At 69.9% G+C, this 52,573-nt stretch carries 63 protein-coding genes and 1 tRNA gene (2 of these 64 only partly in view); 40 read left to right on the plus strand and 24 right to left on the minus strand.

Annotation, left to right across the window (positions count from 1 at the left end; all coding sequences use genetic code 11):
- From ABT254_RS37275 to ABT254_RS37285, 3 genes are all read left to right on the plus strand, one after another.
- A protein-coding gene (locus tag ABT254_RS37275) for a sulfurtransferase (protein WP_351480538.1) crosses the window boundary here: on the plus strand, window positions 1–124 show its 3' end. 716 nt of this gene lie to the left of the window's left edge; the window shows 124 of its 840 coding nt (coding positions 717–840); its start codon lies off the left edge, out of view; the stop codon is at window positions 122–124.
- A 59-nt stretch (window positions 125–183) separates the two neighbouring features.
- A complete protein-coding gene (locus tag ABT254_RS37280; protein WP_003991226.1) occupies window positions 184–471 on the plus strand; it encodes a DUF1416 domain-containing protein in 288 nt (95 codons plus the stop codon).
- Window positions 472–545: 74 nt separating this feature from the next.
- A complete protein-coding gene (locus ABT254_RS37285; RefSeq protein WP_115907338.1) occupies window positions 546–809 on the plus strand; it encodes a DUF3099 domain-containing protein in 264 nt (87 codons plus the stop codon).
- 42 nt (window positions 810–851) lie between these two features.
- On the opposite strand, the gene ABT254_RS37290 is transcribed toward ABT254_RS37285, so the two are convergent.
- Window positions 852–1,214 carry a DsrE family protein gene (locus tag ABT254_RS37290; RefSeq protein ID WP_030941521.1) on the minus strand — a complete coding sequence of 121 codons (363 nt, stop codon included), beginning with the start codon at window positions 1,212–1,214 and terminating at the stop codon, window positions 852–854.
- A 269-nt stretch (window positions 1,215–1,483) separates the two neighbouring features.
- Here ABT254_RS37290 and ABT254_RS37295 point away from each other — a divergent pair, with 269 nt between their 5' ends.
- The 3 genes from ABT254_RS37295 (at window position 1,484) to ygfZ (ending at window position 3,541) form a co-directional block, all read left to right on the plus strand.
- Window positions 1,484–2,059 (plus strand): heme-binding beta-barrel domain-containing protein, encoded by a 576-nt coding sequence (locus ABT254_RS37295; protein WP_351480543.1) that lies wholly within the window; start codon window positions 1,484–1,486, stop codon window positions 2,057–2,059.
- 68 nt (window positions 2,060–2,127) lie between these two features.
- Window positions 2,128–2,565, plus strand: coding sequence for a Fur family transcriptional regulator (locus ABT254_RS37300; RefSeq protein ID WP_099929821.1), 438 nt, complete (start codon window positions 2,128–2,130; stop codon window positions 2,563–2,565).
- Window positions 2,566–2,575: 10 nt separating this feature from the next.
- Window positions 2,576–3,541 carry a CAF17-like 4Fe-4S cluster assembly/insertion protein YgfZ gene (gene ygfZ, locus ABT254_RS37305; RefSeq protein WP_351480546.1) on the plus strand — a complete coding sequence of 322 codons (966 nt, stop codon included), beginning with the start codon at window positions 2,576–2,578 and terminating at the stop codon, window positions 3,539–3,541.
- 16 nt (window positions 3,542–3,557) lie between these two features.
- Here the strand turns inward: ygfZ and dtd are convergent, their stop codons facing one another.
- The gene (gene dtd, locus ABT254_RS37310) at window positions 3,558–3,983 is read right to left on the minus strand and encodes a D-aminoacyl-tRNA deacylase (RefSeq protein WP_351480549.1); all 426 of its coding nucleotides are present in this window, start codon (window positions 3,981–3,983) and stop codon (window positions 3,558–3,560) included.
- 167 nt (window positions 3,984–4,150) lie between these two features.
- On the opposite strand from dtd, the gene ABT254_RS37315 reads away from it, so the two are divergent.
- Window positions 4,151–4,798, plus strand: a complete 648-nt coding sequence (locus ABT254_RS37315; protein ID WP_351480551.1) for an RsiG family protein — start codon at window positions 4,151–4,153, stop codon at window positions 4,796–4,798.
- A 720-nt stretch (window positions 4,799–5,518) separates the two neighbouring features.
- Window positions 5,519–6,775: a GNAT family N-acetyltransferase gene (locus ABT254_RS37320; RefSeq protein ID WP_351480553.1), complete on the plus strand. Its 1,257-nt coding sequence runs from the start codon at window positions 5,519–5,521 to the stop codon at window positions 6,773–6,775.
- A 268-nt stretch (window positions 6,776–7,043) separates the two neighbouring features.
- Here the strand turns inward: ABT254_RS37320 and ABT254_RS37325 are convergent, their stop codons facing one another.
- A complete protein-coding gene (locus ABT254_RS37325) occupies window positions 7,044–7,229 on the minus strand; it encodes a hypothetical protein (RefSeq protein ID WP_351480556.1) in 186 nt (61 codons plus the stop codon).
- A 172-nt stretch (window positions 7,230–7,401) separates the two neighbouring features.
- Between ABT254_RS37325 and ABT254_RS37330 the strand changes: the two genes are divergently transcribed.
- Window positions 7,402–8,325 carry a GntR family transcriptional regulator gene (locus tag ABT254_RS37330; RefSeq protein ID WP_351480559.1) on the plus strand — a complete coding sequence of 308 codons (924 nt, stop codon included), beginning with the start codon at window positions 7,402–7,404 and terminating at the stop codon, window positions 8,323–8,325.
- A 54-nt stretch (window positions 8,326–8,379) separates the two neighbouring features.
- Here ABT254_RS37330 and ABT254_RS37335 read toward each other — a convergent pair whose 3' ends face one another.
- Entirely contained in the window at window positions 8,380–8,568 is a 189-nt protein-coding gene (locus tag ABT254_RS37335; protein WP_344399511.1) for a hypothetical protein, read from the minus strand.
- 182 nt (window positions 8,569–8,750) lie between these two features.
- On the opposite strand from ABT254_RS37335, the gene ABT254_RS37340 reads away from it, so the two are divergent.
- The 3 genes from ABT254_RS37340 (at window position 8,751) to ABT254_RS37350 (ending at window position 11,545) form a co-directional block, all read left to right on the plus strand.
- Window positions 8,751–9,632, plus strand: coding sequence for a FadR/GntR family transcriptional regulator (locus ABT254_RS37340; RefSeq protein WP_351480563.1), 882 nt, complete (start codon window positions 8,751–8,753; stop codon window positions 9,630–9,632).
- A gap of 29 nt (window positions 9,633–9,661) precedes the next feature.
- On the plus strand, window positions 9,662–10,363 hold the full coding sequence (locus ABT254_RS37345; protein ID WP_351480565.1) for an HAD family hydrolase: 702 nt from the start codon (window positions 9,662–9,664) through the stop codon (window positions 10,361–10,363).
- Between the two features lie 168 nt (window positions 10,364–10,531).
- A complete protein-coding gene (locus ABT254_RS37350) occupies window positions 10,532–11,545 on the plus strand; it encodes an aminoglycoside phosphotransferase family protein (protein WP_351480568.1) in 1,014 nt (337 codons plus the stop codon).
- 11 nt (window positions 11,546–11,556) lie between these two features.
- Here ABT254_RS37350 and ABT254_RS37355 read toward each other — a convergent pair whose 3' ends face one another.
- Entirely contained in the window at window positions 11,557–11,754 is a 198-nt protein-coding gene (locus tag ABT254_RS37355; RefSeq protein WP_351480571.1) for a hypothetical protein, read from the minus strand.
- 133 nt (window positions 11,755–11,887) lie between these two features.
- On the opposite strand from ABT254_RS37355, the gene ABT254_RS37360 reads away from it, so the two are divergent.
- On the plus strand, window positions 11,888–12,760 hold the full coding sequence (locus ABT254_RS37360; protein WP_351480573.1) for a GntR family transcriptional regulator: 873 nt from the start codon (window positions 11,888–11,890) through the stop codon (window positions 12,758–12,760).
- Here the strand turns inward: ABT254_RS37360 and ABT254_RS37365 are convergent.
- Window positions 12,729–13,526, minus strand: a complete 798-nt coding sequence (locus ABT254_RS37365) for an HAD family hydrolase (RefSeq protein ID WP_351480575.1) — start codon at window positions 13,524–13,526, stop codon at window positions 12,729–12,731. The genes ABT254_RS37360 and ABT254_RS37365 overlap by 32 nt on opposite strands.
- Before the next feature lie 232 nt (window positions 13,527–13,758).
- On the opposite strand from ABT254_RS37365, the gene ABT254_RS37370 reads away from it, so the two are divergent.
- The 4 genes from ABT254_RS37370 (at window position 13,759) to ABT254_RS37385 (ending at window position 18,647) form a co-directional block, all read left to right on the plus strand.
- Entirely contained in the window at window positions 13,759–14,850 is a 1,092-nt protein-coding gene (locus tag ABT254_RS37370) for a phosphotransferase (RefSeq protein ID WP_351480577.1), read from the plus strand.
- A 146-nt stretch (window positions 14,851–14,996) separates the two neighbouring features.
- Window positions 14,997–15,947: an ATP/GTP-binding protein gene (locus tag ABT254_RS37375; RefSeq protein WP_351480578.1), complete on the plus strand. Its 951-nt coding sequence runs from the start codon at window positions 14,997–14,999 to the stop codon at window positions 15,945–15,947.
- A 17-nt stretch (window positions 15,948–15,964) separates the two neighbouring features.
- Window positions 15,965–16,570: a TetR/AcrR family transcriptional regulator gene (locus ABT254_RS37380; protein WP_351480580.1), complete on the plus strand. Its 606-nt coding sequence runs from the start codon at window positions 15,965–15,967 to the stop codon at window positions 16,568–16,570.
- A gap of 55 nt (window positions 16,571–16,625) precedes the next feature.
- Complete coding sequence (locus tag ABT254_RS37385; RefSeq protein WP_351480583.1) at window positions 16,626–18,647, plus strand: HelD family protein; 2,022 nt, start codon at window positions 16,626–16,628, stop codon at window positions 18,645–18,647.
- A gap of 36 nt (window positions 18,648–18,683) precedes the next feature.
- Here the strand turns inward: ABT254_RS37385 and ABT254_RS37390 are convergent, their stop codons facing one another.
- Window positions 18,684–19,541, minus strand: coding sequence for a nitroreductase/quinone reductase family protein (locus ABT254_RS37390; protein ID WP_351480586.1), 858 nt, complete (start codon window positions 19,539–19,541; stop codon window positions 18,684–18,686).
- Between the two features lie 165 nt (window positions 19,542–19,706).
- Here ABT254_RS37390 and ABT254_RS37395 point away from each other — a divergent pair, with 165 nt between their 5' ends.
- The 5 genes from ABT254_RS37395 (at window position 19,707) to ABT254_RS37415 (ending at window position 22,767) form a co-directional block, all read left to right on the plus strand.
- Window positions 19,707–20,330, plus strand: coding sequence for an RraA family protein (locus tag ABT254_RS37395; RefSeq protein ID WP_351480588.1), 624 nt, complete (start codon window positions 19,707–19,709; stop codon window positions 20,328–20,330).
- Between the two features lie 11 nt (window positions 20,331–20,341).
- Window positions 20,342–20,839, plus strand: a complete 498-nt coding sequence (locus ABT254_RS37400; RefSeq protein WP_351480590.1) for an HAD domain-containing protein — start codon at window positions 20,342–20,344, stop codon at window positions 20,837–20,839.
- Window positions 20,840–20,960: 121 nt separating this feature from the next.
- Complete coding sequence (locus ABT254_RS37405) at window positions 20,961–21,587, plus strand: helix-turn-helix domain-containing protein (protein WP_351480592.1); 627 nt, start codon at window positions 20,961–20,963, stop codon at window positions 21,585–21,587.
- 68 nt (window positions 21,588–21,655) lie between these two features.
- Complete coding sequence (locus tag ABT254_RS37410) at window positions 21,656–22,303, plus strand: hypothetical protein (protein WP_351480594.1); 648 nt, start codon at window positions 21,656–21,658, stop codon at window positions 22,301–22,303.
- A 131-nt stretch (window positions 22,304–22,434) separates the two neighbouring features.
- On the plus strand, window positions 22,435–22,767 hold the full coding sequence (locus ABT254_RS37415) for a DUF2516 family protein (RefSeq protein WP_351480595.1): 333 nt from the start codon (window positions 22,435–22,437) through the stop codon (window positions 22,765–22,767).
- Between the two features lie 147 nt (window positions 22,768–22,914).
- On the opposite strand, the gene ABT254_RS37420 is transcribed toward ABT254_RS37415, so the two are convergent.
- From ABT254_RS37420 to ABT254_RS37430, 3 genes are all read right to left on the minus strand, one after another.
- Window positions 22,915–24,231, minus strand: coding sequence for a PP2C family protein-serine/threonine phosphatase (locus ABT254_RS37420; RefSeq protein ID WP_351480598.1), 1,317 nt, complete (start codon window positions 24,229–24,231; stop codon window positions 22,915–22,917).
- Window positions 24,232–24,506: 275 nt separating this feature from the next.
- Window positions 24,507–25,604, minus strand: a complete 1,098-nt coding sequence (locus tag ABT254_RS37425) for a C40 family peptidase (RefSeq protein ID WP_351480600.1) — start codon at window positions 25,602–25,604, stop codon at window positions 24,507–24,509.
- A 192-nt stretch (window positions 25,605–25,796) separates the two neighbouring features.
- Window positions 25,797–26,609: a class I SAM-dependent methyltransferase gene (locus ABT254_RS37430; RefSeq protein ID WP_351480602.1), complete on the minus strand. Its 813-nt coding sequence runs from the start codon at window positions 26,607–26,609 to the stop codon at window positions 25,797–25,799.
- A gap of 186 nt (window positions 26,610–26,795) precedes the next feature.
- Here ABT254_RS37430 and mshA point away from each other — a divergent pair, with 186 nt between their 5' ends.
- The 3 genes from mshA to ABT254_RS37445 all read left to right on the plus strand — a co-directional run bounded on the left by mshA (window position 26,796) and on the right by ABT254_RS37445 (window position 30,399).
- A complete protein-coding gene (gene mshA / locus ABT254_RS37435) occupies window positions 26,796–28,133 on the plus strand; it encodes a D-inositol-3-phosphate glycosyltransferase (RefSeq protein ID WP_351480605.1) in 1,338 nt (445 codons plus the stop codon).
- Window positions 28,126–28,626 (plus strand): type III secretion system chaperone family protein, encoded by a 501-nt coding sequence (locus ABT254_RS37440; RefSeq protein WP_351480607.1) that lies wholly within the window; start codon window positions 28,126–28,128, stop codon window positions 28,624–28,626. Before mshA ends, ABT254_RS37440 begins: the two co-directional genes overlap by 8 nt.
- A 129-nt stretch (window positions 28,627–28,755) precedes the next feature.
- Entirely contained in the window at window positions 28,756–30,399 is a 1,644-nt protein-coding gene (locus ABT254_RS37445) for a glycosyl hydrolase family 28-related protein (protein WP_502972116.1), read from the plus strand.
- A 1-nt stretch (window position 30,400) separates the two neighbouring features.
- Here ABT254_RS37445 and ABT254_RS37450 read toward each other — a convergent pair whose 3' ends face one another.
- Together ABT254_RS37450 and ABT254_RS37455 are read right to left on the minus strand one after the other, a co-directional pair.
- Window positions 30,401–31,048, minus strand: a complete 648-nt coding sequence (locus ABT254_RS37450; protein ID WP_351480612.1) for an SAM-dependent methyltransferase — start codon at window positions 31,046–31,048, stop codon at window positions 30,401–30,403.
- Window positions 31,049–31,090: 42 nt separating this feature from the next.
- Window positions 31,091–31,894, minus strand: coding sequence for a helix-turn-helix transcriptional regulator (locus tag ABT254_RS37455; RefSeq protein WP_351480615.1), 804 nt, complete (start codon window positions 31,892–31,894; stop codon window positions 31,091–31,093).
- On the opposite strand from ABT254_RS37455, the gene ABT254_RS37460 reads away from it, so the two are divergent.
- From ABT254_RS37460 to ABT254_RS37470, 3 genes are all read left to right on the plus strand, one after another.
- Window positions 31,893–32,369 (plus strand): DUF2000 family protein, encoded by a 477-nt coding sequence (locus tag ABT254_RS37460; RefSeq protein WP_450751697.1) that lies wholly within the window; start codon window positions 31,893–31,895, stop codon window positions 32,367–32,369. The two genes, ABT254_RS37455 and ABT254_RS37460, sit on opposite strands and share 2 nt — an antisense overlap.
- A gap of 311 nt (window positions 32,370–32,680) precedes the next feature.
- The gene (locus tag ABT254_RS37465; protein WP_351480621.1) at window positions 32,681–32,905 is read left to right on the plus strand and encodes a hypothetical protein; all 225 of its coding nucleotides are present in this window, start codon (window positions 32,681–32,683) and stop codon (window positions 32,903–32,905) included.
- Between the two features lie 225 nt (window positions 32,906–33,130).
- A complete protein-coding gene (locus tag ABT254_RS37470) occupies window positions 33,131–33,295 on the plus strand; it encodes a hypothetical protein (protein WP_351480624.1) in 165 nt (54 codons plus the stop codon).
- A gap of 111 nt (window positions 33,296–33,406) precedes the next feature.
- Here ABT254_RS37470 and ABT254_RS37475 read toward each other — a convergent pair whose 3' ends face one another.
- A complete protein-coding gene (locus ABT254_RS37475) occupies window positions 33,407–34,663 on the minus strand; it encodes an MDR family MFS transporter (protein ID WP_351480627.1) in 1,257 nt (418 codons plus the stop codon).
- A gap of 152 nt (window positions 34,664–34,815) precedes the next feature.
- Between ABT254_RS37475 and ABT254_RS37480 the strand changes: the two genes are divergently transcribed.
- The gene (locus ABT254_RS37480; protein WP_351480630.1) at window positions 34,816–35,577 is read left to right on the plus strand and encodes a phosphoglyceromutase; all 762 of its coding nucleotides are present in this window, start codon (window positions 34,816–34,818) and stop codon (window positions 35,575–35,577) included.
- A gap of 69 nt (window positions 35,578–35,646) precedes the next feature.
- Here the strand turns inward: ABT254_RS37480 and ABT254_RS37485 are convergent, their stop codons facing one another.
- Complete coding sequence (locus ABT254_RS37485; protein ID WP_351480633.1) at window positions 35,647–35,865, minus strand: hypothetical protein; 219 nt, start codon at window positions 35,863–35,865, stop codon at window positions 35,647–35,649.
- 59 nt (window positions 35,866–35,924) lie between these two features.
- Here ABT254_RS37485 and ABT254_RS37490 point away from each other — a divergent pair, with 59 nt between their 5' ends.
- A complete protein-coding gene (locus tag ABT254_RS37490; RefSeq protein WP_351480635.1) occupies window positions 35,925–36,161 on the plus strand; it encodes a hypothetical protein in 237 nt (78 codons plus the stop codon).
- A 12-nt stretch (window positions 36,162–36,173) separates the two neighbouring features.
- Here ABT254_RS37490 and ABT254_RS37495 read toward each other — a convergent pair whose 3' ends face one another.
- Both ABT254_RS37495 and ABT254_RS37500 read right to left on the minus strand, forming a co-directional pair.
- On the minus strand, window positions 36,174–36,392 hold the full coding sequence (locus ABT254_RS37495; protein ID WP_351480637.1) for a hypothetical protein: 219 nt from the start codon (window positions 36,390–36,392) through the stop codon (window positions 36,174–36,176).
- Between the two features lie 44 nt (window positions 36,393–36,436).
- Complete coding sequence (locus tag ABT254_RS37500; RefSeq protein WP_351480640.1) at window positions 36,437–36,670, minus strand: DUF8825 domain-containing protein; 234 nt, start codon at window positions 36,668–36,670, stop codon at window positions 36,437–36,439.
- A 177-nt stretch (window positions 36,671–36,847) separates the two neighbouring features.
- Here ABT254_RS37500 and ABT254_RS37505 point away from each other — a divergent pair, with 177 nt between their 5' ends.
- Window positions 36,848–37,978 (plus strand): FAD-dependent oxidoreductase, encoded by a 1,131-nt coding sequence (locus ABT254_RS37505; RefSeq protein ID WP_351480643.1) that lies wholly within the window; start codon window positions 36,848–36,850, stop codon window positions 37,976–37,978.
- A gap of 95 nt (window positions 37,979–38,073) precedes the next feature.
- Here the strand turns inward: ABT254_RS37505 and ABT254_RS37510 are convergent, their stop codons facing one another.
- The 3 genes from ABT254_RS37510 to phoU form a co-directional block, all read right to left on the minus strand.
- Entirely contained in the window at window positions 38,074–38,322 is a 249-nt protein-coding gene (locus tag ABT254_RS37510; RefSeq protein ID WP_351480646.1) for an SCO4226 family nickel-binding protein, read from the minus strand.
- A gap of 160 nt (window positions 38,323–38,482) precedes the next feature.
- A complete protein-coding gene (locus tag ABT254_RS37515; protein WP_351480649.1) occupies window positions 38,483–38,635 on the minus strand; it encodes a hypothetical protein in 153 nt (50 codons plus the stop codon).
- 131 nt (window positions 38,636–38,766) lie between these two features.
- Window positions 38,767–39,468 (minus strand): phosphate signaling complex protein PhoU, encoded by a 702-nt coding sequence (gene phoU / locus ABT254_RS37520; protein WP_351480652.1) that lies wholly within the window; start codon window positions 39,466–39,468, stop codon window positions 38,767–38,769.
- Window positions 39,469–39,714: 246 nt separating this feature from the next.
- Between phoU and phoR the strand changes: the two genes are divergently transcribed.
- Window positions 39,715–40,983, plus strand: coding sequence for a two-component system sensor histidine kinase PhoR (gene phoR / locus ABT254_RS37525; RefSeq protein ID WP_351480655.1), 1,269 nt, complete (start codon window positions 39,715–39,717; stop codon window positions 40,981–40,983).
- A 5-nt stretch (window positions 40,984–40,988) separates the two neighbouring features.
- Entirely contained in the window at window positions 40,989–41,660 is a 672-nt protein-coding gene (phoP, locus tag ABT254_RS37530) for a two-component system response regulator PhoP (protein ID WP_004000192.1), read from the plus strand.
- A gap of 75 nt (window positions 41,661–41,735) precedes the next feature.
- On the opposite strand, the gene ABT254_RS37535 is transcribed toward phoP, so the two are convergent.
- Window positions 41,736–42,407: a copper chaperone PCu(A)C domain-containing protein gene (locus ABT254_RS37535; RefSeq protein WP_351480657.1), complete on the minus strand. Its 672-nt coding sequence runs from the start codon at window positions 42,405–42,407 to the stop codon at window positions 41,736–41,738.
- 624 nt (window positions 42,408–43,031) lie between these two features.
- Between ABT254_RS37535 and ABT254_RS37540 the strand changes: the two genes are divergently transcribed.
- The 6 genes from ABT254_RS37540 to ABT254_RS37565 all read left to right on the plus strand — a co-directional run bounded on the left by ABT254_RS37540 (window position 43,032) and on the right by ABT254_RS37565 (window position 49,393).
- The gene (locus tag ABT254_RS37540) at window positions 43,032–43,514 is read left to right on the plus strand and encodes a CarD family transcriptional regulator (RefSeq protein ID WP_003953493.1); all 483 of its coding nucleotides are present in this window, start codon (window positions 43,032–43,034) and stop codon (window positions 43,512–43,514) included.
- 276 nt (window positions 43,515–43,790) lie between these two features.
- Window positions 43,791–44,543, plus strand: a complete 753-nt coding sequence (gene ispD, locus ABT254_RS37545; RefSeq protein ID WP_351480660.1) for a 2-C-methyl-D-erythritol 4-phosphate cytidylyltransferase — start codon at window positions 43,791–43,793, stop codon at window positions 44,541–44,543.
- Window positions 44,533–45,039 (plus strand): 2-C-methyl-D-erythritol 2,4-cyclodiphosphate synthase, encoded by a 507-nt coding sequence (ispF, locus tag ABT254_RS37550; RefSeq protein WP_351480663.1) that lies wholly within the window; start codon window positions 44,533–44,535, stop codon window positions 45,037–45,039. Before ispD ends, ispF begins: the two co-directional genes overlap by 11 nt.
- 70 nt (window positions 45,040–45,109) lie before the next feature.
- Window positions 45,110–46,507, plus strand: coding sequence for a cysteine--tRNA ligase (gene cysS / locus ABT254_RS37555; RefSeq protein ID WP_351480666.1), 1,398 nt, complete (start codon window positions 45,110–45,112; stop codon window positions 46,505–46,507).
- A gap of 107 nt (window positions 46,508–46,614) precedes the next feature.
- Window positions 46,615–47,556, plus strand: a complete 942-nt coding sequence (gene rlmB, locus ABT254_RS37560; RefSeq protein WP_351480669.1) for a 23S rRNA (guanosine(2251)-2'-O)-methyltransferase RlmB — start codon at window positions 46,615–46,617, stop codon at window positions 47,554–47,556.
- 163 nt (window positions 47,557–47,719) lie between these two features.
- A complete protein-coding gene (locus ABT254_RS37565) occupies window positions 47,720–49,393 on the plus strand; it encodes a DoxX family protein (RefSeq protein ID WP_351480672.1) in 1,674 nt (557 codons plus the stop codon).
- Between the two features lie 109 nt (window positions 49,394–49,502).
- On the opposite strand, the gene ABT254_RS37570 is transcribed toward ABT254_RS37565, so the two are convergent.
- From ABT254_RS37570 to ABT254_RS37580, 3 genes are all read right to left on the minus strand, one after another.
- Window positions 49,503–50,234, minus strand: coding sequence for a nucleotidyltransferase family protein (locus ABT254_RS37570; RefSeq protein WP_351480674.1), 732 nt, complete (start codon window positions 50,232–50,234; stop codon window positions 49,503–49,505).
- A 116-nt stretch (window positions 50,235–50,350) separates the two neighbouring features.
- Entirely contained in the window at window positions 50,351–50,806 is a 456-nt protein-coding gene (locus ABT254_RS37575; protein WP_351480676.1) for a hypothetical protein, read from the minus strand.
- Window positions 50,807–51,042: 236 nt separating this feature from the next.
- On the minus strand, window positions 51,043–52,179 hold the full coding sequence (locus ABT254_RS37580; RefSeq protein ID WP_351480679.1) for an ABC transporter ATP-binding protein: 1,137 nt from the start codon (window positions 52,177–52,179) through the stop codon (window positions 51,043–51,045).
- Window positions 52,180–52,391: 212 nt separating this feature from the next.
- Between ABT254_RS37580 and ABT254_RS37585 the strand changes: the two genes are divergently transcribed.
- A tRNA-Thr gene (locus tag ABT254_RS37585) sits at window positions 52,392–52,465 on the plus strand.
- 44 nt (window positions 52,466–52,509) lie between these two features.
- On the opposite strand, the gene ABT254_RS37590 is transcribed toward ABT254_RS37585, so the two are convergent.
- Window positions 52,510–52,573: the 3' portion of a condensation domain-containing protein gene (locus ABT254_RS37590; protein ID WP_351480681.1), read on the minus strand. It continues 1,361 nt past the right edge of the window; 64 of the gene's 1,425 nt are visible here — the last part of the coding sequence; its start codon lies beyond the right edge, outside the window; it ends in the stop codon at window positions 52,510–52,512.

Here is a 52,573-nt window from a genome sequence, read left to right on the forward strand (position 1 = left end):
GGCTCTGACCTGGTTCGTCCTGCACGAGCTGCTCGGTGTCGAGAACGTCAAGAACTACGACGGCTCGTGGACCGAGTACGGCAGCCTCGTCGGCGTCCCGATCGAGCTCGGCGCCAACAAGTAAGACCCAACCCGCAAATCCCGACCGGCCTTCCTCCGGTCAGACCCCTCTTGGAGAAAGACATGTGTGGAGCGAAGGCCGGCGGCCCGGACGCCTCGACGATCAAGCCCGGTGAGACCACCATCCAGGGCCAGGTGACGAAGGACGGCGAGCCCGTCGTCGGTTACGTCCGCCTCCTGGACTCGACCGGTGAGTTCACCGCGGAGGTCCCGACCTCCGCCACCGGACAGTTCCGCTTCTACGCCGCCGAGGGCACCTGGACCGTCCGCGCCCTCGTCCCCGGCGCCACCGCGGACCGCACGGTCGTCGCCCAGCAGGGCGGCCTCGCCGAGGTCGCGATCGCCGTCTGACGGCACCGGCACGAACGAAGGGCCGTACCTTTTGTGGTACGGCCCTTCGGCGTGCCCGGTTCTACCCTGGAGTCATGCTGGCACGTCGGCGTCACGTCTATTTCGCCATGATGGGCACCTGCATCACGCTGTTCGTCCTGGCCTGGGGAGTCGTACGGATCTGGTCGGTCCCGGTGGCGGTCGGGATGTGCGTGGTGGCGATGGTCATCCCCCCGGTCGCCGCCATGGTCGCCAACCGCAGGGGGCCGGACGACCGCTGGTGGGACGACCCGTCCGGCGATCCGAAGTCCGACGAGTGGTGGGACGAGCTGGACGGCAAGAAGCGCCCCAGGTCCTAGCGGCTCGGCAGGCCGGCTCAGTGGCCGGCTCAGCAGACCGTCTCAGTAGACGAGCGCCTGCGTCTCGTCCCCCAGGGCCTCCTGCACGAACACCTGTGCCCCCGCGATCCGTACGCCCTCGATGACGTCCTTCTCCGTGATGTCCCGGCGGGCCGCGCACTGGGTGCACAGGGTGACGTGGCCGGCGGCGAGGATCGCGTCGAGCAGGTCGGGCAGCGGGGCCGCGTGCGGGAGTTCGAACTCGGCGGCGCGGCCCGGCAGCGCGAACCACGCGGACTCACCGGTCAGCCACAGGGAGACGTCGACTCCGCTGGCCACGGCGACCGCCGCCACCGTGAACGCCTGCGAGCACCGCTCGGGCGCATCGGCCCCCGCCGTCACCTTGATCACGAGCTTCTTCGCCATGGCCGAATCGTAACCAACTCTCCTACAACAGCTCGGCCGGTCCCGCTTGGGCGTACCTCACAAGGAGTGCCGGGCCCCGGCCGCGTAAGCTGGGGCCCGGCCTTTGTGTACCGCCCACCCTCAGCTCATCAAGGAGCACCCCGTGCTTGAGGCATTCTTCGAAGCCCTGCTGGTCCTGGTCTGCGTCGGCGTCCTCGCCTTCGCCGGGCTGACCGTGAAGAAGCTGTACCAGGGCCAGCGCTGACCCCCATCAAGGAACTGCCGACCCCATGATCGAGATCCCGTCCGACCTCCACAAGGACCTCGTCCCCCTCGCCTTCCTGCTCGGCAACTGGGCGGGCGCGGGCGTGCACGACTTCCCCGGTGCCGAGAAGTGCAACTTCGGGCAGGAGGTCACCTTCAGCCATGACGGCCGGGACTTCCTGGAGTACCAGTCCCGCACCTGGGTGCTGGACAACGACGGCAACAAGGTCCGCCCGCTGGAGTCCGAGCACGGCTTCTGGCGCATCGACGCCGAGCGCAAGGTCGAGGTGACGATGGTCCGCGACGACGGTGTCGTCGAGATCTGGTACGGCGAGATGGCCGACAAGAAGCCACAGATCGACCTGGTCACGGACGCGGTGGCCCGGACGGCCGCCTCCGGCCCGTACAGCGGCGGCAAGCGCCTGTACGGCTACGTCAAGAGCGACCTCATGTGGGTCGGCGAGAAGCAGACCCCCGAGGTCGAGCTGCGCCCCTACATGTCGGCGCACCTGAAGAAGGTCGTCACCCCGGAGGACGTCGAGCGCTGGGCCAAGGCCCTGCCGGACGACATGCCGGACGACGGCATCGCGTTCTTCAAGTAGCCCGGTCGTGGCCGGGTCGCGTTTTTCCAGTAGTTCTGACAAGTACAAGTAGTTCTAGACTCTTCGGTGTGGTGAGCACCGACTGGAAGAGCGACCTCAGGCAGCGCGGCTACCGGCTGACGCCGCAGCGGCAACTCGTGCTCGAAGCCGTGGACGCCCTGGAGCACGCGACCCCCGACGACATCCTCACGGAAGTGAAGAAGACGGCGTCGGGGGTCAACATTTCCACCGTCTACCGGACGCTGGAGCTGCTGGAGGAGCTGGGTCTTGTCAGCCACGCCCACCTCGGGCACGGCGCGCCGACGTACCACCTCGCGGACCGCCACCACCACATCCACCTGGTCTGCCGGGACTGCCAGAACGTGATCGAGGCCGATGTGTCGGTGGCCGCCGAGTTCACCGCGAAGCTGCGGCGGGAGTTCGGCTTCGAGACGGACATGAAGCACTTCGCGATCTTCGGCAGATGCCGGGACTGTTCGCTGAAGAGTTCAACTACCGAGTCGTAGGCTTGTACATATGAAGAGCCCCCTCCTGTCCCTGCCCGGCGCCGTCCCCGCCGAGGGCGTGGACGAAGGCGTCGCCGCCCACTACGGCGAACTGTTCCGCGAGCAGCGCGCGCTCGCCGACGGCACCGGCTTCGTCGACCTCTCGCACCGGGGGGTCGTCACCGTCACCGGCGAGGACCGCCTGAGCTGGCTGCACCTGCTCCTCACCCAGCACGTCAGCGACCTCCCGGCCGGCCAGGCCACCGAGGCGCTGATCCTCTCCGCGCACGGACACATCGAGCATGCGCTGTATCTGGTCGACGACGGCGAGACGGTCTGGGCGCACGTGGAGCCGGGCACCCAGGACGCGCTGATCGCCTACCTGGAGTCGATGAAGTTCTTCTACAAGGTCGAAGTGGCCGACCGCACGGCCGAGTTCGCGGTGGTGCACCTGCCGGCCGGCTCGATCGCGGAGGTGCCGGAGGGCGTCGCCGTACGCGAGACGCCGTACGGCCGCGACCTCTTCCTGCCGCGCGCGGACCTCGAGTCGTACGCCGAGAAGGCCGGCCCTCCGGCCGGGATCCTGGCGTACGAGGCCCTGCGCGTCGAAGAGCACCGCCCGCGCCTGGGCTTCGAGACCGACCACCGCACCATCCCGCACGAGCTCGGCTGGATCGGCACGGCGGTACACCTGCAGAAGGGCTGCTACCGGGGCCAGGAGACGGTGGCGCGGGTGCAGAACCTGGGGAAGCCGCCGCGACGCCTGGTCTTCCTGCACCTGGACGGCAGCGAGGTGCACCTCCCCACGCCCGGCACGGAGATCCGCCTGGCCGACGAGGGCCCCGACGGCCGCAAGATCGGCTTCATCACGACCTCCGTACGCCACCACGAGCTGGGCCCGGTCGCGCTGGCCCTGGTGAAGCGGAACGTGCCGGTGGACGCGCGGCTGGTGGCGGGGGACACGGCGGCGGCGCAGGAGACGGTCGTAGAGCCGTAGACGCCGTTTCCGGGCCCTAGATCTCGACGAGGACGGTGAACGGTCCGTCGTTGGTCAGGGACACCCGCATCTGCGCGCCGAAACGCCCCGTCTCCACCGTCGCACCGAGGGCGCGCAGCTGGGCGACGACCTCGTCGACCAGGGGCTCGGCCACGTCCCCGGGCGCGGCGGCGTTCCAGGTGGGCCGGCGCCCCTTGCGGGCATCCCCGTACAGCGTGAACTGGCTGATGACCAGCAGCGGCGCATCGACGTCACTGCAGGACTTCTCGTCCTGGAGCATGCGGATCGACCAGAGTTTGCGGGCGAGTTGGGCCGCCTTCTCCTTGGTGTCCTCGTGCGTCACCCCGACGAGGACACAAAGCCCCTCGCCGATGATCTCCCCGACCGTCTCGCCGTCGACGACGACGCTCGCGCCGTCCACCCTCTGCACCACTGCACGCATGAACCCATCATGCCGTGCGCGCGGAACCAGGTCCGAGGCGGCTTCGGAGGACTTCTTATTGATCCTTAACCCCCCATCTGGGGCCGATCGGGGGCACTCGGTCACATAGCGGCCACTTGGGGTGGCACGATGCTTCCACACGCCGGTCGAGGGGACGGTTGAGGCACATGAGCACACCGAGTATTGGGCAGCCTCCTGGGGCAGTCTCGCTGATTCGTACAGGGGAGCGAGCGCCGATGCGTCCGCCCACTCAGCGGACGGACAGCCCGGACAGCGCGAGGGGAGGGGACCCTGGTGACGGCCCGGGCGGTCCGCACCTGCCAGCGGGGCCGCCCGAGCACGACCTGGCCGTGCTGAGCCTGCCCGAACTGCGCACCCTGCGCCGGGACGCCCAGCGCGAGGAGGCCGACCTGAGCTATGTGCGGCGGCTGCTGCAGGGCCGTATCGACATCCTGCGGGCGGAACTGACCCGCCGCTCCCCGGCAGGTGCGGGCTCCGTGGTCGAACGGCTCCCGGAGATCCTCACGGACGCCCCGGCCCGCCACCGCTCCTCCGCACGCCATGTGACGCTGGGCACGCCGTACAACGAGGAGTACGGCCGACTGGCCGCCGACATGCTCGCCGAGGTCGAACTCTCCGACCTGGCCGCCCGCACGGACCTGGAACTCAACACGGCGATGAGCCGGCTGGTCCGCTACGAACAGCAGGTCTCCCTCAGGCGCCAACGCCTGCAACGCACGACGGACGACTGCAGCGGCGAAATCACCCGCCGCTACCGCGAGGGCGAGGCCCAGGTCGACGACCTGCTGACCTGACCCCTGGGGGCCGCCCGGGGCGAAGGGCCATGGGGACCGGGTTGCTGTTGCGCGCCCCTGCAGGCCGGCGGGGGCGCCGACCGCAGCGCCGGCCCGAGCCGTCCAGCGTGTTTGGAGCTGGCGGCCGGGCCGCCTTCCCGATCTGCCACCCACCCGCGGGGCGTGCCCGCGGTGCCGTTCGTGGTGTTGTGCGTCGGGGACGCCGTCCTGATGCCCTGCCCACCCGCGGGGCGTGTCCGCGGTGCCGTTCGTGGTGTTGTGCGTCGGGGATGCTGCCCTGATGCCCTGCCCACCCGCGGGGCGTGCCCGCCGTGCCGCTCATGGTGTTGCGCCGTGAGGACGCCATCCCAATCCCCCGCCCACCCGCGGGGCGTGTCCGTCGTAGTGCCGCTCACGGTGTTCGGTCGTCGAGGGTGCCGTCCCGATCCCCCGCCCACCCGCGGGGCATATCCGTCGTAGCGCCGGGCTGTGTTTTTCAGCCCGTCCGGCGTTTGAGGACGAGGCCGTTCAGGCCGATCGGGGTCCGGGGCGGAGCCCCGAAACAGGGTGCAGGGGCGGAGCCCCGCTAAGGGTGCGGGGGACGCGGTCTCGCTGGGGTTCAGGGGCGGAGCCCCTGGTGGGGTCGAAGGGGCGGCAGCCCCTGGGGACGGGACGGGTAGGGGCGGCGGGGGCGAGGAAAATCCGCGCGACACCGCCCCGGGGTCCCCCTACCGTGATCCCATGACCCAGGCGCACCCCGACATCGACATCCGCCCGATCACCGAGCCCGAGTTCCCGGAGTGGCTCCGCGCCGTAAAAGTCGGGTTCGTACAACAACCCCGGGTCTGGGAACCCGAACTCGAAGCCCGCCGCCCCCAGTTCGAGCCGAACCGATACCTCGGCGCCTTCGACGGCCCCCGCTGCGTAGCAACCTTCCGCTCCTTCGAGCAGCAGGTCACCGCGGTAGGCGGCACCCCCGTCCCCGCCAACGCCATCTCCGCGGTCAGCGTCACCGCCACCCACCGCCGCCGCGGCCTGCTCACCCGCATGATGACCCGGGACCTCGCGGCCGCGAAGGAGCGCGGCGACGTCGTGGCCACGCTCATCGCCGCCGAGTACCCGATCTACGGCCGCTACGGCTTCGGCCCCGCCACCACGGCCGCCGAGTGGACCGTGGACGTCCCCCGCACCGGCCTCGACCCCCGCTGGTCGGGCCCGGCCGACGGGGCCCGTATCGACCTCGTCGACCCCGAGGACGTACGCAAACTCGGCCCCGAACTCCACGACCGCTTCCGCCGCACCACCCCCGGCGCCGTCACCCGAGGCGACTGGTGGTGGCAGCTCGCCACCGGCGCCGTGCGGGTCGACCCGAAGTGGACCGAGCCGTTCTTCGCCCTGTACCGCGCGGCGGACGGCGAGGTCGAGGGCCTGGTCGCGTACGAGGTCGACGACAAGTGGGGCGACGCGGGGCAGCCGCTGGACACGGCGACCGTGCGGAACCTGATCGCGGCGACCCCGGCCGCCGAGCGCGCCCTGTGGAGCTATCTGTGCTCCATAGACTGGGTCACCCAGGTCAAGAGCGGCCACCGGGCCCCTGACGACCTGCTCCCCCTCCTCCTCCCCGACCCGAGGGCCGCCCGTATCACGTCGCGGGCCGACTGGCTGTGGGTGCGGATCCTGGACGTCGTACGGGCGCTGGAGTCGCGGACGTACGAGGGGACGGGCTCCCTGGTGCTGGAGGTCGCCGACCGCGCCGGCCTGGCGGGCGGCCGCTACCGGCTGGAGGCGTCGGCGCAGGGCGCGTCCTGCACGCCGACCACTCAGAGCCCCGAACTCACGCTGGACATTGCCGAGTTGGGGCGGCTGTGGCTGGGTGACGAGTCGGTCGTGCGGCTCGCGGCGCTGGGCCGGGTGCGGGAAGAACGAGCGGGCGCCGCCCAAGTGGCCGACGCCCTGCTGCGTACGTCCAGGCGGCCTTGGTGCCCGGACATGTTCTGAGCCCCTTCCTTCCGACGACGACTGATGACTCATCCGTAGCTGTGCTCTTCAGTTGTGGCTGTGCTTTTCACTGGTCGTGCTCTTCCGTTGTGACCGTGCCGGTGAAGCTGTTCAGTTGTGGCTGTGCTGATGGAGCTGTTCAGTTGTCGGTGTTCGGTTGTGGCTGTGCGCTTGGTGCAGACTGACCGGGCTCCCGGCTCCCCTCCGGAAGGGAGCCCGGCCAGCCGGATCCTGGGTCGGCGAACCCGTCGGGCCCGCCGGGCGGGACTCAGCCGGACTGGGCGAGCAGCATCACGAGGATGACCGCTCCGATGCCGCTGATCGTGGTGTTCCTGGCCTTGAGTCCGATGGACAGCGCGGCGAAGGCGATGAGGCCCATCGGCCCGTACCTCCACTGGACGAGGTTCTCGAATCCGATGGCGAGGGCGGCGACGGCGAGGGCGATGAGCGGCATGGCGGTCCCTCCTTCGGGACGGGGAGGCGGACCCATGGTTGCGGCCAACCCTCATGAAGTTTGACCATGTTGTTGAAGTTGGTGACCAACTTCTCTGTACTTATCTCCGCTTGGAAGCGTCTTATAACCACCTTCCCTGGAACTGCCCAAAGATGGCGGGAAGTTGTAGTGTTTGGTCGTGGACCCGAAACACGCCTCCGTCAATGGGCGGAAGAGGTCGCAGCGGCCACAGACGTCACAGACGTCGCACCGAGAGGTGGCTGACGAACTGCGCGCCCGCATCAGGTCGGGTGAGCTCAAGCCGGGTCAACGCATGCCCACGCAGGCGAAACTGGCCGACGAGTTCGGCGTCGAACGCGGCGCGGTACGCCAGGCGCTGCGCATCCTGCAGTCGGAGCACCTGCTGACCAACGTGTCGAAGGGAGCTCCCGCCACCGTCGCCCCCGACCTGGGCCTGAGCAAGGCCCTGACCGGCCCCGGAGCCCCGCCGCTGCCGACCATGGTGGCCCTGGCCCCGCGCATAGCGGAGGCCTTCGCCGCGCATCACGTGGAGATAGACGCCCTCTGTCTGACGGCCGTCTCGCTGACTCTGGCCATCGGTGAACCGCTGCGCCGGATCCACGCCGGACAGCTGAAACCGGCCAAGCTGGACGTCCGCGTACTGCTGCCCAGCCGCGACATCGACCTGGCCTTCCCGACCCCGGTGGACCCCAGGGTGGACGGCCGTCTTCAGCGCCGCTGGCTGGCCAACCGCAACGCCCAGGGCCAGGTGCTCCAGCACAACCTGCTGGCCCTGCGCGCCACACACGGCATCGACGTGAACGTCACCTTCCGCGCCCTGCCCTTCACCCCGCCGGTGAAGCTGTACCTGCTCAACGGCATGGAGGCGCTCTTCGCGTACTACACGCTCACGCGGCGCGAGGAGGAGATCGACCACGAGCACCTGGAGATGTACGACGCCGAGGGCACCCAGTCCATGCTGTTCGCCTTCGAACAGGGCGCCGGCCTGCGCGACACCACCTTCGTCGAGCAGTCGCACCTGTGGTTCAACGCACTGTGGGAGACGATCAGTTCGGAGCTCGTGCTCACGAACTGATCGTCTCCCACAGTGACGGGACAGCGGCCGACCGGGCCGCAGGTCGCCTTCCGCTCATAGAGCGGGCCCCGCGACCAGAAGGGCGAGCACGACGGCTCCGATGGAGCTGACGGCCGGGTTCTTCGCCTTGATGCCTATGGTGAGCAGCAGCAGACCGATGATGCCGGTGGCGCCGTACTTCCACTGAACGGTCTGCTCGATGCCGACGACGAAGACGGCGGAGAGGAGGGCGAGGACGGGCATGGTGGTTCCCCCTTCAGGCTTCGCGGGCGGGACGTGCGTGGGGGTGAGGCGGATCCGAGGAAGCAAAACTTCCGCCAACTGAACAAAGTTGGCAACCAACTTCAACTAAGTTATCCCCACTTGGTACCTACTCATAAACAAGTCACAAACAACTCCCGGTAGATGGATCCGAGTTGTAGCGTTTGGTCGTGACCCAGGAGAACGTGGCAGTGAACGGCAGCAGAAGGCTCTCGCCCCAGGAGATCGCCGACATCCTGCGGGAACGAATCAGCAAGGGTGACCTCAAGGCCGGAGACCGCCTGCCCACCCAGGCCGAGCTGGCCGACGAGTTCGGCGTGGAACGCGGCGCGGTCCGCCAGGCCCTGCGCGCCCTCCAGCAAGACGGGTTGCTCACCAACGTCAGCAAGGGAAGCCCACCACGGATCGCGGAGCCGCCGGCGCCCGTTCGCGGGGAGCCCCAGCCGACGATGGTGGGTCTGGCACCGCGGCTGACGGAGGCGTTCTCGGCGCAGCGGGTCCGCGTCGACGTGGTGTGCCATACGTCCGAGACGCTGCTGCTGGCCCTCAGCGAGCCGGTTCGCCTGATCCACGAGGGCCGCATACGGCCCGAGTCCATCACCTTCCGCGTCCTGCTGCCGAGCCGCGACATCAATCTCGCCTTTCCCGTGCTGGTCGAGGGCAGCGACGAGGACGACATGGTCCACCAGCGGTGGCTCTCGATGCGCGACGCACAGGCACAGGTGCTCCGCCACAACCTGCACGCGGTCCGGTCCACGCACGGCATCGACGTGCAGGTCACATTCCGCGCGCTTCCCTTCACGCCTCCGGTGAAGCTGTACATGCTCAACGGCGAGGAGGCGCTGATCGGGTACTACATCCCCACCAAGCGGGCGGAGGAGTGGCAGAGCCAGACCCTCGAGATGTACGACGCCCTCGGATCCGCGTCCGTCCTCTTCTCCTTCGTCAAACGGGCCGGGCAGCGGGACGAGGCGTTCGTGGAGGAATCCCAGAAGTGGTTCGACGCCCTCTGGGAAACCATCACGACGGACCTGACACTCTCCTAGTGACTAGTGATACGACGCAGACTGATCCGATGGCGGCACAGACCGAGCGACTGCAGGAGCTGATCGGGCATGCCCGCGTCGTGCTCTGGGACTTCGACGGACCGATCTGCCGGCTGTTCGCCGGGCACTCGGCGGAGGGCGTGGCGACCGACCTGGTGGACTGGCTCGAGGGCCGGGGGCTGCACGACCTGCTCACGGAGAACGAGCGGGACACCGAGGACCCGCATGCCGTACTGCGCGCGGTCGACCGCCGGCACCCCGACAGCGACCTGGTGGTGGAGGTGGAGGAACGTCTCACCCAGGAGGAACTGCGGGCGGTGCCCAAGGCTCAGCCGACCCCGTACGCCGACCCGCTGATCCGCACCTGGAAGGCGGTCGGGGCGCGCTTGGCGATAGCCACGAACAACTCCCCGAAGGTCGTCCACGCCTACCTCGCCGGCCGCGGCCTGCTCGACTGCTTCCTGCCGCACATCTACGGCCGCACCCACGACCTGCAGTACCTCAAGCCCCACCCCCACTACCTCAACCGCGCCCTGACCGCCATGGGCGTGGCCCCCACCGGCGCCCTGTTCATCGGCGACACCCCCACCGACTGCGAGGCGGCCCGCCAGGCCGGGGTCCCCTTCCTCGGCTACGCGCGTAACGAACACAAGGAGAAACTGCTCCAGGTCGCCGGGGCGACGGACATCGTGGGGTCACTGGAGCCGTTGTTGGAGACGTTGCGGGGGTGACTGTGCCGGATACCGCCTGCTCGCCCGTTGTATAAATTCTTGGTCAATTGGCACGCGCCGTGGGGGAAGTCGCTAACCTCCCCCGTCATGCCCCCACAACGCCATGAAACACAGCAAACGCTAGTACATCGCCTCCTGGAGGCCCGCTGCCGCCGAGGCAAGGCTGCGGTGCTTTCGGGGCACCACAACACCAACTACGTCCTGCATGCGGGTCTGTTGCTGGCCCCCGTGCTCCGCGTCACGCCGTTTGCGCGTTTCAAGTACCGGGTGCCGTTGGAGACGGTGGAGGTGGTTCCGCGTATCTGGCCCAGCGAGGTGGACGTGCTCGCGGTCGTCTGCCGGCATCTGCGCGAAGTGCCGCGCGGTTTGGCCCTACAGGGCGGCTGCTCCCTGCACCGGTATCTCAGGGGCAAGGCGCTCAGCGAGCGGAATCCCGACGGCCAGGTCGGCTACAGGCTGTTGCGTGAGTTCGCTGCGTTCTTCGTCCGGACCGCTCAGGTACCGGCCGAGGAGCTCCCGGCGTGCCCCGAGGACTGGCCGGCCGAGGGCGATAGCCAGAAATTCCTGCATTGGCTCGTCGACTTCACCGAGAACCGCGTGCACCTGCCCAACCGCGATCGGTTCGGTGACCTCTTCGACGCCGTGGGAATCCCCCTGGGCGCGATGACGGTGTTCAAGGAGAACCACCGCGCCCTGACCTGCCGCCCCTTCGTTCTCCTCCACACTGACGTCCACCGTGCCAATGTCGTGCTCCACCGCAAGGGGATCTCGGTGATCGACTGGGAGTTCGCGATATATGGAGATCCGCTGCACGACCTTTCGACACACCTCGTGCGGATGCGCTACGACGACGACGAACAGGAGTGGATGATCGGCCTGTGGGCCGAGGCCATGAAGGAGGCCGGCCTCGGCTCTCTCACCGTGGGCCTGCACGAGGACCTCGGCACCTACCTGGACTTCGAGTACGCGCAGTCGGTGTTCCCGGACGTCATGCGGGCCGCGCTCGACCTCCCGGCCGATGCAGGTGAGCAGCACTTCCGGGTGGCGGGAGACCGGGTGGGCCGGGCCATGCACCGGGCCCGCAAGCCCCTGAAACTCGATCTCGTACCGGACTCGGAGCAGATTGTCGAAGCTCTGCGGAAGTGGCACAGCGCTGATTCGAGCAGTGCTCCGTGGGCCTGATCGCCCCAGTGCTAGGCAGAGATCATCGGGAGCACGAGGACGAGGAGCACGGCGGCGACGGACAGGCAGGTTCCGTTGCGGGTCCGGATGCCCACTCCGACAAGGAGCAGGAGCAGGAGTCCGAGCCCGCCGAACTGTGATTGGGCCAGCTGATCGAGGCCCATCAAGAAGATGCTGATTCCCAGTTCAACCATCGTGTTCGCGATCACCACTACGCCCCCTGACTGCCGCTTACTGACAAGCGATCAACTTCCAGTCCAATTGGACTGGTTGACTAGTCAGGGTATGCCCTTGCCTGTTGATCGCCTAACGCAGGCAGGCAAGTTGAGGTACGGTCGCCGTGTGACTGGCACCACCTCCACCGGCGAGCGGGGCGGCAAGGAGTACGACCGCGTCGCCGCGACGCTGCGCCATCGGATCACGAGCGGCGCATATCCGCTGAACGGACGCCTGCCCTCGCAGCGGGAACTGGCCGAGGAGTTCGACGTCTCCCGCGACACCGTGCAGCGGGTGCTCAGGGACCTGAAGAGCGAGCAATGGATCGAGTCGCGTCAGGGCAGTGGGTCCCGGGTGATCTGGAACCAGCACATTCACTCGCCCAGGAGCGCGAAGGACCCCGACCACCAGGTCACGTTGGGGGAGCTCGTCGGTGAGGCGTTCGAGCAGACCGAAGTGACCCTGGACGTCTTCACGCTGACCTCGGAGTCCCTTGGCGCGCACCTCCGCACACAGGCGGAGCGGATCCAGGCGGGGCGCATCTCCCCACAACGGATAGCCCTGCGCGTGCTGCTGCCCTCCGAGTCGGTCGAGATGCCGTACTGGCGCACCGGCGACCCCACCCACGACGAGGTCCTGAAGGAGCGCTATCTGGACCTCAGGCGTCGGCACACGGCCACACTGCGGACCCTCGTGAGCGATGTGCGGGCCATGAAACTGGTCCCCTCGGTGGAGTTCGAGATCCGTCACATTGGACTGGTTCCATACTCCAAGCTTTACCTCGTCAACAAGGTGCAGGCTCTGGAGGGGCCGTACACGGTCTACATGCGCCCCTTCGAACTGGACGACGGCCTGGAGATCGAGGCCCCCGATGTGATCGGTCTGGGCGCGGGTCTCACGCACTACGTGAAGGACGACGACCCCTCTTCCCAGGGCTCGGAGTTCGTGGAGAAGCAACAGGCTTGGTTCACGTCCGTGTGGGAACTGCTCGGCCGCTGACCGATTCCGCGGACTGCCTGGCTTCGAAGAGCCTCCCGGCGGCCGCCACCAACGGCCGGTGCGAGGAGACGACGGCATCCGATCCGTCCCTCTCCATCTCCTTGGCCTGGATCTCGTCCTGCGTCCAGCCGAGGAAACGGGTCCCGGCGGCCCGGGCCGCGGTGAGATCGGTGACCTGATCCCCCACCAGCAGGCAAGCATGGGCGGGGATCCCAAGGTGGGCGAGGGCCCGACGGACGCAGTGGGGGTTCGGTTTCATGAGTCGGGCGTCTTGCGGGTCCCGGCCGAACACCGCCTCGAACTGCGGGGTCAGACGCATGCCTTCGAGGGCCCGCAGAATCGCGCCCTCGGCGTTGTTGCTGACGATGACCAGACGCATACCGAGCTTGCGCAGTCGGGGCAGCAACTCGCCGATGTGCTCGGCGCGGGTGGCATCGGCGGCGGCCGAGATCTCTGCTGCGGCGACGGTCTTCTCGGCGAATTCGAGCGGACGGCAGCTGGGCTGCCGTTTCGGATCCTGCTCCTCGTACAGCCGCTCGTACATGTGCCGCAACGGCCGAAGAACGTGGTGGGAGTCGTCGCAGTCCCGGACGTCCGGGTCGAGGGAACCCCAGGCTGCTTCCGCGGTTCGTTTGATGCTTCGTGCAATCCCGGCTGTGGACTCGGAAAAGAGCCGGCAGACAGGTCCGTCGAAGTCGAACAGTACGGCGCTTGTGCGGGCGAGCAGTGGCAGTAGCGCTTCCTGGTCGTCGATGGTGTCTGTCATGGGATTCCTCGTGTTCCTCCGCACCCCGGGTGTGCTCTCGGGGTGTCGCGGGTGTCAACGAGGCGGTGGGTGCGCAGGTATCTGTCCAAGGCGTTCGCGCGTGCGCAGGTTCGCCCAAGTCGGGGACCGAAGCCCTCGATTACCGGGTTCGCGCCGCGCCGCAGGGTGCCAGTGGAGTAACGTGCGTCCCCTCTTACCCCATGGGCTCCACCGGAACGAGCTGAACCCAGAAATGCCACCCCAAGCAGCCTCCGACGCTCGACAACTCGCCGACGAAGTGCGCGGCGAGGAACCGGGTGTGATCAAGGGCCCGCTCAAGGGGTACCACCACGAGACCTATGTCCTGTGGCTGGACGGTGGTACGCAGATCGTCAAGGTCCGGGAGCCGCGTGCCGAGATCCTGTGGTTCGACCGGCGGTGCTTCGAGTCGGAGGAGAAGCTGCTGCGCACCCTCAAGGGGAAGGTCGAGTGGATCCCCGATGTCCTCGACGTCGCGGGCATGGGGTTCCAGGGGTTCATCGAGGGCCGAACTCTGCCCACCCGGCGCTGGGCGGGACGGCGGGTCTCCGACGCGATCTTCGACCAGATCGTCGAGCTCTTCCGTCAGATGGCGCGGATCCCGCCCGACATGCTCGAGAGCGTTCCCCGGCGCTGCCTACCGGAGGACCGTGCCGAAGACCGTGACACGGACGGATTCCTGGAGCGTCTTGTCGTCTTCATAGAGGATCAGGTCTACAAGAAGAACCATGAGGAGTTCGGAGAGCTCTTCGAGCAGCTCGGCGTGGGCAGTGAATCGTTCACCCGCCTGAAGAAGAAGATGTGCGGGCTGCGGCCGCGCCCTTTCTCCCTGCTGCACGCGGATCTGCACCGCAAGAACTTCGTCGTCGACTCCCGTGGACAACTCTGGACGATTGACTGGGAATTGGCGATGCTGGGCGATCCCCTCTACGACCTCGCCACGCATCTCTATCTGATGCGCTACCCGGAGACGCAGCAACGGCGTATGGCCACGGAATGGTGCCGTGTCGTCGAGAGCGCCAACCCCGGGGGTTCGTACGGCTGGGCGGACGACCTGGACGTCCTCCTCGACTTCAAGAGAGCGCAGTCGGTCTTCACCGACGTCATCCGTGTGTCGATGTCGCTGGGCGACGGGACGGGATTCAACTGGGCGGCTCTGCCCTGGGCCGCGCGGAAACTGCAGAGAGTTCTGGCCGCCGCGGCCGGGCCGCTCGATCTTGCCGAGGTGCCGAGCCACACGGAGATCATGACGGCCCTCATGCGCCGGCGCCGCGCCACGGACGCGGGCACCCGGGCTGATTCCTGACGCAGGTTCCGCCCCCGATCCCGCCCCGCGGACACACCGAAAGCCGGTGCTTCCTGCTGACGCTTGGCTGCCCTCTTCCTGACGGTCTGTCCATCCAGGCACCATGAGCAGGCTTGGTTCAAGTCGCGGGCCGACAGGGGGAGTCAGTGTCGGACACAAGGCAGTCCTGGAGGGACAGACTGGCTGCCGTATGCGGACGTGCGGAGTCCACGGTCACGAAGCTCTTCCTGGCCGCCGTCTTCGGACTCGGACTGCTGGCACAGTTCGTGAGGCCCATCGGTGACGCACTGCAGGACAAGGTCTACCTGGGCGGCGCGCTGCTCACCGTGGTGGGTTACATGCTCTACTCCGAGGTGCGGCGTCTCAACGCGGCGCACACGACACAGCGGGACAACCAGGAAGCGCTGGACCAGTTGGTGCGGCGGCTCGAAAACGAGGTGCAGCGCCTGAACACGTTGCTGCGCCCGCGAGGGGGCGAAGGGGTCACGCCGAGCAAGCTGGAGGAGGAGTTCAAGGAGGCGCTAGAGGCCGGGGGAGAAGTTCGGCTCACGGCGATGGGATTCACCGGAGAGACGTTCGCTGTCCCGCTGAAGAACATTCTCCAGAGCCTGGAACCGGATCCACTGCGCACCGTGAGCCTTCGAGTTCTGGTGCCGGACTTCACCAAGGAGATCGAGATCCCCGGCCAGGTGGGCCCGGGGGGTGAGATCTCTGACGCTCCGGACTTCCGCGAACACCTGAGGCATCAGATCGCTCAGCACGAGAGCAGTCTCAGGTCTCAGACAGGGCGGATGACCGTCCGCAGACGGGGAACGCTGAAGGTCGAATTCCGCGTGCTGCACATGTCACCCTCGCTCAAGCTCTACTTCATCAACGACGACGTGGTGTACGAGGGGATCTACGACAAGCTCGACCTGCGCCCGGACCCGTCGAACACCGCCCTTGCGGCCGACGACGGCAATCTCCTTGACCTCATCGGCTACGAATCACTGCTGACCCGCTGGTCCCTGGACGGCGGCGACCACGCCCGGGCGATCGTCCGGCGCCGCAGGGAGTTCTTCGAGACGCTCTGGAACGTGGCCCATGAACTGACCTAGTGCGTAGGCTCACCGCCATGAGCGAGCCCGGCCTGCGTGAACGCAAGAAGCAGCGGATGTACCAAGACGTCTCCGAGATCGCCATCCGCATGTTCCTGGAGCGCGGCTTCGACGCCGTCTCCGTCGCCGAGGTCGCCGCCGCTGCCGAGATCTCCAAGCCGACCCTCTTCCGGTACTTCCCGGCGAAGGAGGATCTCGTCCTGCACCGGATCGCCGATCACGAGGGGGAGGCCGCTCGGGTGGTGGCCGAGGGGCCCACGCCGCTGGCCGCGCTGCGGCGGCATTTTCTCGACGGGCTGGAGCGGGGGGATCCGGTCACCGGGCTGAACGACCATCCGCAGGTCCTCGCCTTTCACACCCTTCTCTACGGCACCCCCGCCCTCGTCGCCCGCGTGTACGCCTACCAGCAGCGGTCCGAGGCCGCGCTCGCCGAGGCCCTCGGTGGTGGGCTGGAGGCCCGGCTCGCCGCCGGGCAGATCATTGCCGTACAGCGGATTCTCGCGATGGAGAACTGGCGGCGCATCGCCGAAGGGGAGCGGGTGGAGGACGTACGGGCGGATGCCGTGGCCGCGGCGGAGCGGGCGTTCGCGGTGCTGGCGGCAGGCCTGCCGCATCTCGCATAGGTGAGACTCGGTAAAATATTTAACCTGGTTACGTTAGTTGGGTACGCTTGTGCCCATGACGTCAGCCGACCCCGCCCCGCCCGCCCTGAAAGAGTCCCTCCGCCACGAACGCGCCCACCACGACCGCTGCCGCACCGCCCTCGCCGCCATGGTCGACGGGGCCCAGGAGCAGGTCGTCGCCGGTGAGGACGTCTCCGCCTCCGGTGCCGATGCCGAAGTGCTCGGGTACCGGCTGCGCAGCCGGGCGAAGGAGATGCGGGAGCTGCCCGAAGGGCCGTTGTTCTTCGGGCGGCTGGACACCGCCGAGCAGTCGCTGCACATCGGGCGGCTGCGGATCAGCGAGGACGTCGCCGCCCCGCCGCTGGTCGTCGACTGGCGGGCGCCGGTCTCCCGCGCCTTCTACCAGGCGAGTGCCGGCGACCCGCAGGGCGTCGCGGTCCGGCGCAGGTTCGGCTGGGCCCCCGGCAGCCGCGGCGACTCCGCCGACCTCACCGGGCTCGAGGACGAGCACCTGGACCGGGGGGAGTCGCCGGTCAGCGACATCGTGGCGCGGGAGATCGAGCGGCCCCGCGTCGGCCCCATGCGGGACATCGCGGCGACCATCCAGCCCGAGCAGGACGATCTCGTACGAGGGGACCTGGGCGTTTCGGTGTGCGTGCAGGGTGCTCCCGGCACCGGCAAGACCGCCGTCGGGCTGCACCGGGCCGCCTACCTCCTCTACACCCACCCGCAGCGCATGAAGCGCGGCGGACTGCTCATCCTCGGGCCCAACCGGACCTTCCTCGCCTACATCTCCCAGGTGCTCCCCGCCCTCGGCGAGACCGGCGTACGGCAGTCGACCCTCCAGGAGGAGATCGCCGCGCACCCGGTCAGAGGGACCGACAGCGAGCGGGCCGCCGTCGTCAAGCACGACGCCCGGATGGCGGAGGTGCTGCGCCGGGCGTTGTACGCGCATGTCTCCAGCGAGGGGGTCGACTCCCTTTCCGTGGACGACGGTTCGTACCGGTGGCGGGTCGGGGCCGGTGAACTCGTGCGGATCGTCGAGGACGTACGGCGTGAGGAGCCGCCGTACGGGATCGGGCGCGAGCGGGTGCGGATGCGGGTCGTGCGGTGCATCCAGGCGCAGGCCGAGCGGCGGGCCGGGCCGCAGTCGAACGCCTGGGTGCAGAGGATCTCGAGGGCGCGGGCGGTCGGGGCGTATGTCGACGCCGTGTGGCCGCGGGTGCGGGCCGAGGAGGTCGTTGCCCGACTGCTCGCAGACCCGCGGGCGTTGGCTGTCGCCGCCGACGGGCTGCTGGACGCCGGCGAGCAGCGGGCACTGCTGTGGGCCAAGCCTCCGCGGTCGTGGAAGTCGGCTCGCTGGTCGGCAGCCGACCTGGTGCTTCTCGACGAGGTCGCCGGGCTCATCGGGCATCCCGAGGGGTACGGCCATGTCGTCGTCGACGAGGCGCAGGACCTCTCCCCGATGGAGTGCCGGGCCATCGCACGGCGGGCGCCCTTCGGGTCGCTCACCGTGCTCGGCGACCTGGCGCAGGGAACCACGCCCTGGGCGGCGCGCTCCTGGGACACGGTCCTGCGGCACCTGGGGAAACCGGACGCGGCCGTGGTGCCGCTGACGACCGGGTTCCGGGTGCCCCGGGCCGTCGTCGCACTCGCCAACCGGCTGCTGGAGCGGCTGGACGTCGACGTTCCGGCGGGGCGGTCGCTGCGCAGGGACGGGGAGCTGAGGGTGCGGGAGGCGGGCGCCGATCTGCCGGGGGCGGTCGTGGACGCCGTACGCGAGGCGCTCGGTCATGAGGGATCGGTCGGGGTCGTCGCCGCCGACGCCGATGTGGAACGGGTGACACAGGCGCTCGGCGCGGCCGGGATCGAGGCCGCGGGACCGGACGAGCTGGGCGCCCGCGTGACCGTCGTACCGGCGGGGCTCGTCAAGGGACTCGAGTACGACCATGTCGTCGCCGTCGAGCCCGCGGCGATCGCGGAGGCGGAGGCGCGCGGGCTGCACCGGCTGTATGTCGTGCTGACCCGGGCGGTCTCGCGGCTGGAGGTGGTGCACGGGCGGCCGCTGCCGTTCTAGCCCGAAGGGGCGAGGCAGGCCGCGGCCGCCCGCGGGTCAGGCCGGGGCGTCCAGGAGCGGGATCAACTCCTGCTCCTCGTACGTCAGATGGGCTTCCAGGTCGTGGGTGAGGCGCTCGACCTCGGCGCGGGCGGCGGCCGGGTCCTCGTCGGCCAGGGCGCGGCGCAGCTCCGCCACCAGGGCGGCGATCTGCTCGTGCTCCTCGGCCAGGCGCTCGAACACCGGGTTCGATCCGGGGTGACGCTCGGCGAGGAACGGGAACATCATGGTGTCCTCGCCGGTGTGGTGGTTGTGCAGACCCTGGCAGAAGGTCAGGCAGTTGACGCGCAGCTGGGCGCCGAGGGTGCCGTCGCCTGCCGCCATCTCCTTCCGGATCAGGGCGAGTTCACGGCGGAACGCGTCGTGCACCACCTTGATCGCCTCGCCGGGCGAGGAGGCGTTGATCTGCCCCGGGCCGCCGTTCGTGATCGCGTGCAGGGCGACCACCGGGATGATCCGCTCGGTCTTCTTCTGGTACTCGGCCCAGCCGGGGTCGGCCCCCACCGCCCGCGCCCAGGCCCGCTCCCGCTCCTCGCCTGCCAGTACGACGGCCTCGGCCTCGTACGTGAACACACCGCTCTCCACGGTGACTCGGGGGTGGGCGAGGAGGTTGTGGTACCAGTCCGGGTGCTTGGGGGAGCCGGCCGCGGAGGCGATGACCAGCACGCGGTCGCCGCCGTCGGGGAGGTAGCCGACGGGAGTGGTGTGCGGGGTGCCGGTGCGGGCGCCGGTGGTGGTCAGCAGGAGCAGCCGGCCACCCTCGAAGGGGCCGCCGACGCGGCCCCGGTGGGCGCGGAACTCGTCGATGACCTGCTGGTTGAAGTCGATGAACTTCTTGTTGTCCTCGTTGGGCATTCTCTTCTTTCTCTGCAGCTGGTGTCTTTCGAAGGATTCGAAGGCGGCGCAGAGAAAGAGGCGGGCTTCGCGCCCGCCCTGGCCTCACTCAGAGGCCGGGCACCCAACTCGCTCACGGCACAAGGCCGACCCGGCAGTCATGTACTGGACGATAACGTCCGGCGTATGACTGACGCCATCGAGTTCCGGACCATTCCCACCACCACCCTCGCCGACCTCCTGGGCCGCGGGCAGGTCATGGACATCGGGATCCGCCCCCTGTGGGGACCGCAGGGGCGAGTGGCCGGACCGGCCTTCACCGTCAGCTGCCCGCCCGGCGACAACCTGATGCTGCACGCGGCCATCCACCGCGCCGCGCCCGGATCGGTCGTCGTCGTGGAGTCCGGGGACCTGGACTGGGCGCTCGCGGGCGGCAACGTCTGCGCCGTCGCCCAGCGGCGGGGCGTCGCGGCCTTCGTACTGGACGGCCTGATCCGCGATCTCGCCGAGGTGCGGGAGGCGCGGTTCCCGGTGTTCGCCAGGGGTGTCATCCCGATCCCGGGCGCCAAGTCGGTCGTACGGCCGCTGGGTGAGCCGGTGACGTGCGGTGGCGTACGGGTCGAGGCCGGCGACGTCGTCGTGGCCGACGAGGAGGGCGTCGTCGCCGTACCCGCCGCCCGCAGCGAGGAGGTGCTCGCGGCGGCCCGGGCCAAGCTGGCGAAGGAGGCCGCCGAGTCGCTGGACGACTGGGAGGCGGCGCATCGGGCGCGCATCGACAAGATCCTGGCGGAGCGGGGGTTCGAGGGCTGATCCTGTCCCTGATGCTTCTCTTCCTCGACATCGACGGAACGCTGATCCCGTTCGGTTCGACCGACCCGTACCCGTCGTACGAGCCGCGCTTTCCGCTGCCGCGGGCGGCGGTCGCCGGGCAGCCGCTGCTGAACCGCATCGACCCCGCCCTCGGTGCGCGACTCGTGGCGCTGGACTGCGAGCTGGTGTGGGCGACGACGTGGCTGGACGACGCGAACGTCTGCGTCGCGCCCTGGCTCGGCCTGCCCCCACTGCCCTCGGTGGACTGGCCGGACGAGGACGAGCCGGCGACGCCGCTGCACTGGAAGACCCGGCCTCTGGTGGCCCGGGCGGACGGCCGACCCTTCGTCTGGGTCGACGACGAGATCACCCCTGCCGACCGCGCCTGGGTCGCAGCACACCATCCGGCGCCCGCCCTGCTGCACCGGGTCGACCACCGGTACGGGCTCACCGCCGCGGACTTCGCCGTCCTGGAGCAGTGGCTCGGGGACCGTCGCGCCGGGCACTGAGGCTCGGGGCGCCTGGCGTGAGAGCGCCCGGCCCCGGTCCGATGCACCCTCCCGAGTGGCGTGGCGCACTATTGCAAGCGGCTGCTTGCAATAGTTAGCGAGGATGGTGCAAGGTGGAGGCATGGCATCGCTCAACGTCGGCAATCTCGGCGAATACCTGCGCGAGCAGCGGCGCACCGCGCAGCTGTCGCTCAGGCAGCTCGCCGACGCCGCCGGGGTGTCCAATCCGTATCTGAGCCAGATCGAGCGCGGGCTGCGCAAGCCGAGCGCGGAGGTGTTGCAGCAGGTCGCCAAGGCGCTGCGGATCTCCGCCGAGACGCTGTACGTCCGCGCAGGCATCCTCGACGCCGAGCGGGACCGGGACGAGGTGGAGACGCGCGCCGTCATCCTCGCCGATCCCACGCTGAACGAGCGGCAGAAGCAGGTGCTGCTCCAGATCTACGAGTCCTTCCGCAAGGAGAACGGGTTCGGGATCGCCGGTACGGCGGACGAGACGACCGAGGCGCCCCCGGAGGCCGGCGCGGTGGTCCTGACCGCCGAGCCCAGCCAGGGCGCCGCGGACGGACAGGACGCTCAGGGCGCCGGCACCGCGATACGCCGCCCCCGCGAGGACGGCGGCGAGCAGACCGGTGAGCGCCGTACCCGCAAGACCCGCACGGCCGGCGGACGAAAGTCCGCCACGCGCCGCACCCGCACGTCCGACGGCAACGATGCCGAACCGCACGACCCGCAGCGGCCCACCGGTTGAGCAGACCGGCCACGCTGCCCGCGGGACCCAAAACCCTCAAGCGCAAGCGATCCGGGAGGACCATCACCATGGCCATCACCGACGACCTCCGTAAGACCCTCAGCGACCCGACGCCGCTCTACTTCGCCGCCGGCACCGCCGACCTGGCCCTTCAGCAGGCCAAGAAGGTGCCCGGCCTGGTGGAGCAGCTGCGCGCCGAGGCCCCGGCCCGTTTCGAGGCCGTCCGCACCACCGACCCGAAGGCCGTCCAGGAGAAGGCCCAGGCCCGCGCCAAGGAGGCCGGCGCCAAGGTCAAGGAGACCCAGGAGAACCTCCAGGCCAAGGTCACCGAGTTCCTGGCGACCCTCGACGGTGACATCAAGAAGCTCGGCTCCACCATCGACGCCGACCTGAAGAAGCTGGGCGAGTCGGCCCAGGACCTCGCGCTGCGCGGTGTCGGCGTCGCCGCCGAGTACGCCGTGAAGGCCCGCGAGACCTACGAGAAGGTCGCCGAGCACGGCGAGCAGGCCGTGAAGACCTGGCGCGGCGAGGCGGCCGAGGAGATCGAGGAGCTGGCCGTCGCCGTCGAGCCGAAGGCCGAGCCGGTCGCGGTCAAGGAAGACGCCAAGCCGGCCGAGGCCCAGGCCGCCCCGGCCGCGGCGAAGAAGCCCGCCGCCAAGAAGGCGCCGGCCCGCAAGACCACCACCGCGAAGAAGACGACGCCGCCCGCCAAGTGACACGGACGGGTGATCGGTAACGGGTCGGGCACTCCTGGAGGGCCCGGCCCGTTGTGCGGGTAGCCGGTGTTCGGGAACGGGTACGGTGACCGCGTAGGAACAAGCCGAGTCTGGTGGTGGACGTAGTGCTGATGCAGGGATTCGCAGGGTTGATGTGGCTGCTGAGCATGGCCCTGATCCTTTTCAGCGGCTTCGCGCTGATCGACGCGGCCATCCGGCGCGAGGACGCCTACCGCGCGGTCGGCAAGCAGACCAAGCCGTTCTGGCTGATCATCCTCGCCCTCGCCTTCGTGGTGAACCTGATCTTCCCGATCCTGTCGTTCCTGCCCGCGATAGGCCTGGTGGCCAGCATCGTCTACATGGTCGACGTCCGCCCGGCCCTACGAGGCCTCGCAGGCGGCGGCCGCAACCGACGGGGTTCCAGCAGCGACGGACCGTACGGCCCGTACAACGGCGGCCGCTAGAAGCTACGGCGGCGGCTGCTGGAAGCCGCCGGTCAGGGGAGCGCCGTCAAGGGGCGCGGGGCTGTTTCGATTTGCGGCTCCGCCGCGTGGGCGCGACCAGCCACATCGAGCCCGCAGTCGGCATACAACAAATGCCCCAACGGTGACTTACCGCTCAGACCCCCGGTCCAGCAGCAGCACTGCAACATCATCCGTCAGCTCCCCACCGTTGAGCTCACGAACCTCGTTCACAGCAGCCCGCAGCAGCGCCTCGCCCCGCAACCCCTCGGCCAGCTGCCGCCGCACCATCTCCACCATCCCGTCCTGCCCCAGCCGCTCGAGGCGCCCTTCCCCGATCCGGCCCTCGATCAGCCCGTCGGTGTAGAGCATCAGACTCCACTCCCGCCCCAGCTCCACCTGCATCCGAGGCCACCGCGCCCCCGGCAGCAGCCCGAGGGCAGGCCCGTTGTTGTCGTACGGCAGCAGCTCCGCGGTCCGCCCCGGACGGGCGATCAGCGGCGAGGGATGTCCGGCAAGGCACAGCCCGGCCCGCCGCCCGTCGGGCGAGATGTCCACCGTGCAGAGCGTCGCGAAGATCTCGTCGTCGGACCGCTCGTGCTCCAGCACCTGCTGCAGCGTCCCGAGCAGCTCGTCACCACACAGCCCCGCCAGGGTCAGCGCGCGCCAGGCGATCCGCAGCTCCACGCCGAGCGCCGCCTCGTCCGGGCCGTGCCCGCAGACGTCGCCGATCATGGCGTGCACGGTGCCGTCCGGCGTCCGTACTACGTCGTAGAAGTCACCCCCGAGCAGCGCCCGAGACCGGCCGGGGCGGTACCGGGCGGCGAACCGCAGCGACGACCCTTCGAGCAGCGGGGTGGGCAGCAGCCCTCGCTCCAGGCGCCGGTTCTCCTGCGCCCGGACCCGGCCCTCGGCGAGCCGCCGCTCGGCCGTGTCGGAACGTTTCCGCTCCACGGCGTAACGGATCGCCCGGCTCAGCAGCCTGCCGTCCAGTTCGTCCCGGAAGAGGTAGTCCTGGGCGCCGACCCGCACGGCCTCGGCGCCGCGCTCGGCGTCACCGGAGGCGGTGAGCGCGAGGACGGCGTGCCGGGGCGCGAGCTCCAGTACGTGCTTGAGCACGGCGAGCTCGTCGTCGTCATCGCTGCGCCCGGGGGCGGGCAGCGCGAGGTCCAGCAGGATGCAGTGGACGTCGTCGGTCAGCAGCCGCGCGGCCTCGGTGAGGTTGCGGGCGGTGCGGACGCGGATCGGACGGCCGGCCGAGTCCTGCAGCTCGGGTATGACGGTGGAGCCGCCGGGATCGTCCTCGATCAGCAGCAGCGTCAGGTTCGTGGTGGCGGCGGCGTTCTTGTCGACCGTGGCTTCCTTGCGCGGGGTCTGGTCCGTGGAGGTGCCGCCTTCTTGCGCGGCCTGCGCCTGACCACTCTCCGCGGCCGGGATCGCTCTCTGCCGCGGTATGGGTACGGGCATCTTGTTGAGTTCCTTCCCTCCCCCCGAGGGCACGCGGAGCGAGAGATCTCGATCCACCGACGGGGACCATAGCGGGTGCCGGCGCCGTAAAGGAATGGCGTGAGACACGCTGCTTGGCCAGGCGCCACTGTCATATGCCGCGATCCGTACCGCAGTTGGACAGGAGGGACGCGGCGCAGGAATGACGAACGTCACGTCCACCGCGGGTTTGCGGGGACGTTCGGCGTGCAGTGGGTCACGTGAGCGGGTTCACGCGACCGCCCGGCCGACCCTCCCTACGCGTCCGGGCGCACCACGCCGAGGATCGGCATGGACCCCGCCCCCGTGATCGTCACCGTCCGCCCGGGCCGCGGGGCGTGCACGATCGCGCCGTCGCCGATGTACATCCCGACATGGCTGGCGTCGTCGAAGTAGATGATGAGATCGCCGGGCCGCATGTCCTTGATGTCGACGTGCTTCAGCTGCTTCCACTGCTCCTGCGAGGTGCGCGGAATGGCATGCCCCGCGGCCGCCCAGGCCTGTGAGGTCAGCCCCGAGCAGTCGTACGTCTCCGGGCCCTCGGCGCCCCATTCGTACGGCTTTCCGATCTGCGCCGTGGCGTAGGCCACCGCCTTCTTGCCCAGCTCGGACGCCTTGCCGTTGATCTCGTCGAGGATCCCGGAGTCGAGCCAGGCGGTCTGCGCCTCGAGGGCGGCCTCCTGCTCCAGCCGGGCGAGGCGCTCCTTCTCCTTCTTCTCCAGCCGGCTCTCCAGCTTCTCGGCGGCCGCGATCTGCTGCTTGATCTTCTTTCGGGCGGCGTCCTTCGCCTTGCGGTTCGCCTCCAGCTTCTTCCACTGGTCGGCGGCGTCCGCGGCGTACTGCTTCAAGTCCTGCTGGGTGCGGGTCATTTCCACGATCAGGCCCTTGGTGGCGCGCTCGCCCTCCAGCACCCGGCCCGCGCCGTCGAGGAACTGCCGCGGGTTGTCGCTGAGCAGCAGCCGGGCCTCGTCGGGGAGTCCGCCGGTGCGGTACTGGGCGGCGGCCGCGGCACCCGCCCGCTTCTTCAACTCGTCCAGCTTCCGCTGTCCCTTGACGATCTTCTGCGCCAGGTCGACGATCGCGGCGGACTGCTGCTTGGCCTTCTCCTCGGCCGCGTTGTACGCGTCCGTGGCGACGGCCGCGTCGTGGTAGAGCTGGTCCAGCTTCTCGCGGATCGCCTCAAGGTCCTTGCCGCCTGCCGGAGTCGTGGAGGCGGATGCGTCCGGGGAGGGAGAGGTGCTGGGGGTGGGCGTCCGGCCGGCATTCGCGAACGCCGTCCCCGGCGCTGCCAGCACGGTGACCGCGCAGACCACGGTCACGGCCATCGTGATGAGGCCGCGCTTGCCCGTACCCATACAGCTACCCCCAAACCTGATTTACCGTCAGTAACTTACGGTGCCTGGGGGATCGTGCCACGCCGACGCGCAAAGCGACAGAGCCGCACGCGAGTCGGAATTCCCCCCTTCCCGTTGCCCTACGCGATCTCCCCGCCTTTGTGACGAACGACTCACGGAGATCGTTCCCCGCAGGTCAGAGGCGAAGGCCGGTCAGCCGCGGGGCGCCAACGCCTTCCAGGCCAGCGTCACTTCGCCCTGCCGCCACCGCCCCGCCCCGTCCGTCACCGGCCAGTCGGCCGTCAGGTCCCGCACCGCACGGATCCAGCGCTGCCGGGCGCCGTAGGAGGCGTAGGGCGCGGCGGCCAACCAGGCGCGGTCGAAGTCGCGCAGGAAGGCGTGCACGGGTTCGCCGGGGACATTGCGGTGGATGAGCGCCTTGGGGAGGCGCTCGGCGAGGTCCGAGGGCCGGTCCAGGGAGCCGAGCCGGGTGGCGAAGGTGACGGTCCGCGGCCCCTCGGGACCGAGTGCGACCCAGACGTGCCGGCGCCCGATCTCGTCGCAGGTCCCCTCGACCAGCAGCCCGCCGCGGGAGTGCTCGGTCGCCGGGGCCAGCCGGGCGCACAGCCGCTGCCACACCGCGGCGACCTCGGACTCGTCGTACTGGCGCAGAACGTTGGCCGCGCGGACGAGGTGCGGCCGCTGGGGGAGGGGGATCTCGAACCCGCCGTGCCGGAAGGCGAGCCCGTCGCGCTCGTACGGCTTGGCCGCCGTCACCCGGGCCGGTTCGATCTCCACGCCGACCACCCGGGTGCGGGGCGCCGCGGCGCGGAGCCGGGTGAGGAGTTCGACGGCCGTCCAGGGGGCGGCGCCGTAGCCGAGGTCGACGGCCACGGGATCGGCGGCGCGGCGCAGCTCGGCGCCGTGCGTGGCCGCGATCCAGCGGTCCATGCGGCGCAGCCGGTTGGGGTTGGTGGTCCCGCGTGTCACGGTTCCCACAGGGCGGGGCGTGGCGCGGGAAGTCATGCGTACGAGGGTATGCGGACGGTAGGCGGCCCCACGCACCCGAGCGTCGAACGGTTGAGCGACCTCCGGTAATGCCTCGGCAAAATCCCCTCCACCGGGGATGGGAACCCCTCCCCGCGCTGTTGCCTCCCTTGGAGGGCGCCCCACACCCTCGCCCAGGCATGCCCGCACAAGGAGGAACGCCACGTGAGCCAGTACGTCAGCAGGCTCGGGCGACGCTCCCAGGCAACGCCCCCGCGGCTGAGGCTGCACCGCCGCCCGCGCCGCGTCGCCATGCTCTCCGTGCACACCTCACCGCTCCACCAGCCCGGCACGGGCGACGCCGGCGGCATGAACGTCTACATCGTGGAGCTCGCGCAGCGCCTCGCCGCGATCAACATCGAGGTCGAGATCTTCACGCGCGCGACCACGGCCGCCCTCCCCCCGAGCGTCGAGCTGGCCCCGGGCGTCCTCGTCCGCCATGTCGACGCGGGCCCCTACGAGGGCCTGGCCAAGGAGGAGCTCCCGGCCCAGCTGTGCGCCTTCACCCACGGGGTGATGCAGGCCTGGGCGGGCCACCGCCCCGGCTACTACGACCTCGTGCACTCCCACTACTGGCTCTCCGGCCATGTCGGCTGGCTCGCCGCCCAGCGCTGGGGCGCCCCCCTGGTCCACGCCATGCACACCATGGCCAAGGTCAAGAACGCCAACCTGGCCGACGGCGACACCCCCGAGCCCGTGGCCCGTGTGATCGGCGAGACCCAGATCGTCGAGGCGGCCGACCGTCTCATCGCGAACACCGCCGAGGAGGCCGACGAGCTCGTACGGCACTACTCCGCGGACCCCGGCAAGGTCGCCGTGGTTCACCCGGGCGTCAACCTGGACCGCTTCCGTCCCGCCGACGGCCGCGCCGCCGCCCGCGCCCGCCTCGGCCTCCCGCAGGACGCCCTGATCCCCCTCTTCGCGGGCCGTATCCAGCCCCTGAAGGCCCCGGACGTGCTGCTGCGCGCGGTAGCCGTCCTCCTGGACGAGCGCCCCGAGCTGCGCTCCCGCATCCTCGTGCCGATCGTCGGCGGCCCCAGCGGCAGTGGCCTCGCCAAGCCCGAGGGCCTGCAGAAACTGGCCTCACGCCTGGGTATCGCGGACGTGGTGCGATTCCGTCCGCCGGTCGGCCAGGACCAGCTCGCGGACTGGTTCAGGGCCGCGTCCGTCCTTGTCATGCCGTCCTACAGCGAGTCCTTCGGCCTGGTCGCCATCGAGGCGCAGGCGGCCGGCACACCGGTGCTCGCGGCCTCGGTCGGCGGACTGCCGGTGGCCGTGAGCGACCGGGAGACCGGTTTCCTCGTACGGGGCCACAACCCGGCCGACTACGCGCGCGTGCTGTCCGGGTTCGCCGACGACCCGACGCTCCCGTCCCGCATGGGTGCGGCCGCCGCCCGGCACGCGCAGTCCTTCGGCTGGGACACCGCGGCGGCCGCGACGGCGGACGTCTACACGGCCGCGATGCAGTCGCACCGGCGTCGCGTACGCTCCCACCATGGCTGATGCAGAGAAAGCGGCCCAGGTGATCGAGGGCGTCCTGAAGGACGCCGAGCTCGAATGGGAGAGCCCCGCCCCCGGCAACTACGTCGTTCAGCTCCCCGGCACCAGGAAGCTGAAGACGACCGTCTCCCTCCTGGTCGGCCGGCACTCCCTCTCCCTCAACGCCTTCGTCATCCGCCACCCCGACGAGAACGAGCCGGGCGTCCACCGCTGGCTCCTGGAACGCAACCTCAAGCTGTACGGCGTGAGTTACGCCGTCGACCAGCTCGGTGACATCTACGTCGCGGGCAAGCTCCCGCTCTCCGCCGTCACCCCCGACGAGATCGACCGCCTGCTCGGCCAGGTCCTGGAGGCGGCGGACGGCAGTTTCAACACCCTCCTGGAACTCGGCTTCGCGTCCGCGATCCGCAAGGAGTACGCGTGGCGCCTGGCGCGGGGAGAGTCGACGCGGAATCTGGACGCGTTCACTCATCTGACCCAGCGCTCTGCTGAATAACTCCCGCACGCCCCCTTTCCGAGCACGGGCCCTCGTGGCATGCTCGCGGCCGACGCAGATCTGAACGTCGTTCATATCCATGAAGATCCGCATGGAAGGGCGTACGGAATGAGCACGGCGCACCAGGGCATGACCAGACGGAGCCTTCTCGTCGGCGCCACCGCTGTGGCCGCCGCCGCGGCCACCGGCACACCCGCCTCCGCCGACCCCACCGGCAGCCAAGTCCCCTGCATTTGGCGGGAGTTCGTCCGCACTCCCTTCGCCCACCCGCAGATCCCCTACGTCGGCCGGGCGGGCTGCCTGCGCGGGGCGGCGCGCTTCCCCCGCCGCCCCGTCGTGGCCGACGTGCGCGACTACGGCGCCGAGGAGGGCGGTTCGGCCGACTGTGCCCCCGCGATCAACCGTGCCGTCGCCGCCGCCGGGAGGGCCGGCGGCGGCACGGTCACCGTCCCGCCGGGGACCTTCCGCATCGACGGCCTCATCCACATCGGGTACGACAACGTCGTGCTGCGCGGCGCCGGGAGCGGCCGTACGACGCTGTACGCGACGAAAAGCCTCACCGAGCTGATCGGTGTCTACGGCTCCCGATACGGCGGCAGCAAGTCGGCCTGGTCCTGGGCGGGCGGTCTGATCTGGCTGGCCCCCCAGGCCCGTTGGGAGTCCCTGACCGCCGCCATCAGGGCCCAGGCCTGGCCCTTCGAGGGCTGGACCGGCAACAGGCGGGACGAGTGGGAGCCCCTGACGGCCGTGGAGCCCGCGCGGCAAGGGGACTGGACGGTGACGGTCGCCGACCCGTCACGGCTGCGCCCCGGCCGACTGGTCCTCCTGCGCATCGCCGACGACGCCGGCCACACCCTCCTCCAGCACATGTCGGGCGGCGGCCCCGGACCGGCGGCGTACTCCTGGCAGGACAAGACCAAGCTGCTGTCGTACGTCCCCTACGAGTGGCCGGTCCGGGTGGTCCGCGTGCGCGGCCGAAGGGTCACGCTGGAGCGCCCGCTCCCGCTGGACCTGCGTCCCGAATGGAATCCCCAATTCACCACCCACATAGGGGAGTTGACCGGCGCGGGCGTCGAAGGCCTCACCCTCGACGTCATGGAGACGCCCCAGTCGCCGCACCTCCTCGACAAGGGCTACAACGGCGTCGCGCTGCAGTGCGCGTACGACTGCTGGGTGGACGACGTGACCGTACGCAACGTCGACAACGGGTTCGGGCTGGTCGCCGCGTCCTCCTGCACCCTGCGCCGCACCAGGGTCGGCGGCCGAGGCGAACACCACCCCTACTTCTGCCGCGAGGGCTCGCACGACAACCTCATCGAGGACTTCACGATCGAACAGCGCACGGTCCCGGCCCCGGAGGGGACACAGCTGCACGGCATCAACGTCGAGGGACTGTCCTCCTACAACGTCTGGTCACGCGGCGACCTGCGGATGGGCACCTTCGACTCCCACCGGGGCCTGCCCTTCGCGAACGTCCGCACCGACATCACCCTCGACAACAACGGCCGCCACGGCGGCGACGCGAACGCCGGCCCCCTCTACGGCGCCCGCTTCACCCACTGGAACATCCGCGTGACGAACCGCAGGGCGGGCCTGGTGAAGATCGACGGACTCGCGCCGTACTCCGCGACCGTCGGCGTCAACGAGGTCACCGAGTTCGACCAGGTCGACGTACCGGACTTCACCGGGGACCTGCATACGCGACTGGAGCTGTATCCCACGACGAACGAGGTCCGGCCGCGGAACCTGTACGAGGCGCAGCGCGCGCTGTGACTCAGGCGCGGCGCAGGGTGTCGTAGCCGATGAAGTCGAACATGCGCCGACCGGGTTTCAGTGGGCGGGGCTCACCGGCGAACCGGTGGGCTCCGACGCCGTGGCCGAGGCTGGGGTCGGACACCCACAGCCGCTCGAAGTCCCGTTCCTCCAGCCAGGCGCAGATCTGGGGCACCAGGTCGGGCTCGAAGTGCCGGGTGCGGGTCCAGACGACCGTGCCGCCGGGCCGGCAGAGCTGTGTGAGGTGGTCGATCGTCCGCTCGACGTCGGCGTCGACCAGGTTGCCGAGGACGCCGCAGACGAGGACGAGATCGGCGGGCACGAGAGGGGCGTAGTGGTCCGTCATGGAGGCGTCCCCGGCGAGGACTTCGACGTCCGGCAGTCCCGCGGCCCGCGCGGCAGCCAGCGCCACCGCGACGTTCCGCCCGTCCAGTTCGACCAGCCGGGCCCGGACGTCGGCCCGTCGGGGGTGGTCGTGGAGTACACCGATCAGGTCGCGGCCCTGTCCGGCGCAGAGGCTGACCGCGGTGAGCGGGCCGGGCGGGGCCTCGTCGAGGGCGAGCCGGATGCGTTCCTGGACGAGGGCCAGGCGCCGGCCGAGGTAGGAGTCGGGTGAGTCGTACGCGGCGTGCCACTCATGCCAGTCCATGAGCCGGACGATATGGCCGCGGGCCCCGCAAGGGTGTCCTTGTCACACGTTCTTCGCATAACGCCCCGGGGTCACCCCCACCAACTTCCGGAAGTGCCGGGTGAGATGGGACTGGTCGAAGAACCCGGTGGCGGACGCGACCTCCCCCGGCGACCGCCCGTCGAGCAGGAGCCGACGGGCGCGGTCGACGCGGCGGGAGTTCAGGTACTGGTGCGGCGCGATGCCGTAGGCGGAGCTGAACGCCCGCACCAGATGCGCGGGATGGGCGTGCACGAGCCCGGCGGCCTCGTCCAGGGTGAGACCCTCGACGACCCGCTCGTCGAGAAGCTCGCGCAGGCGGCGCGCGAGGGCGGGATCGGGCCGGGGGGTGTCGGCACCGGCGCTCGGCCGCAGTTGGGAGCGCAGCCGCTCCCCGATGAAGGTCAGCCTGCTCTCGGCCTCCAGTTCGTCCCCGGCGTGCGCGAGCGCGGTGTGCAACTGCCCGACGCGCCGCCGCAGTACGGGATCGCGCAGGTCGGGCTGGTCGACGGCGGCCCCGATGAGGTCGTCGCGCAGGTGTGTGCCGTCGAGATAGAGGACACGCTTGCGGAAGCCGTGCGGGGTGGCGGGGGAGCCGTTGTGCGGCACGTGCGGCGGCAGGAGGGTGACCGTGTCGTGCGGGGTGCCGTGCTCATGCCGGTCGAGGTCGTACCGTACGGCGCCGTCGTCCACGATGAGCAGCGTCCACGCCTCGTGGACGTGCATCGGGTAGGCGTACTCGGTGAAGTGCGCGTGGAAGACCTCCACGACGCCGGGTATCCGGGGGCGCCAGGCGGAGACCTCCTGCCGGGGGCGCTGAGCGGCCATGCAAAGAACGTACAAGACGGGGCCGTACGACGGTCGGCAGTCTCGGTGCATGAGCACTGAACCGATGCGCTTCGACACCAAGATCGCCGTCCTGCTACGGGAGGACCTGGAGCCCTGGCAGCGGCTGAACGTGACCGCGTTCCTGGTCAGCGGCCTGGGGACGGCGGTTCCCGAGGTGATCGGCGAGCCCTACGAGGACGCGGACGGCGTCCGGTACCTGCCCATGTTCCGCCAGCCGGTACTGGTCTTCGAGGGTACGAAGGAGACGCTGACGGCGGCCCACGGGCGCGCGCTGTCCCGGGCCCTGCCGCGCTCGGTCTTCACCTCCGACCTGTTCGGCACGGGCAACGACCGCGACAACCGGGGCGCGGTGCGGGCCGTGGGGACGGGTGATCTGGACCTGGTGGGGATGGCGGTGCACGGCCCGAGGAACGCTGTGGACAAGGTGCTGAAAGGCGCGCGGATGCATCCGTGACCGAATCTGCACACTCAATGCGCAACCGCGGTACGAGTGAGTTCTGTTGATGCGGAGTTGTCCTGTTCGCGGCAGCCGGCGCAATGCCTGTCGGCTCCCTGTGGGGCGCTCGGTGTAGAGAAGCTGCCCCCAATTCGTGTGCATCTCCTCACGCTTCGGTGGCGGACCGTTTCAACTGCCCAGCTCCGGGCGCCTTCGCACTGGATGCCGAGCACGCTCCGTGATTTGATCCTGCGCACCGAGCCCCGCCTTCTGTCCCCCCGCGGGGCCGCTCCCCCCTCTGGCACATCCATGCGAAGGGCAGTTTCCCCATGAACTCCGCTCCCCAGGTTCAGACCGCCGAGCTCTCCGACGCCGACCTCGACGCCGTCTCCGGCGGTCTGGCCCCGCAGGTCTCCCTCACCGCCGGCTCCACGACGCTCAGCAGCGCCGACGCCCTGGCCGAGCTCGACACGCTCAAGGCGACGGCCCTGGGCACTCTCGGCGGCACCCTCGGCGCCCTCCCGCACCAGGTCGGCGTCAGCGCCAGCTTCTGATCGCCCGGCCGGCGACCTGACAGCGCCGGCACCGGTCGACAGCACGGCGGCAAGCCCTCCACCGGCGGACAACCGCAGGTGGGGGGCTTCGTCATGTCTTTTCCCACGTCCACACGGGTGGCGCCACGTGCGCCGCATTCGGGTGCTTGTGCGCACGTGGCGCTTCCCGCGCGGCGGCCGGGCGGCATACCTCCGGCAAGCACACACCTACCGAAGGAGACGTTTATGCGTGCACGTGCCGTGCTGGCCGCCCTCGCCCTCGCCGGGACAGTCCTGCTGGGAGGCGCGGCCCAGGCCCTCGCCGACGGCCAGGACGACTGGCCGACCAGCGACGTGGGCAAGGTCAACGGCGACCCCGACTTCGGCAAGTTCGAGGGGACTTTCAACTAGGCTTCCGCGCGCTGAGTGCCGGGCGTTGCTCGATTCCCCGCTTCGCGCCTTGATGTTCCCGGTGCGGGGCGGGGCTTTTCCGACGCCCTGCATGCCCGGGCGGCGGACACCTCACCCCGCCGCGACCTCGGCCCCGGCGGCAGTCGGCACTGTAGCCGTCGGCTCCGCCGCCGGAATGCGCCGCATAAGCGCGCCGTACCCAACAGCCGCCGCCGTGCCGACGACCGCGCACAGCCCCCACAGCCACTCGGCCCCGAACCGGTCGATGACCAGCCCGGACATCAGCGGAGCGACCAGCGCGGCGAGGGACCACGACAGCGTGTACACGCCCTGGTAGCGCCCCCGGCCGTGCACCGGCGACAGCCGTACGACCAGCCCCGTCTGCGTCGGCGCGTTGAGCATCTCGCCCAGCGTCCATACGCACACGGTGAGCGCGAAGACGCCGACCGACCCGGCGAAGGCGGTGAGCCCGAAGCCGTATCCGGCCAGCAGGGACGAGACCACGAGCAGCCGTCGGGGATCCCGGCGCTCGATGAACCGGGTGACGGGGATCTGCAGCGCGACGATCAGCACACCGTTGACGGCGATGGCCAAGCCGTAGTCGGCAGGAGTGAACCCGGCCTGCCCCATGGCGACGGGCAGCCCGACGGACCCCTGCTGAAAGACGAGCGCGACCAGGAAGGACAGCCCGACGACACTCATGTACCGCTTGTCGCGGACGACCGCACCAAGACCGACGGCGTCCTCCTTCGCCCCCTTGGAGACGCCGACCACCGGCCGTGACTCGGGCAGCTTCAGGAAGACGACGAGCGCACAGACGGCCGTCATCCCGGCCTCGATCAGAAACCCGGCGAGATAGCTGAACTCGGCGATGAAGCCCGCGGCCATGGAGGAGACGGCGAAGCCCAGGTTGATGGCCCAGTAGTTGAGGGAGAAGGCCCGCACCCGGTCCTCGGGCCGCACGATGTCGGCCATCATCGCCTGGACGGCGGGCCGGGAGGCGTTGGACGCCATGCCCACCAGGAACGCGACTCCGGCGATGGCGAAGGGATCGTGCACGAAGCCGAGGAGCGCGACGGAGGCGGCGGTCGACGACTGGGCGATCAGCAGGGTGGGCCGCCGCCCGAGCCGGTCGGCCATGACGCCGCCCCCGAGCGAGGAGACGACCCCGCCGAGCCCGTGCAGGGACGCGACGAGGCCGGCGTAGGAGGCGGAGTACCCACGATCGACGGTCAGGTACAGAGCCATGAAGGTGGCGACGAAAGCCCCGAGCCGGTTGACGAGGGTGCTGGTCCACAGCCACCAGAACTCGCGGGGCAGTCCGGACACGGTCTCCCGGGCGGCACGTCTCAGACCGGCGACTGACATCGAGAATCCCCCATGGACGTAAGTGGCGCAGACAGCAAGCACAACTTACGCAGGGGTTGAGGGGCCGGGCCACTCAATTAACAGATGCCGTCAACTGTCCGCCTGCTGGGCGGGCCTCCTGTGGCCCGAATGCGTGGATTACGCTCTGGGACATGGCCGACGCACCGTACAAGCTGATCCTCCTCCGCCACGGCGAGAGCGAGTGGAACGCGAAGAACCTGTTCACCGGCTGGGTGGACGTGAACCTGAACGAGAAGGGCGAGAAGGAGGCGGTCCGCGGTGGCGAGCTCCTGAAGGACGCCGACCTTCTCCCCGACGTGGTCCACACGTCCCTCCAGAAGCGCGCGATCCGCACGGCGCAGCTCGCGCTGGAGGCCGCGGACCGCCACTGGATCCCGGTCCACCGCAGCTGGCGTCTGAACGAGCGCCACTACGGCGCCCTCCAGGGCAAGGACAAGGCGCAGACCCTCGCGGAGTTCGGCGAGGAGCAGTTCATGCTGTGGCGCCGCTCGTACGACACCCCGCCGCCGCCGCTCGAGGACGGCACGGAGTTCTCGCAGAGCGACGACCCGCGCTACGCCTCCATCCCCCCGGAGCTCCGCCCCCGCACGGAGTGCCTGAAGGACGTCGTCGTCCGCATGCTCCCGTACTGGTACGACGGCATCGTCCCGGACCTCCTGGCCGGCCGCACGGTCCTCGTCGCCGCCCACGGCAACAGCCTCCGCGCCCTGGTCAAGCACCTGGACGGCATCTCGGACGCGGACATCGCGGGCCTGAACATCCCGACCGGCATCCCGCTCTCCTACGAGCTCGACGCCGACTTCAAGCCGGTCACCCCCGGCGGCAAGTACCTCGACCCTGAGGCGGCCGCGGCGGCCATCGAGGCGGTCAAGAACCAGGGCAAGAAGAAGTAACCCGCACTGATCAAGCCCCCTGCCCGCGCCTTCTCCGCCGGCGGGGGGCTTGTTGCTGCGCCGGGGCCGTCAGGGGAGCTTCCTCATCACCCGCAACCCGATCCAGTACGCGAGGACGGCCACCGCGAGGCTGATGAGCGCAGCGGCGGTGTACGGATACTCCCGGGTCAGATGCCTCGTCGTTTCAAGAGCGGGCTCGCGACTGAAGAAGAAGCCGGTTGTGGCCGCCAGGGCGGCGCCGGCCTTGTCCTTGGTCCACCGCGCCTTCGGGCCGGAGTCGCTTGTCACGAGACGGTTGTATCGGGGACAGGGGCGGGGCACAAGATCCCGCCAGCTACCTTGAGCCCATGACCGATGGAGGCAGACGCATCAAAGCGGTGGCCTGGGCTGTTGTCGGGTGGGCCCTGACGACGGTCGTGATCCGCTTCGTCGGCCTGGTCGACGAGGATTTCGAGAGCTGGCCGGTGTGTGCCGTTGTTGCCGCTGCTGCCCTCGCGACCGGGGAGCTGCCGGACCGCTGGCACCGGCGTCGGCGAAGGGCGAGGGAGCGCAGGTCTCCCGGCTCCGGGGCCCCCCGCGAGTAGTCGCGGCTTCTGTCACGCCTCCGGGCCCCAGTGTTCCGGCCCCACCCCCCGCCAGTCGATCCACGGCGACTGCGCCACGTCCGCGGGGTCGATTTCCAGACCGGCCCGGCGCAGGAACTCCGCGACATCCGCCACGTTGTACGCGAGCCCCAGGATCTCGCCGTCCACGCGGACCCGTCGGCCGCCCGTGGGCGACGGTGGATGCACGATCACGCGAATCGGTCCGGCCATGCCTTCAGGATCATCCGGGATGTCCGGGCCTGCACCCCAGCGTGTCATCGGGGGAGCCGTTCACTGGCGTTTTGCTGGGATCGTCCCAGGTCACGCAGTTCCCACCAGGCTGCGGGGCCGGGGCGCCGGTGCTGCCAGTAGGGGTGAAAGTACACCCGCGTCGACAGCCGGTGCAGGCGCCGGCGCAGCTCGGTGCCGCCGGGGTGCTCGGCGAGCCGGCGGTAGGTGGCACTCCAGTCCTGCTGCGCCTGGGCGAGGTCGTCGGGGAACGGTCGCATGGCCGAATTCAAGCATGTGTTCGATTTTCTGGGCCACCCCGGATCGCTGTCGGGTGGATGTAGGCGACTCGTCGGGGCTGTCGGGCGGATGTGGGTGGCGCGTCGGTGGGGGCTGACACCTTCCAGGGAAGGGGCCGGCCGGAGCTCGCCGGGCGGCCCGATCCCTGAGGAGCCACCATGAACACACCTGTCACGATCATCGGCGCCGGACTCGGCGGACTCACGCTCGCCCGCGTTCTGCACGTCCACGGCATACCGGCCACCGTCTACGAGGCCGAGGCCTCCCCGTCGGCGCGCGCACAGGGCGGGATGCTCGACATCCACGACTACAACGGGCAGCTCGCCCTTGAGGCCGCCGGTCTGATGGACGAGTTCCGCGCCATCGTCCTGGAGGGCCGCGAGGCGATGCGGGTCCTCGACACGGACGGAACCGTCCTGCTCGACAAGGAGGACGACGGCAACGGCGGACGCCCCGAGGCGATGCGCGGCGAGCTGCGGAAGATGCTGATCGACTCGCTGCCCGCCGGCACCGTCCGCTGGGGCCACAAGGTCAGCGGCACACGTGCCCTCGGCGACGGCCGCCACGAGGTCACCTTCGCCGACGGCACCACCCTCGTCACGAGCCTGCTGGTCGGCGCGGACGGCGCATGGTCACGGGTCCGGCCGTTGCTCTCCGACGCCACACCCGCGTACACCGGCACGTCGTTCGTCGAGACCTATCTGTACGAGGCCGACACCCGGCACCCCGCCGCCGCGAAGGCGGTCGGCGGCGGGATGATGATCGCGCCCTCGCCGGGCAGGGAGATCTTCGCCCACCGGGAGAGCGGCGACACCCTGCACATGTACGTGGCGCTGTCCAGGCCGCTGGACTGGTTCGCCGCCATCGACTTCACCGATGCAGCCGCGGCGACGGCACGGATCGCGGCGGAGTTCGAGGGCTGGGCGCCGGAGCTCACCGGGCTGATCACCGAGAGCGACACCGCGCCGGTCCTGCGTTCGATCCATGCCCTGCCGACCGGGCACCGCTGGGACCGGGTGCCGGGCGTGACCCTGCTCGGCGATGCCGCCCATCTCCAGGCCCCCAACGGCGAAGGCGCCAACCTCGCCATGCTCGACGGCGCCGAACTCGGCGAGGCCATCGCCGCGCACCCGGACGACATCGAGGCCGCGCTCGCCGAGTACGAGCAGGCGATGTTCCCCCGCAGCGCCGAGGCCGCCACTTTCGAAGGCGGTGAGATGCCCGGGATCGACTCCGAGGCCAACACCGCCCGCGATCTGATCGCCATGTTCACCCAGAAGGGCGAATGAGCCGCGCCTTCCTCCCGGCGGCCCCCGCCACCGCACCGGCCCCCTGCCCGCGTACTTTCGCGGGCAGGGGGCCGTTCGCAGTCGGCGCGCCGAGGTCAGACCGACAGCGGCACCGCATGCACCTCGTCCGCCTTGTGCCCCGACCGCTCGTGGATGCGCTGGACCGCCTCCGCCGACGGGGCCTCCGAGAGGCAGTAGACCGTGCCGGACTCGGGGTCCGCCCAGGCCCTTTCGAAGTGGACGCCCTCGTCCCCTTCTATGGCGAGGTCGGCCTGGTGGGCCTGTTGCAGCTGCTCGGCCGTGATGCCCTTCATCCCGTGGTGTACGTCCATGAACTGCGCCATGGCAGCGCACCTCCTTCCGATCCTTGCGACGGCGGCTTCTTCGCTCCTCTGCTTCCATGCTGCGCTCGTACACGGCCCGGGGCGACTCACGGCGAAGGGCCCCGGCACGATCACCGGGGCCCTTCACGTCGTACAGGTCGTACAAGATCAACCGGAGCGGTCAGCCGCACTGACAGGGATTGCCCGACTGGCACCCGCAGCCGCAGCCCGAGCCGCAGCCGCACGCGCCGAAGAGCGGGAGGCTCTTGATCTCGGCGGGGCGGTCCGTCTCGCGCTCCTGCGTCGGGTCGGGCGTGGTGGGGGCTTCGGCCATGGGTCCTCCTGGAGGCCTAGAGGCTGGTGCCTGTGCCCATTGCATGCCCGCTGTGCTGGGCGCATCAACGGCGCACTGTGGCGTCCACACGCCCCGCCGCCGGGGTTCACGCCCCCGGGATCCCCTTGGCGTTACGCCCCGTCGCCCCCGGTCACCGGCTGGATCTCCGGCTGGACGTCGCCCTGCAGATCGTCCGCGTGCTCACCCGTCACCAGGAACACCACACGCTTGGCGACGGCCACCGCGTGGTCGGCGTAGCGCTCGTAGTAGCGGCCGAGGAGGGTGACGTCCACCGCCGTCTCGATGCCGTGCTTCCAGCGGTCGTCCAGCAGGTGCTGGAAGAGCGTGCGGTGCAGCAGGTCCATCTCGTCGTCGTCGGACTCCATCTGCAGCGCCAGGTCGACGTCCTTGGTGACGATCACCTCGGCCGCCTTGGCCATCAGACGCTGCGCGAGCTGGCCCATCTCCAGGATGGTCGCGTGCAGGTCGTGCGGGATGGCACGCTCCGGGAAGCGGAGGCGGGCCAGCTTCGCCACGTGCTGCGCCAGGTCGCCCGAACGCTCCAGGTCGGCCGACATACGCAGCGAGGTGACGACGATACGGAGATCCGTGGCCACGGGCTGCTGACGGGCCAGCAGGGCTATGGCCCGGGCCTCGAGGTCGTGCTGGAGCTCGTCGACCCTCTTGTCGGCCTCGATGACGTTCTCGGCCAGCTTGAGGTCGGAGTCGAGGATGGCGGTCGTGGCGCGCCCGATCGCCGACCCGACCAGCCGGGCCATCTCCACCAGACCGTCGCCGATCGAATCCAGTTCCTCGTGGTACGCGTCCCGCATCAGGGATCCCTCTCTTACGTGTCCTTCGGGGCTGCCGGGGCAGGGGCCCGTGCGTCCGTCGGCCGAAACCGGCCGTCCGGAAACGTCGCTTCGCACCCCACGCTCCCACGTTCCGGCCCGTACGCGTCCGTTTCCGTCACCCCAAATGAACCATCACTGGCTCCAAGGTGAACTCTGGGCGACGAGTGTTCGAGCTCGCACCTTGACGGCTGTGGGGATGTCGTACCCCATGCCTAACCTGTTTGCATGGACGTGAACGCGGCGGTCGCCGCAGCGGCAGCGATCGCCGGGGTGCTCACCGGCGTGATCGCCATGCTGGCGTTCCGCTGGAGCGAGCGGGAGCAGAAGCGCCCCACCCGCACCTCCCTGCACACGGACCCGGTGCTTCCACCGGGCGTGGACACCGTCCTGTCCGTGCTCCGCTCCTCGGCGGTCGTCCTCGACGAGGCCGACGCGGTCGTCAAGGCCAGCTCCGCGGCGTACGCCCTGGGCCTGGTCCGCGGCGGCCGGCTCTCCGTGGAACCGATGCTCCAGATGGCCCGGGACACCCGGCGGGACGGGGAGATACGCCAGGTCGAGCTGGACCTGCCGCGCCGGGGCACCGGGCGGGGCGGCGACGCGCTCGCCGTCTCCGCGCGCGTGGCCCCGCTCGGCTCCCGGCTGGTGCTCCTGCTGGTCGAGGACCTCACCGAGGCCCGCCGCATCGAGGCGGTACGCCGCGACTTCGTGGCGAACGTGAGCCACGAGCTGAAGACCCCCGTCGGCGCTCTCTCCCTCCTCTCCGAGGCCGTCATGGACGCCTCGGACGACCCGGAGGCGGTGGAGCGCTTCGCCGGCCGGATGCAGATCGAGGCCACCCGGCTCACCAGCCTGGTGCAGGAACTCATCGACCTCTCCCGAGTGCAGAACGACGACCCCCTCGAGGACGCCGAACCCGTCCGCGTGGACGAACTGGTCGCCGAGGCCATCGACCGCTGCCGCCACCAGGCCGGCACCAAGCAGATCACCATGGCCGCCGGCGGCACCGCCGACCTGTATGTCTGGGGCAACAGGGGTCAGCTGGCCGCCGCCCTGGGCAACCTTGTGGAGAACGCCGTCAACTACTCGCCCGCCCGCACCCGTGTGGGCATAGCCGCCCGCCGGGTGACCGCGCCCGGCGGTGACCACATCGAGGTCGCCGTGACCGACCAGGGCATCGGCATCTCCGACAAGGACAAGGAGCGCATCTTCGAGCGCTTCTACCGCGTGGACCCCGCCCGCTCCCGTGCCACCGGCGGCACGGGCCTGGGACTCGCGATCGTCAAGCACGTGGCCGCCTCGCACGGCGGGGAGGTCACGGTGTGGAGCTCCGAGGGTCAGGGCTCCACGTTCACCCTGAGGCTGCCGGAGGCGGGGGCTGCCCGCGACCGCGCGCACCACCACCCCGACCCGGACGATCTCGACGACGAGGCCGACCGAACCACCCCCCAGTCATCCCCGTACGAACCGCTTCCCGCCCCGGAGGTCCTTCCGTGACCCGAGTGCTCGTCGTCGAGGACGAGGAGTCCTTCTCCGACGCCCTGTCGTACATGCTCCGCAAGGAGGGCTTCGAGGTCGCGGTCGCGACCACGGGCCCCGACGGACTCGACGAGTTCGAGCGCAACGGCGCCGACCTCGTCCTCCTCGACCTGATGCTGCCCGGGCTGCCGGGCACCGAGGTGTGCCGTCAGCTGCGCGGCCGCTCGAACGTCCCCGTCATCATGGTGACCGCCAAGGACAGCGAGATCGACAAGGTCGTGGGCCTGGAGATAGGAGCCGATGACTACGTCACCAAGCCGTTCTCGTCCCGCGAACTGGTCGCCCGCATCCGGGCCGTCCTGCGCCGCCGCGGCGAGCCCGAGGAGGTCACCCCGGCCGCCCTGGAGGCAGGCCCGGTCCGCATGGACGTGGACCGCCATGTGGTCACGGTCTCCGGCTCCAAGGTCGACCTCCCCCTCAAGGAGTTCGACCTCCTGGAAATGCTGCTGCGCAACGCGGGCCGAGTCCTGACCCGCATGCAACTCATCGACCGCGTCTGGGGCGCCGACTACGTGGGCGACACCAAAACCCTCGACGTCCACGTCAAGCGCCTGCGAGCCAAGATCGAGCCGGACCCGGGCGCGCCGCGGTATCTGGTGACGGTTCGTGGTCTGGGTTACAAGTTCGAGCCGTAGGCCGTCCACCGGGCCTACGACGAAGGGCGGGACCTCCTGGAGAGGTCCCGCCCTTCGTCGTACTCGTACGCGTGCTCAGTGCCCGGCGGCCGGCTTCGACGCCGAGACGCTCGCGGAGGCCGCGTCGGTCGGGGTGGCCGAGGTGGCCGGCTTCGAGGCCGAGGTGGACGGGTTCGGGGACGCCGTCGTGCTCGTGCCCGGCTTGGGGGTGGGGGAGGCGGGGGCCGACGGGATCTCGCTCGGGCCCCAGGTCTTGAAGTAGCTCTGGGCCGGGACCACGAAGGCGCGCAGGCTCACATCGCCGGTCTTGCTGAAGGTGAAGGTGACCTGGCGGACGCTGCCGTCCTGGACCGCCTCGCGTCCGTTGGCCAGCACGGCGCTGGCGTTGCCCTTGCCGCCGATCACCAGGGAGCCGTGCGCCGGCACGACCAGCTTGCCGTTGCCCTTGGCCGGCTTGATCTCGGCGGTCGCGTTGACGTTCGGGAGGGTGATCGAGTCCACCGTCTGCGCGGTGCCACCGTTGTTGAAGAGGGTCGCCGAGATCACGGCCGGACCGGCCGCCCGGACGTCGGGCTGGGTGATGATCAGGGCGTTCTGCACCTTGATGGAGCCGACCTTGGTCGCCGCGTTGTCCGGCTTGATCTCCAGCGTCTGAGCGTCGCCGCCCGCGCCGCACGCGGCGAGCGAGGCGGTCGAGAACGCGATGGCGGCGGCGGCGAGGGCGCCGCGTCGAAGGCTGCTGCTCACGGCGGCGGCAACTCCTTGACTCGAGCGTGGCGACCCAAGAAGCCGCCCTAAGTGTCTGTCAGCGGCCTTAGGTTACCGAGCCGTCCCCGAGTCGCCGCACCCGACCCTCCCTCTGGCCCGGCGTGGCTCACCAGGGAGTAGTCCACAGGGGGTAGCCCACGCCCGTCCGGCATTCACATAAGTCCCTCCGGCATACCCCGTCCTTCGGGGCGCAAAATTTCCGTGAAGGAATGCGCTGCCGCCCCGGAATTGATCACGACACGGAACAAGCCACGGAACAAGCCACTGAACAACAGGCCACGTAGTCGGGTGTCCGTGATCAATTCCGGAATCGACGCGGAAGCGTCTCCTGGCACCGAACGGAGTAGCGGAAGTCGCACACTTGGAACCGGACATATGCGGACGTTACTCCTCTTGGAAGGGCCTCCGGATGTGTGTAACGTACGCGTTTCACCTCCCCCGGAGAGCCGCTCCGACCTGCGAATACCTGCTTCCGCCGAGGCCGCGCAGCACGTTCCTGTTGCTGTTGTCAAGCCCCGAGATATGCCCTGACCTGCGAAAACGCCATTCAGAACCCGCGGTTTCCGTGTTACCCTGGATAGCCACGGAAGGGGTACCTGTCACATGACGTTCAAGGTTGGCGACACCGTGGTCTATCCCCATCACGGGGCCGCGCTGATCGAGGCCATCGAAACTCGCCAGATCAAAGGCGTGGACAAGACCTACTTGGTGCTGAAGGTCGCCCAGGGTGACCTGACGGTGCGTGTGCCAGCGGACAATGCGGAGTTCGTCGGCGTACGTGATGTGGTCGGTCAGGACGGGCTGGACCGGGTCTTCGAGGTGCTGCGCGCGCCGTATGCCGAGGAGCCCACGAACTGGTCGCGTCGATACAAGGCAAACCTGGAGAAGCTCGCCTCCGGCGATGTCATCAAGGTCGCGGAAGTGGTGCGTGACCTGTGGCGTCGTGAGCGCGAGCGCGGACTGTCCGCGGGTGAGAAGCGGATGCTCGCCAAGGCCCGCCAGATCCTGGTGAGCGAGCTCGCCCTCGCGGAGAACACGAACGAGGACAAGGCCGAGGCCCTGCTCGACGAGGTTCTCGCGTCCTGAACCTGACAGCAGGCGCAAGCCCGCTTCAGCACTCAGTACATTGAAATGCCGCGGTGCCCGATGACGTATTTCCTGTCGCCGGGCGCTGCGGCATGTTCATATCCAGGCGCCTTGCGTACGTCGTCCCTGCCGGGGAGGTTCCCCCGCGATACTTGGCGTGCCGGGCCCGGGCAGCTGGCTCGACCGGTGTCACGGAAGGGTCCGGTCAAGGCGTCGCGCCCGGCACTTCCCAGGCCATACCCACGCAAGGCCAGCACACAAACCTGACAGGAACCGATGTCTGACGATTCGCGCCCTTCGCCCGCCGGAACCCGTACGGCCGCGGTGATTCCGGCCGCCGGACGGGGCGTACGCCTCGGTCCGGGCGCCCCCAAGGCACTCCGCGCGCTGGGCGGCACCCCCATGCTCATTCATGCCGTGCGTGCCATGGCCGCGTCCCGTGCGGTCTCCCTGGTCGTCGTCGTGGCGCCGCCCGACGGCGCGCCCGAGGTCAAGTCGCTTCTCGATGCCCATGCGCTGCCCGAGCGGACCGACTTCCTCGTCGTCCCGGGCGGCGACTCACGCCAGGAGTCCGTGAAACTCGGCCTCGACGCGCTGCCGCCCGGCTACGACATCGTGCTGGTGCACGACGCGGCACGCCCTCTGGTTCCGGTGGACACGGTGGACGCCGTGATCGAGGCCGTACGGGAGGGTGCGCCGGCCGTCGTGCCCGCGCTGCCCCTCGCCGACACCGTCAAGGAGGTCGAACCGGCGGCGGCCCCGGGCGAGCCGGAGCGGGTGGTGGCCACCCCGGAGCGCTCCCGCCTCCGCGCCGTGCAGACCCCGCAGGGGTTCGAACGGGCCACGCTCGTCCGCGCCCACGAGACCGTGACCGACGACGTCACCGACGACGCCGGCATGATCGAGCAGCTGGGGCTTGAAGTCGTCGTCGTGCCCGGCCACGAGGAGGCCTTCAAGGTCACGCGCCCGCTGGACCTGGTCCTGGCCGAGGCGGTCCTGGCCCGCAGGAGGCTGAACGATGGCTTCTGACTCCTTCGGCGGCCCGCTGCCCCAAGTCGGCATCGGCACCGACATCCACGCCTTCGAGGAGGGCCGCGAGCTGTGGTGCGCGGGCCTGAAGTGGGAGGGCGAGGGCCCCGGCCTTGCCGGCCACTCCGACGCGGACGTCGTCGCGCACGCCGCGTGCAACGCGCTCTTCTCCGCCGCCGGCCTGGGTGACCTCGGACAGCACTTCGGCACGGGCCGCCCCGAGTGGTCCGGAGCCTCCGGCGTCACCCTCCTCACGGAGGCCGCCCGCATCGTCCGCGAGGCGGGCTTCCGCATCGGCAACATCGCCGTACAGGTCGTGGGCCCCCGTCCGAAGATCGGCAAGCGCCGCGACGAGGCGCAGAAACTGCTCTCCGAGGCGGCGGGAGCACCGGTGTCGGTGTCGGGCGCCACCACGGACGGGCTCGGGTTCCCGGGCCGTGAAGAGGGCCTGATGGCGATCGCCACGGCACTGGTGGTGCGGGCCGACCGGGGGTGAACGTCACGAAACCGTCCCCCTTGAGCGGAAGGGTCGCAAGGCACTGCCCCGCGCCCACTACCCTGGAGTGGTGACCATTCGCCTGTACGACACCAACGCCCGGCAGATCCGTGACTTCGTCCCGCTCACAGCGGGCTGTGTCTCGATCTACCTCTGTGGTGCCACCGTGCAGGCGGCCCCGCACATCGGGCACATCCGCTCGGGCCTCAACTTCGACATCATGCGCCGCTGGTTCGAGTACCGCGGCTATGACGTGACGTTCATCAGGAACGTCACGGACATCGACGACAAGATCATCGCGAAGGCGGCCGAGCAGAACCGCCCCTGGTGGTCGATCGGTTACGACAACGAGCGCGCGTTCAACGACGGTTACACCGCGCTCGGCTGCCTCCCGCCGACGTACGAACCGCGGGCGACCGGCCATGTCACCGAGATGGTCGAGATGATGCAGGGCCTCATCGAGCGCGGACACGCCTACGAGGCCGACGGCAACGTCTACTTCGACGTGCGCTCCTTCCCGGGCTACCTGGAGCTGTCCCGGCAGGAACTCGACAACCTCCAGCAGCCCTCGGGCACCGGCGAGACCGGCAAGCGCGACCCGCGTGACTTCGCCATGTGGAAGTCCGCCAAGCCGGGCGAACCGACCTGGGCGACGCCCTGGGGCCGCGGCCGTCCCGGCTGGCACCTGGAGTGCTCGGCGATGGCGCACAAGTACCTGGGCACGGCCTTCGACATCCACGGCGGCGGCCTCGACCTGATCTTCCCGCACCACGAGAACGAGATCGCCCAGGCCAAGGCCTACGGCGACGACTTCGCGCAGTACTGGGTGCACAACGCCTGGGTGACCATGGCGGGCGACAAGATGTCGAAGTCGCTGGGCAACAGCGTCCTCGTCTCCGAGATGGTCAAGACGTGGCGCCCGATCGTGCTGCGCTACTACCTCGGCACCCCGCACTACCGCTCGATGATCGAGTACAGCGAGGAGTCGCTGCGCGAGGCCGAGTCGGCGTTCGCGCGCATCGAGGGCTTCGTGCAGCGGGTGGTGGAGAAGGCCGGCACCGTCGAGCCGTCCGCCGAGGTGCCGCCCGCCTTCGCCGAGGCGATGGACGACGACCTGGGCGTGCCGCAGGCCCTCGCCATCGTGCACACCACGGTCCGGCAGGGGAACTCGGCCCTCGCCGCCGACGACAAGGAAGCCGCCGTGGCCCGCCTCGCCGAGGTGCGCGCCATGCTCGGCGTCCTCGGACTCGACCCGCTCGACCCGCACTGGGCCGGTGAGGCCGACCGCGGCGAGGACCTGCACGGCGTGGTCGACAGCCTCGTACGCCTGGTCCTCGACCAGCGCGAGGCGGCCCGCGGCCGCAAGGACTGGGCCACCGCGGACGCCATCCGCGACCAGCTCAACCAGTCGGGTCTCGCCATCGAGGACGGCCCGCAGGGGCCGCGCTGGAGCCTCGGCCCGCGCTGACCCAGCAGCTGATCAGAAGATCGATTGTGCCGCCCGGCCGTGCGGGCGGCACACTGCATAGACGTACGAACGCACGCTTCACCCTTTTGAGAGCAGACAGGTAGGTCATGGCAGCCAACAACCGCCGCATGTCCGGCAAGAAGGGCGCGCAGGTCGGCAGTGGCGGCCAGCGGCGCAAGGGCCTGGAGGGCAAGGGCCCGACCCCGCCCGCTGAGATGCGCAAGGGGCACAAGAAGAACCGCATCGCGACCGCCAAGGCCAAGCAGACGCAGCGCCGTCCGGTGGCGCGCGGCCGCGGCGGCAAGTCGTCGTCCGAACTGGTCGTCGGCCGCAACCCGGTCGTCGAGGCACTGCGCGAGGGCGTGCCGGCCTCGACGCTCTACGTCCAGCAGTTCATCGACAACGACGAGCGCGTCCGCGAGGCCCTCCAGCTCGCCGCCGAGCGCGGCGGGATCAACCTGATGGAGGCCCCCCGCCCCGAGCTCGACCGCATGACGAACGGGCTCAACCACCAGGGCCTGGTCCTCCAGGTCCCGCCGTACGAGTACGCCCACCCGGAGGACCTGGCGAGCGCCGCCTACGACGAGGGCGAGGACCCGCTGATCGTCGCCCTGGACGGCGTGACCGACCCGCGCAACCTCGGCGCCGTCGTCCGCTCCGTCTCCGCCTTCGGCGGCCACGGCGTCGTCGTGCCCGAGCGGCGCGCGGCCGGCATGACCGCCGGTGCCTGGAAGACGTCGGCAGGTACGGCGGCCCGCACCCCCGTCGCCCGTGCCACCAACCTGACGCGCGCCCTGGAGGCGTACAAGAAGCAGGGCATCGTGGTCGTCGGCCTCGCCGCCGACGGCGAGCACGAGATCGGTGAACTTCAGGCCCTGGAGGGCCCCGTCGTCATCGTGGTCGGCAGCGAGGGCAAGGGCCTGTCCCGGCTCGTCGGCGAAACCTGTGACTTCCGGGTGCGGATTCCGATGCCGGGTGGGGCGGAGTCGCTGAATGCCGGTGTGGCTGCGGGGATCGTCTTGTATGAGGCGGCTCGGCGGCGGGTCTGACGGGAGTCGGCGCAGGCGGGCGGAGCCCGCCCGCCGGTGCGACTGGACACGCGTTCGCGCCATCACTCGTGCGGGTCAATCTGGGCGTCCCGGACAACGTTGACGCGATCCGGACACATCCGGCGGGTCAAAGCAGTGTCCTAACGACACGTCACTCGGTTAGATGAGTGTGGACACCAGAACACCCCGCACGCCCCCGGGGGACGGCCCATCGGGATTCGATGACGCTCCCGCGCTGAGCATGGTGAAGGTGCCGAGCGATCCGGCGCAGGTCATCGTCAATCATGCGAGCTTCCGTGTGCAGCTCGGCGCCTCGGCCCGCACCACCCGATCGCCGCGGATCGCACGGCACTTGACCGCCACCCAGGACGCCGCCCGCACGCCCGCCGTCGGCAGCGCCGCGGGCCGAGCCGGCGCGGGCGCCCGCCGTCGGCCGGTCGTCTGGAGCGGCAGGTCGGCCCCCGACGACACCGGTGCGCACCGGCTGCTCCAGGCCGTGCGCGGCGGCAGCGTCCGGCACGGCGACGAGCCGTCCGTCGACGCGGGAGCCACCCAGGTCATCCCGCGCGTGGAGGTCGGCGGCTACGACGAGGCCTACGACGAGCTGGAACAGACCGTAGAGACCCCGATCGTCGGCGCCCAGCGCGCCCGCCCCGTCGACGACATCGTCGGTACCCGCCTCCTCCCCGGCATGCGCTCGTCCGGCAGCACATACGACGAGGGACACGCCTACGGCGCCCAGGAGTTCGAGGACTTCGACGAGACCGGCGAGTTCGACGACTCGGACGAGTTCGACGACGGCGACGAGTTCGGCGAATTCGAGGAGGAGGACACCGACCGGCCCGCCAGGCGTCAGGGCGTCGACCCGGCACGGCACGCCTACTACCCGGGCCGCCGGATGAACCTCGGCGTCGTCCTGCTCCCCCTGCGCATCTTCCTCGGCTTCATCTCCATCTACGCCGGCATGGGCAAGCTGTGCGACCCCGTCTACTTCGACGGCGGCAAGCGCGGCTCCATGGTCAAGTGGCTCAACACCCTGCACCCCTGGGAAGTCGCCGAGCCGCTGCGGCAGTTCGCCCTGCAGCACCCCGTCGGCTCCGGCCTCGTCATCGCCTTCGCGCAGGTCCTCGTGGGCGTGCTCACGGTGCTGGGCTGCTGGCAGCGGGTCGCCGCCGTCTTCGGCGCACTGCTGTCGGCCGCGCTGATCGTCACCGTCAGCTGGAAGACCGTTCCCGCCTACGACGCCCCCGACATCATCTACCTCGCCGCCTGGTCCCCACTGATCATCGCCGGCGCCCCCGTCTACTCCGTCGACGGCCGCCTCGCCGGCAGCGCCTGGCGGCGCCTGGGGCCCTGCTCCGACATCTGGGACCTGCGCGCCTACGTCCTGCGCCGCGGCGCCCTCGTCACGGCGATCGTGACCGGCCTGACCCTGCTCGTCGGCTCGCTGCTCGGCGGTGCGGTCCGCGACGCCGACCGCGTGATCGTCCCCGGTCCCGGCGAGGCCCCGCGCAACGAACTGCCGGGATCCCCGCTCCCGCAGGAGCCGCACAAGCGGCACAGCCAGTCGCCCTCGGCCTCGAACACGCCGACCCACGGCGCCACCGCCGGTTCCACGCCTTCCCGCTCGGCCACCACACCGGGCGCCACCGCGACCGGCGGCACCCCCAGCCAGACCCAGGGCACCGCGGGCCGGACCCCGCCCCAGCACTCCTCACCCTCCGGTGGCGCCCCCAGCACCAGCTCCGGCCCCACCTCCGGCGGCGGAGAAGGCGGCACGGGCTCCGGCGGCACCTCCTCGGGCGACCCGGGCCTGGTGGGCGGCCTGCTGGGGTAGCCAGAGCCACTCAGCTTGGGTCCATACGAAAAGGTCCCGCACGAAAACGTGCGGGACCTTTTCAACATGCGGTGCTGTAGCGCCCGGAAGGGGCAAAGCGCTCGCGCTCTCACCGCCCCAGAGCGGCCAGCTCCTTCGCTGCCTCGGTCAGATCCTTCGCCGTATCAATGGCGCGCCAGTACGAACCCTGCGGGATGGTGAACCCGGCCAGCCGCCGCTCACGAGCCAAATGGGGAAACGTCGTCCGCTCGTGATCCCCCCGCTCCGGGAGCAGGCCGGCGAACTCGGAGGAGAAGACGTACACACCCGCGTTGATCTCGAACGTCGACGGCGGCGCCTCGATGAAGTCCGTGATGTGCCCGAAGCCGTCCGTCTTCACCGCGCCCCAGGGGATGCGCGGGCGGGCCAGGGCCAGCGTGGCGACCGCGTCGCGCTCCGTGTGGAAGTCCGCCATGTCCCGCAGCGAGAAGCGGGTCCAGATGTCGCCGTTGGTGGCGTACCAGGGCCGGTCCGGGTGCGGGAGATGGGCGGCGGCGTACCTCAGCCCGCCGCCGCGCCCGAGCGGCTCCGTCTCGACGACCGTCGTCACCTTCACCGGCAGATCTGCGGACTTCAGCCAGTCCTGCAGCACCTCGGCGAGATGGCCGCAGCTGACCACCACGTCGGTCACGCCCTCCTCCGCCAGCCAGGCAAGCTGATGGCCGATGATCGGAGTTCCCGTGCCGGGGATCTCGACCATCGGCTTGGGCCGGTCGTCGGTGTAGGGACGCAGCCGGGAACCCTGGCCACCGGCCAGGATGACGGCTTGAACGGGGCGGGACGCGGCGCTCGGATGGGTCATGACCGAACTGTACGGTGCGTCCCGCCCGCGTCCGGAGCCTGCAACCGTTCCTTAATCAGCCGTTACCCTCCTCCGAACTCTCCGCGATGTCCACGGCGGAGGAGGGACGGGTTCCGTCAGCTGAGCGCGGCCGCGACTCCCGAGGCGAAGGACGTGTCGCAGACCGGTCGGGCGTAGGACTGGGCGCGTGTGGGGCCGTACATGCGGACCGCGGCACGGCCCAGGGACCGGGCGATGGACACGCAGTGCTTGGCGAGCGAGGGGCGCTCGCTCACGGCCTGCTGGAGGTGCGTGAGGACCGTGCCCGGGTCCTCCTGCTGGAGCTCGCCCAGGAGCTTGTCGCGCAGCACGTCCTGTGGGGCGCGGTGGGCGGCCCTGGCGTCCGAGGTGATGTCGGACGCCTCCGAGGCGGTGAGGACCGAGTCCGAGGGGTTTCCCGTCCAGTTGACTCGGGTGACCGCGAGGGTCCCGGAAAGCACCAGGACGACGGGCAGGACAAGGGCGAGCGTGCGGCCGATCCGGCGGGCGGGGCCCCGGCCGCGTCGCGTCTGTTGGTTAGTGGAGTGCTTCACGCGAGTGAGAGTAGCGCCAGGTGATGATTTGGCGACATTTAGTAATCAGTTCGAGGGACGGAGAGCCGCCTCGAATCAGGCGTGAGGTTGACGCACGGTGCTCGAAATGACCGGTGTGCCGGGGTAAATATCGACGCCGAGAAGGGCCCCGCAGGCGTCTGCGGGGCCCTTCTTCGTCAACCTGGGTGAATTACCCGGGATGGGTGTTTCGGGAGTTGCCGATCGGCCGAGTGGCCTCAGTCGGTGAGACGCTCACCGGTGGAGGTCGAGAAGACGTGGGTCTCGCCCGGGCGGGGCACCACGTGCAGCGTCGAGCCCTTCTCCGGCACCCGGCGGCCCTCGACACGGACGACCAGGTCCTTGGTCTCGCCGCCGACCTCGGCGGTGCCGTAGACGTAGCCGTCGGCGCCGAGCTCCTCGACGACGTTCACGGAGACCGCGAGACCGGCCGGCTTGTCCTCGGTGTCCTTGGACAGGGCGGAGGCGGCGGCGCCGCCCTCCTCGACGATGTCGAAGTGCTCGGGACGGACGCCCACGGTGACCGTGCGGTCGCCCTTGTCGGAGGCGGCCTTCAGGGCGTCACGGTTGACCGGGACGACGCTGTTGCCGAACTTCACGCCGCCGTCGGTGATCGGCACCTCGACCAGGTTCATGGCGGGGGAGCCGATGAAGCCGGCGACGAAGAGGTTGGCGGGCTTGTCGTACATGTTGCGCGGCGAGTCGACCTGCTGGAGCAGACCGTCCTTGAGGACGGCCACGCGGTCGCCCATCGTCATGGCCTCGACCTGGTCGTGGGTGACGTAGACGGTGGTGATGCCGAGACGGCGCTGGAGCGAAGCGATCTGCGTGCGGGTGGACACACGGAGCTTGGCGTCCAGGTTCGACAGCGGCTCGTCCATGAGGAAGACCTGCGGCTCACGGACGATGGCGCGGCCCATCGCGACGCGCTGGCGCTGACCACCGGAGAGGGCCTTCGGCTTGCGGTCCAGGTACTCGGTGAGGTCGAGGATCTTCGCGGCCTCTTCGACCTTCTTGCGGATCTCCGCCTTGTTGACGCCGGCGATCTTGAGCGCGAAGCCCATGTTGTCGGCGACGGTCATGTGCGGGTACAGCGCGTAGTTCTGGAACACCATGGCGATGTCCCGGTCCTTGGGCGGCAGGTGCGTGACGTCGCGGTCACCGATGCGGATGGCGCCGGCGTTCACGTCCTCGAGCCCCGCGAGCATGCGGAGCGAGGTGGACTTGCCGCAGCCGGACGGACCGACGAGGACGAGGAACTCGCCGTCCCCGACTTCGATCTCCAGACCGTCGACGGCGGGCTTCTCGGTGCCCGGGTAGATCCGGGTCGCCTTGTCGAACGTAACAGTGGCCATGGTGATGGGCCCCCTTCTACCGGCAGGAACGTGCCGGACGATCCGTTGTAGGAAGGTGGTGTAGTCCACGAGAGCGGACTGGCTCAGGACGCTACCTGGCGTTCGCCCGATCTGTCAGTACCCCCGGGGCTGTGAACTTCGCGGAAATATTCGACAGGGGCGGGCCGGGACCTGGGTACACTGCACGGGCACGCACGCGTACCCGCGTGCAGGCCTCCTTAGCTCAGCTGGTCAGAGCGCCGCTCTTGTAAAGCGAAGGTCGTCGGTTCGAATCCGACAGGGGGCTCCGTGAACAGGGGCGGCCCGCCGGGCCGCCCCTCTGTGTTGCGTTCAACCGGCGAGCTCGTGCGGCGCGAGTTCGCTGGCGCGCTGCTCGCCGGCCACGGTGAGGATG

This window comes from Streptomyces sp. NPDC001137, assembly GCF_040298885.1.
In the GTDB taxonomy this organism is placed as follows: domain Bacteria; phylum Actinomycetota; class Actinomycetes; order Streptomycetales; family Streptomycetaceae; genus Streptomyces.

What these genes read in the sequence shown, in the direction of transcription:
- ABT254_RS37385 (WP_351480583.1), top strand. Translation starts at nt 16,626, where the DNA reads ATGACGTCAGCCGACCCCGCCCCGCCCGCCCTGAAAGAGTCCCTCCGC.
- ispD (WP_351480660.1), top strand. Translation starts at nt 43,791, where the DNA reads ATGTCTGACGATTCGCGCCCTTCGCCCGCCGGAACCCGTACGGCCGCG.
- ABT254_RS37415 (WP_351480595.1), top strand. Translation starts at nt 22,435, where the DNA reads ATGCAGGGATTCGCAGGGTTGATGTGGCTGCTGAGCATGGCCCTGATC.
- ABT254_RS37395 (WP_351480588.1), top strand. Translation starts at nt 19,707, where the DNA reads ATGACTGACGCCATCGAGTTCCGGACCATTCCCACCACCACCCTCGCC.
- ABT254_RS37315 (WP_351480551.1), top strand. Translation starts at nt 4,151, where the DNA reads ATGAGCACACCGAGTATTGGGCAGCCTCCTGGGGCAGTCTCGCTGATT.
- ABT254_RS37510 (WP_351480646.1), bottom strand. Translation starts at nt 38,322, where the DNA reads ATGGCGCAGTTCATGGACGTACACCACGGGATGAAGGGCATCACGGCC.
- ABT254_RS37460 (WP_450751697.1), top strand. Translation starts at nt 31,893, where the DNA reads ATGCAAAGAACGTACAAGACGGGGCCGTACGACGGTCGGCAGTCTCGG.
- ABT254_RS37565 (WP_351480672.1), top strand. Translation starts at nt 47,720, where the DNA reads ATGAGTGTGGACACCAGAACACCCCGCACGCCCCCGGGGGACGGCCCA.
- ABT254_RS37480 (WP_351480630.1), top strand. Translation starts at nt 34,816, where the DNA reads ATGGCCGACGCACCGTACAAGCTGATCCTCCTCCGCCACGGCGAGAGC.
- ABT254_RS37465 (WP_351480621.1), top strand. Translation starts at nt 32,681, where the DNA reads ATGAACTCCGCTCCCCAGGTTCAGACCGCCGAGCTCTCCGACGCCGAC.
- ABT254_RS37345 (WP_351480565.1), top strand. Translation starts at nt 9,662, where the DNA reads ATGGCGGCACAGACCGAGCGACTGCAGGAGCTGATCGGGCATGCCCGC.
- ABT254_RS37515 (WP_351480649.1), bottom strand. Translation starts at nt 38,635, where the DNA reads ATGGCCGAAGCCCCCACCACGCCCGACCCGACGCAGGAGCGCGAGACG.
- ABT254_RS37335 (WP_344399511.1), bottom strand. Translation starts at nt 8,568, where the DNA reads ATGCCCGTCCTCGCCCTCCTCTCCGCCGTCTTCGTCGTCGGCATCGAG.
- ABT254_RS37290 (WP_030941521.1), bottom strand. Translation starts at nt 1,214, where the DNA reads ATGGCGAAGAAGCTCGTGATCAAGGTGACGGCGGGGGCCGATGCGCCC.
- ABT254_RS37365 (WP_351480575.1), bottom strand. Translation starts at nt 13,526, where the DNA reads ATGACAGACACCATCGACGACCAGGAAGCGCTACTGCCACTGCTCGCC.
- ABT254_RS37400 (WP_351480590.1), top strand. Translation starts at nt 20,342, where the DNA reads ATGCTTCTCTTCCTCGACATCGACGGAACGCTGATCCCGTTCGGTTCG.
- ABT254_RS37380 (WP_351480580.1), top strand. Translation starts at nt 15,965, where the DNA reads ATGAGCGAGCCCGGCCTGCGTGAACGCAAGAAGCAGCGGATGTACCAA.
- ABT254_RS37450 (WP_351480612.1), bottom strand. Translation starts at nt 31,048, where the DNA reads ATGGACTGGCATGAGTGGCACGCCGCGTACGACTCACCCGACTCCTAC.
- ABT254_RS37280 (WP_003991226.1), top strand. Translation starts at nt 184, where the DNA reads ATGTGTGGAGCGAAGGCCGGCGGCCCGGACGCCTCGACGATCAAGCCC.
- ABT254_RS37440 (WP_351480607.1), top strand. Translation starts at nt 28,126, where the DNA reads ATGGCTGATGCAGAGAAAGCGGCCCAGGTGATCGAGGGCGTCCTGAAG.
- ABT254_RS37495 (WP_351480637.1), bottom strand. Translation starts at nt 36,392, where the DNA reads ATGGCCGGACCGATTCGCGTGATCGTGCATCCACCGTCGCCCACGGGC.
- ABT254_RS37470 (WP_351480624.1), top strand. Translation starts at nt 33,131, where the DNA reads ATGCGTGCACGTGCCGTGCTGGCCGCCCTCGCCCTCGCCGGGACAGTC.
- ABT254_RS37500 (WP_351480640.1), bottom strand. Translation starts at nt 36,670, where the DNA reads ATGCGACCGTTCCCCGACGACCTCGCCCAGGCGCAGCAGGACTGGAGT.
- ABT254_RS37420 (WP_351480598.1), bottom strand. Translation starts at nt 24,231, where the DNA reads ATGCCCGTACCCATACCGCGGCAGAGAGCGATCCCGGCCGCGGAGAGT.
- dtd (WP_351480549.1), bottom strand. Translation starts at nt 3,983, where the DNA reads ATGCGTGCAGTGGTGCAGAGGGTGGACGGCGCGAGCGTCGTCGTCGAC.
- ABT254_RS37430 (WP_351480602.1), bottom strand. Translation starts at nt 26,609, where the DNA reads ATGACTTCCCGCGCCACGCCCCGCCCTGTGGGAACCGTGACACGCGGG.
- ABT254_RS37425 (WP_351480600.1), bottom strand. Translation starts at nt 25,604, where the DNA reads ATGGGTACGGGCAAGCGCGGCCTCATCACGATGGCCGTGACCGTGGTC.
- ispF (WP_351480663.1), top strand. Translation starts at nt 44,533, where the DNA reads ATGGCTTCTGACTCCTTCGGCGGCCCGCTGCCCCAAGTCGGCATCGGC.
- ABT254_RS37285 (WP_115907338.1), top strand. Translation starts at nt 546, where the DNA reads ATGCTGGCACGTCGGCGTCACGTCTATTTCGCCATGATGGGCACCTGC.
- ABT254_RS37455 (WP_351480615.1), bottom strand. Translation starts at nt 31,894, where the DNA reads ATGGCCGCTCAGCGCCCCCGGCAGGAGGTCTCCGCCTGGCGCCCCCGG.
- ABT254_RS37580 (WP_351480679.1), bottom strand. Translation starts at nt 52,179, where the DNA reads ATGGCCACTGTTACGTTCGACAAGGCGACCCGGATCTACCCGGGCACC.
- ABT254_RS37445 (WP_502972116.1), top strand. Translation starts at nt 28,756, where the DNA reads ATGACCAGACGGAGCCTTCTCGTCGGCGCCACCGCTGTGGCCGCCGCC.
- ABT254_RS37295 (WP_351480543.1), top strand. Translation starts at nt 1,484, where the DNA reads ATGATCGAGATCCCGTCCGACCTCCACAAGGACCTCGTCCCCCTCGCC.
- ABT254_RS37325 (WP_351480556.1), bottom strand. Translation starts at nt 7,229, where the DNA reads ATGCCGCTCATCGCCCTCGCCGTCGCCGCCCTCGCCATCGGATTCGAG.
- phoU (WP_351480652.1), bottom strand. Translation starts at nt 39,468, where the DNA reads ATGCGGGACGCGTACCACGAGGAACTGGATTCGATCGGCGACGGTCTG.
- ABT254_RS37410 (WP_351480594.1), top strand. Translation starts at nt 21,656, where the DNA reads ATGGCCATCACCGACGACCTCCGTAAGACCCTCAGCGACCCGACGCCG.
- ABT254_RS37540 (WP_003953493.1), top strand. Translation starts at nt 43,032, where the DNA reads ATGACGTTCAAGGTTGGCGACACCGTGGTCTATCCCCATCACGGGGCC.
- ABT254_RS37570 (WP_351480674.1), bottom strand. Translation starts at nt 50,234, where the DNA reads ATGACCCATCCGAGCGCCGCGTCCCGCCCCGTTCAAGCCGTCATCCTG.
- rlmB (WP_351480669.1), top strand. Translation starts at nt 46,615, where the DNA reads ATGGCAGCCAACAACCGCCGCATGTCCGGCAAGAAGGGCGCGCAGGTC.
- ABT254_RS37475 (WP_351480627.1), bottom strand. Translation starts at nt 34,663, where the DNA reads ATGTCAGTCGCCGGTCTGAGACGTGCCGCCCGGGAGACCGTGTCCGGA.
- ABT254_RS37390 (WP_351480586.1), bottom strand. Translation starts at nt 19,541, where the DNA reads ATGCCCAACGAGGACAACAAGAAGTTCATCGACTTCAACCAGCAGGTC.
- ABT254_RS37320 (WP_351480553.1), top strand. Translation starts at nt 5,519, where the DNA reads ATGACCCAGGCGCACCCCGACATCGACATCCGCCCGATCACCGAGCCC.
- ABT254_RS37490 (WP_351480635.1), top strand. Translation starts at nt 35,925, where the DNA reads ATGACCGATGGAGGCAGACGCATCAAAGCGGTGGCCTGGGCTGTTGTC.
- ABT254_RS37505 (WP_351480643.1), top strand. Translation starts at nt 36,848, where the DNA reads ATGAACACACCTGTCACGATCATCGGCGCCGGACTCGGCGGACTCACG.
- phoR (WP_351480655.1), top strand. Translation starts at nt 39,715, where the DNA reads ATGGACGTGAACGCGGCGGTCGCCGCAGCGGCAGCGATCGCCGGGGTG.
- ABT254_RS37370 (WP_351480577.1), top strand. Translation starts at nt 13,759, where the DNA reads ATGCCACCCCAAGCAGCCTCCGACGCTCGACAACTCGCCGACGAAGTG.
- ABT254_RS37405 (WP_351480592.1), top strand. Translation starts at nt 20,961, where the DNA reads ATGGCATCGCTCAACGTCGGCAATCTCGGCGAATACCTGCGCGAGCAG.
- ygfZ (WP_351480546.1), top strand. Translation starts at nt 2,576, where the DNA reads ATGAAGAGCCCCCTCCTGTCCCTGCCCGGCGCCGTCCCCGCCGAGGGC.